Raw genomic sequence first — 56,720 nt, forward strand, 5'->3', positions numbered from 1 at the left:
ATGCTGGAGGAACACAAACAAAAGCAGTTTTAGAAGGTGATGAGTATGTGATTACAGGTGAAAAATGCTGGATTACAAACGCTCAGTATTCTAACACAATTATCGTAACTGCTTATACTTCAATTGATGAAAAAGGAAAGAAAAACATATGTGCATTTATCGTTCCAACTGACTCAGAAGGATTAACAATTACAGATCCTTATGACAAGATGGGTGTTCGTGCTTCTAATACAACTCAAATTGTTTTAGATGGAGTACGTGTTCCAAAAGAAAATATTCTTGGCAATCCTGATAAAGGTTTTGGCCAATTCTTATATACATTAGATGGTGGTAGAATTTCAATTGCAGCACTTGCTGTAGGTATTGCACAAAAGGCTTTTGATAAAGCATTAGTATATGCAAAAGAACGTAAACAATTTAAACAACCTTTATCTAGTTTCCAAGCTATTCAATTTAAATTAGCTGATATGGCAATGGGAATTGAGTTAGCAAGAAATATGGTGCATAAAGCTGCATGGTTAAAAGACAATGGAAAACCGTTTACGAAAGAAGCGGCATTCGCTAAGTTATACGCATCTGAAATCGCTTCCAAAATTGCGAATGAATCATTACAAATTCATGGTGGATATGGCTATATGAAAGAGTATGGCATCGAGCGTTTAGTACGTGATGCTAAGTTACTTGAAATTGGTGAAGGTACATCAGAAATTCAACGTATGGTAATTGCACGTCAATTCGGATGCCGATAAGGAGAGAGAATATGATCAAAATACTTATTGCAAACCGCGGGGAAATCGCATGTAGAATTATTGAAACATGTAAAAAGCTTCGTTATCAAACTGTAGCAGTTTATTCAGATGCTGATAAGGAAAGTTTGCATGTTAAGTTAAGTGATGAAGCATTTTCTTTAAAAGGTAATCATACAAAAGATACGTATTTAAACGCAGATTTAATTATAAAAATTGCAATAGAAAATAATGTAACAGCAATTCATCCTGGATATGGCTTCTTATCAGAAAATAGCGATTTTGCTAGAAAATGCAAAGAGGCAGGCATTTTATTTGTTGGTCCTAAGCCAGAACATTTAGAAATGATGGGCGAAAAAATTAGAGCTAGACAAATAATGGAGCAATTAAACATTCCATTAATTAAAGGAAATTCTCACCCAATTCAATCGGTTGAAGAAGCGAGAGAAATAGCAGACCAAATTGGCTATCCTGTTATGTTAAAAGCTTCTAGTGGTGGCGGCGGAATCGGTATGAAGTTAATCGAAAACGAAGCACAGCTAGAAAAAGAATTTTTAACAACACAAACGAGAGCTCTTCAATTTTTTGCAAATGATGATGTATTCATTGAAAAAGCGATTATTAAACCGAGACATATTGAAGCACAAATTGCTGCTGATACTCATGGCAACGCTGTTTTCTTATTTGAAAGAGATTGTTCAATTCAAAGAAGAAACCAAAAAGTTGTTGAGGAAGCACCATCACCGTTCCTTTCTCCACAAGGTAGAAAGAAACTTGAAGAATATGCCCTTACAATTGCTAATCAAATGAAATATGTAAACGTGGGGACAATTGAATTTTTAGTTGATGAAAAAGAAAATATTTATTTCTTAGAAATGAATACCAGATTACAAGTTGAGCACGGTGTAACGGAAGGAATTACAGGAATTGATCTAGTTGAATGGCAGTTCCGTATCACATTTGGTGAAACACTTCCAATTCGTCCAACTCATGTAGAAATGAATGGTCACTCGATCGAAGTAAGGGTATATGCCGAGGATCCTAAAACTTTCTTCCCATCACCAGGAACAATACAACACTGTAACTTCCCAGAGGAGATTGGTGTACGTATTGATACACATCTATATGATGGATGGGTTGTATCACCGTTTTATGATCCATTATTAGCGAAAGTGATTGTAACGGCTAATACAAGAAAAGAAGCAGTAATTCAACTGCACAATTATCTTAAAAAGGTAGAAATTGAAGGTATTAAAACAAATCTGCCGTTTTTGATTGATATTCTTTCAACGAATGCATTCCATGAAGGCGACTATACAACAAGTTTTATTAGTGAATATCAAAAAGTGAAATGAGGTAATTAAAAATGGAAAACTTAACTGCAATGATGGCTGGAAGCGTATGGAAATGTCTTGTATCAGTAGGGGACGAAATTAGTAGTGATCAAGATTATGTAATCTTAGAATCTATGAAAATGGAAATTCCTCATGCTGCTCCTTATAAATGTAAAGTCGTAAATGTGTTCGTTAACGAAGGCGATTTTGTAAACGAGGGTGACTCTTTAATTCAAGTTGAAAAACTAGGTTAGGAGTTATTAGTGATGAAGCTACCTCAATCGGCTTTTATAAGAGAAGTAGGTCCACGTGATGGTTTGCAAAATGAAAAACAGTTTGTTTCCACTGAAAAGAAGCTTGAGTGGATCAATTTATTAGTAGAGAGTGGTTTGTCTTATATTGAAGTTTCTTCGTTTGTGAGACCAGACTGGATTCCTCAATTAAGTGACTCGGTAGATCTATTTACGAGGCTTAAGAAAAAAGATGGGGTTACTTATGCAGCTCTTGTTCCTAATAAAAGAGGGCTAATGAGTGCATTTGAAGTAGATGCAGATGAAATTAATTTCTTTGTTTCTGCTAGCGAAACACATAATTTAAAAAATAAAAACGCGAGTATAGAGCATTCAATGAGCGATATTCGCTCCATGATTACCGAGTGTAAAAATAATAAAAAGACTACTAGAGCATATATATCAACTGTATTTGGTTGCCCGTATGAGGGTGCTGTAGACCAAATGAAGGTGATCCAACTTGCAAACCAATTACTTGAGTGTGGAATAGATGAAATTTCTCTAGGCGACACAATTGGAATTGCTAATCCACTTCAGGTAAATCAATTTTTAGAAAATCTAGTTAAAGAAGTACCAGTTAATCGAATTGCTATGCACTTCCATGATACATATGGTCGTGCAGTTGCAAATCTATATACTTCTTTACTATTTGGAATTGAAAAATTTGATTCATCAAATGGTGGACTAGGTGGTTGTCCATATGCACCAGGAGCTAGTGGAAATGTAGCTACTGAAGATGTTGTTTCATTACTTCATAATTTAGGAATTACAACTAATGTGGATGAAAAGAAACTTCATCAAGCTACTTCATATATCTCTGAACAAATGAACTTAACACCAGTTAGTAAACTATTTTCCGTATGGAATGGTTCAAAGGAGAGTATTTAAATGGAATCAAGTTTATTAGTAAGTGATATCGGTCATATTAGAATTCTTACATTAAATCGTACAAATGCAGCTAATTCATTATCACGTGAGTTACTAGATGCTCTTCATAGCCAAATGGATGAGTTAAAGAAATCATCTGTACGTGCTGTTATATTTACTGGTAGTGGTTCATCTTACTTCTGTAGTGGTGCTGATTTAAAAGAAAGAAGAGGCATGACTGAGAGTGAGGCTCGAGAAACTGTTGAAAAAATCGGGACACTTTTTGAAAAAGTGGAAAGATTACCAATGCCAACAATCGCAGCAATCAATGGAGTTGCCCTAGGTGGAGGACTTGAACTTGCTTTAGCATGTGATTTAAGAATTGCTCATAAAGAAGCAATCGTTGGTTTACCAGAAACATCTTTAGCGATTATTCCAGGTGCTGGTGGTACACAAAGACTTCCACGTTTAATTGGACTTGGAAGAGCGAAGGAACTAATCTTTACTGGCAAACGTTTAAATGCACATGAGGCTGAAGGCTATGGCATTCTAGAACATGTTGTTGAAATAGATGAATTACAAAATAAGGCGCTTGAAATATGCGAAACGATCGCAAGTAAAGGCCCTCTTGCAATCCGTGCAGCAAAAAAGGCGATTCAACGCGGTTTCGATCTTCCTTTAGATCTAGGGCTAAGATTAGAAACTTATGAATATGAAACTTTACTGCATACAAACGACCGTATGGAAGGTTTAATAGCATTCCAAGAAAAGCGTAAGCCGCAATATAAAGGAGAGTAATTGCATGTCAAACGAAGCAACATATCAAGCTCGAAAAGAACAAATACTTTCTGGTGGGAAAGAAAAATATCATGAGAGCAATGCCAAAATTGGTAAGCTCTTTGCAAGAGAAAGAATTAATCAACTTTTAGATAAAGACAGTTTTGTGGAAGATGGTTTCTTTGCAAACTGTATGAATGACGAATTTCCAGCAGATGGCATCGTAACAGGAATCGGTAAAATTAATGGCCGTACTGTATGTGTAATGGCGAATGATTCAACTGTAAAAGCAGGTTCATGGGGCGAAAAAACAGTAGAAAAAATCATCCGAATTCAGGAAACATGTTTAAAAATGCTTGTACCTTTAATTTATTTAGTGGACTCTGCAGGAGCACGTATTACGGATCAAGTATTTATGTTCCCGGGTAGACGTGGTGCAGGACGTATATTCCACAACCAAATTAAGCTATCAGGTCAAGTACCTCAAATCTGCTTATTGTTTGGACCTTCTGCTGCAGGTGGAGCTTATATTCCTGCATTCTGTGATTCTGTATTTATGATTGAAGGTAATTCTTCAATGTACTTAGGTTCACCTCGTATGGCTGAAATGGTAATTGGTGAAAAAGTGTCACTCGAAGAAATGGGTGGAGCTAGAATGCACTGTTCAGTTTCAGGCTGCGGAGATGTATTGTGTGAGTCAGAAGAAGAAGCAATTGCTAAGTTAAAAGATTATTTATCTTACTTACCAACTAATTTCAAGCAAGAGGCTCCTGTTGTTGATGCTAAAAATCCTGTTCAAAAGGAGAAGTCTTTAGCAGAAATTATACCAAGCAATCAAAACGTACCATTTTCTATTTATGAATTTATCGACCGAGTAGTTGATGAAGATTCATTCTTTGAAATTAAAAAGCTATTTGCACCTGAACTAGTAACTGGTTTTGCTAGATTAGATGGACGTAGCGTAGGAATTATCGCAAACCAACCAAGAGTTAAAGGTGGCGTATTATTCCATGATTCAGCGGATAAAGCAGCTAAATTTATTAATTTATGTGATGCTTACCATATTCCTTTATTATTCTTAATGGACGTACCTGGTTTCATGATTGGTACAAAAGTAGAGCGTGCCGGAATTATCCGCCATGGTGCAAAAATGCTTTATAGCATGAGTAATGCATCTGTTCCAAAAATCTCAGTTATCGTTCGTAAAGCATACGGTGCTGGACTTTACGCAATGGCAGGCCCTGCATTTGAAACAGACTGCGTCATTGCATTCCCATCTGCTCAAATCGCTGTAATGGGACCTGAAGCAGCAGTAAACGCAGTGTATGCAAAGAAAATAGCAAGTTTACCAAAAGAAGAACAAGCTGCCTTTATCCAAGAAAAACGTAAAGAGTATGCTGAAGATATCGATATTTACCGCTTAGCATCTGAGCTAGTAGTAGATGTAGTCATTCAACCAGAAGAGTTACGTACAGAGCTAATTAAGCGTTTTGCTTATTACTCAGAATCATATGAAACTCCTGCTACGAAAAAGCATGGTGTTTATCCTGTTTAAAGGATAATGAAAACAGCCCTAGTGATAGGGCTGTTTATTTGTATTGATAAAGCAAAAATTAGGGGTATTTGCAATTAAACAAACGTTTGATTAAATATATTCTCCTAAAATTTTAGATTTAGAGGTAATTTATGTTTTATTAAGAAATTATAATAGTAATGGAAGTAGTTTTATAAACTGCTACTAAAGGGGGGGATTACTTGAGTAAATTAGATCAGAAGCTAAAAGAATGGCACAAGCATAACTTACTAGATGAAGAATCATTAAATCGAATAGTCGAGTATGAAAGGCAGCAGGCTAAAGCTGAAAAGCAATCATTTTTAGGAGATATTATACCATTTTTAATTGCATTACTTGTAGCATTCTCAATTTTAGCGCTTGTGGGCAGTAACTGGAACGATTTTAGTCAAACCATGAGATTAATCATTATTTTTGTAACACTATTAGTTTTCCATGCAGTTGCATTTATAAGCTATCAAAAGGGTAAAGAATTGTTTGGGAATTGTTTAAACTTTATTAATGTAATTGGGTACGCATGTGCATTTGTTTTAATTGTACAAATGTATCAATTTACTAGTGATAGTCCAGTATTTTTGATCACTTGGACAATGCTCGCATTCCTTTACTATTATGTGTTAAAGCATAATATGTTTTATTATCTTTTCTTAGGAATCGGATTTTTTAGCTTGAGTTATAGTGCTGGAATAGGAACGGCACATGTTTATCTTATTCAAATTCCATTGTTACTTTGCTCAGTTTATTTCTTGAAAATAATGAAGAATCGATGGAATGCTAGCTTTAATTACACATTTCTAGGCTATATTGTCATTATGTTTTTCCAGACATTTTCAGATCGCCAATATATGACGCCGATCATTCTAGTCGTGTTTATTCTTTGGTATTTAAATGAACGTGGAATTATTACTTATGTTATTTTACCTGTATTTACTATATTTATATGGTTATTTACATTTTTCACTTCATTATTTGGAGGATCATATGATGTAATCCACGAGATACAAAAGGAATTTTCACATGGATTTTTAAAGCCGATTGCAGTGCCACTGTTTGATACGATCATTCTATTAATCCTAATACTAGCAATCTATACTATGTACAAGAAATGGAAGGACAATGTATCGTTTAATAATTATCTTTGGATCTTCTTATTTATATTTTTATTGCCAATATTAGGGGTACAAGATCAATTAGCCAATATGATCGTTGGAGTATTAATACTATTTGCTTATTCGTGTATACGTTTATTTAAAGGTGTATCTGGCCAGGAAAAAGGAAGTATTATTATTGGTTTTATAACATTTGCCTCACTCGTTATTGGAATTTATACAGGATTTGCAATTCCATTTATCAGTAAATCAATTGTGTTTATTATCCTTGCAGTAGTTCTATATTTTGTCTATACCCAATCGAGAAAAGCAAGAGGTGATGAACATGCAAAATAAAAAGAAGTTACTTTTGCTTTCAATCATTCAATTTATCTTATTACTAGCTTTACTTGGAAACATTATGTACTTTAAGCAATCAGCCGATACGTTTAAAATTAGATCAGAAAGTTTGGATCCAGTAGAACCTTTATTAGGACATTATGCAGCTCTATCGTATGATTTTGATTCAATAACAATGAAGGATTGGAAAGGTAAAGGTAAGCCGAAAGAAGGGGAAAAAGTTTATATTGTCTTTCAAAAGGGACAAAACGATATTTATCAATTAGATTATGTAACGGATCATCGTCCAAAACATTCAAAATACATTAAAGCAACTATTCAATACGTATTTTTAGAAGAAGACGAAGAAATTGTCATCAACCATAATCTAGGTCGTTTTTACATTCCAGAAAGCCAAATGGACAAATACAATCGAGGCGGATCTAAGTATATTGTTACAGTCCAACAAAAAGGAGATCGATCAGTCGTTAAAGCTGTCGATGTTCAGTGAAATAGCCACTCAATTGAGTGGTTATTTTTTATAGTATCTTGGAAGAGTTTACTAGTTTAGGACAAGAAAAGGGTTTGATATTTAGACATATTTAATACGAAAAGTCATCTTTATAATGTGGTAATATATGGTATTATTTAATATATAAAATGATGGAGATATTAAAAGATGAATAAGTTTCTAAAAATAATATTATTACTATTATTCTGTTTCTATTTAATGATCCTTACTGAAAGAATTCTATTTAAATATTTACCTGTACAACAATTTATTAGCCATTTCGAAATTAATTTCGCTAGAGATGATTGGTGGAGATCAAATAACTTTATTCCATTCAAAACGATTATTTTTTATTTGTTTTTGGCTGATATTAATTTTGATATTAGAATTAGTAATTTGGCTGGCAATATTATCGGGTTTATGCCATTTGGCTTCTTGTTGCCGTTAATAGTTAAGAAGTATGATAATTTGAAATCAATTTTAAAAGCGACTTTCATTTTAAGCTTAACTTATGAATTACTTCAGTTATTATTATTTCAGCTAGGTAGCTTTGATGTTGATGATTTGATATTAAATACACTTGGCGGTGGATTAGGTTATTTAGTTTTGAAAATAATAAGATTGGTTTTTGACTTGAAGAATAAACAAAGGGTTAATACTTCTAGAATGAATTGACAACTTTTTTTAAGAATATAAAAAGAGCTCACATCATAAGAATGAGCTCTTTTTGTATTACGCTGAAATTTCATCGCGTTTTAATAAATTAGCTTTTGCTAAACGTTTTCCAATAATAACACCTAATGCAGATGCTACATAGGCTTTAACTAATCCAAGAATAATGAAAGGATAAAAACCGAAAGCCATTGCATCGTGCCAGCTTAGAGAAGCTGCAATCTTTAACCACACAGTACCAAAAACTAACGTAACAAACATTCCGATCGTGTTTGCAATCATTGCATTTAAGACTGTGAACTTAGTTTTTTCAATATAGTAAGCGATAATGAAAATAGTTGGAATAAATCCAATTAAATAACCACCTGTTGAACCGACTAATACGCCAAACCCCGCAGCACCACCTGCGAAAACCGGGATTCCGATTGCACCAAGAGCTAAATAAAGAAGTAACGAGATTGTTCCGTATTTTTTACCTAAAATCGTAGCTGCTAAGCCGATTGCTAATGTTTGACCTGTGATTGGAACAGGAGAAAAGGGCAAAGGAATAGATACTTGAGATAGAATACCGATAATTGCTGCAAATAAAGCTGAATTAATAAGCATTTTTAATCTTTCTTGTTGCATTACAAAATCTCCCTCTCTTTATGTTAACTTATTTTATTTGTTAGTTAACATATTATAAATTAATTATATTTTATATAAAAAGATTGTCAATATGATTCAATTTAAAGAGTATTAAAATCATTAATTTTGAGAAGTTTTAAATGAAGGGAAAAGACTTAAGGAGAGCTCACCTAAGTATATTAAAAGTAATTGCTCTAGGAAAATGTCTAGTCCCCTATTCAAGAATAGATGATTTTGATATATTACTTTTTTCATCACAGGCAACATTCACTCTAATACATCGTTCCTATATTACAGATTCCAACACCAAACTGCTGGTCCCTAACTTGGTGTACCTGATTGATATCAACACGTTTAGCATAAGATACTAAATATTTCCAAAAAATTCAATGTTCAAAAGAAATTTATTAATTTTCAAATCTGAAAAAACTATGTAAGCTAATCGACCCATTTTGAGCATGTAAATTTAAAATACAGTATGTTTGCTCAAACACCGATACCATATGTTAGTTAACTCAATAAAAGGAAACATATCTAGACATTTATTAGAGAAGTTTGTAAATATGCAAGGGGTAAATTTTATTAATATAACATTATCTTCTTTACTTTCAAAAAGATGAAGCTAATTAAAATATGTGTAAATTTTCAACGGGAAATTTAAGTAAATATTAAAGAGTGAAAATAACTTTGGCATGAATAAGATTATGGTACTAGTAAATAACCTAGATAATAGACTTTTTCGTTTTGTTGATTGCCAAATCCTTGTTTAGGCTAGAAAGAAAAAGTATGTTACTACTATAAAATCGAGATACTTAATTAACACTTAGTTTGTGAGTCTAAAGTATCTATTTCTAATTAAATATTTCTATAGGTAAGGGTTTTAATTATATTAAAATAATAAAAACTTCAAAAAAAATAATATGTATTATTGTTGACATTTCCGGAAAATAGGAATAAAGTATGTATTAATTGAATCGCGAAAAGCAATGATAGGAATTTTAGTAGTGGAGTTTTCCCTGTAACAGAGAGCTGGTGGTTGCTGCAAACCAGTACATAGAACACATGAATTACGATCCTAGAGCATCTTCCTCGAAACGAATTGTGAGGGGAAGACGGTGAAGAGCCGTTATGAAATGAAGATATTAGTATTGTTTTTTTTTAATACTAATAATTTAGGGTGGTACCGCGAATAGACTATTTCGTCCCTACTGTGTAAACAGTAGGGACTTTTTTATTTTAAGAAAAAAATTTAATTAAATAATAAGCAATGAATGGAATTAAAGTAGTGAAGTTTTCCCTGTAACAGAGAGCTGATGGTCGGTGCAAATCAGTACATAAAACGACATGAATTACAATCCACGAGCATCTTCTTCGAAACGAATTGTGAGGGGAAGACGGTGAAGAGCCGTTATGAAATGAAGATATTAGTAAGTTTTAGTAAAACAGCTAATAACTAGGGTGGTACCGCGAATTTAAAGTTCGTCCCTACTGTGCAAACAGTAGGGTTTTTTTTATGTAAAAAAATCCTGTGTGCATGCATAGATGTGACGGAATATGCTACAAATGTGAGAAGAACTAAGGTGAAATATAAGCTTGTCTTTTTTTAGTTGTCTAGTTCCACACATTTCGTGTTTGAAAGGAGTGATGTGTTTGGTTGATTACGACTATAAATACCGAATAAAAAAAGATTTTGTAGAAAGAAGGAGTAATTTGGAAAAAGTAGAAATGGTTAAATGATGGAAACTTGCTTAAAAATGCTCAAAAAAAGCTTTTAGCAAGATATAGATAGAACGGGTATTTTTAAGAAAGTAGAGTAATAGATTTTTAAGTGAAATAATTTTTAAAAAGGGGAACTGATGACATGAAAGAAGCAGCTTTTGAAACAAAAATAATACCACATCATTTGAAACAGTACTTATCGGAGCAAAATTATGATCTTTACACGCCAATTGATCATGCTGTATGGCGCTATGTAATGAGACAAAATCATCATGCATTAAAAGATAAAGCACATTCTGCCTTTGTCGATGGACTAAAGATGTCAGGAATTGAAACGGAAAAAATTCCAAATGTAGCTGAAATGAACGAGTGCCTTTCAAAAATCGGCTGGGGCGCAGGAATCGTTAATGGATTAATTCCAGGCGCTGCATTTTTTGAACTGTTAGCAAATGGTATTTTACCAATCGCAACTGAAATTAGACAAATCACGAATATAGAATATACACCTGCTCCAGATATTATTCATGAGGCTGCAGGACACGCGCCAATATTATTTGACCCTGTATTTAGAGAATACGTACAAAAAATTGGTTCAATTGGTGCAAAGGCATTTGCTACAAAAGAAAAACAAGAATTATTTGAAGCAGTTAGAAATTTAACGATTGTAATGGAAGATCCAAAATCGACTACAGAAGAAAAAGCTGCTGCACAAAAATTAGTTGAAGAAAGACAAAAAGCAATTGTTGGAATTTCAGAAGCTGAAAAAATTTCACGCGTATTCTGGAGAACAGTTGAATATGGTCTAATTGGTGAATTAGATAATCCCAAAATTTACGGCGCTGGTTTATTATCATCAGTAGGCGAAAGCACACATTGCTTTACAGATGCAGTTGAAAGACTACCTTTCTCTATTGAAGCTTCTACATTACAACCGAAAAATATAACTGAAATGCAAGCACAATTATTCATATGCAAAGATTTCGATGAGTTAATGCAAGGTGCTGAAGAATTAGCAAGCACTATGGCATTCCGTGTAGGTGGTACAGAAAGCTTAGATAAAGCTCTTAAATCAAAAAGCGTTGCAACATTTGAATTAAATTCTGGTTTAAGTGTAACTGGTATTGTTCATGCAATCTTAAAAGATGAAAACGGTGAAGCAATTTACGTTAATACTACTGGCGAAACAGCACTTTCAATAAATAATAAGCAATTAGAAGGTCACGGAAAAGACTACCATGCTAAAGGGTTTGGTACACCAATTGGACTTCTAAAAGGAAATATTGAATTAGAAGAATGTGACGATGCTGCACTTAAAAATTTAGGTATTGTCGTAGGGAACTATGTTGATTTAGAATTCTTAAGCAATGTAAGCGCTTCCGGTAGAGTTGTGAATATTATTAAGAATGAAGACAAAGTTGCACTAATCTCATTTGAAGACTGCACTGTTACTTACGAAGGAAAAGAATTATTCAAAAAAGAGTGGGGAACTTTCGATATGGCAGTTGGTTCTCGAGTTGAATCAGCATACCCTGGTGCAGCTGATCCAACATCTTACTTTAGTGATTCAATTAAAGAAGTAGAGTTCGTAATGGAAACACCGGCTCCATTAACTGAATTAGAAAAATTATATAAAGAAGTTAGAGTAATTAGAGAAAAGAATTCATTCTGTGATGACTGTATTTCTAAACTAATTGCTGTGCATAATGAGCTTAATCGTGAACACCAAAGTGACTGGTTATTACGTTTAGAATTACTTGAAATTGCAACAGTTAATGCTAAATTAGAGCAAATTGTTGAGCCGCTAAAAGCTGAATTGGAAGCATTAAGAAAAGAGGATACTTTAAAGAATCTTATTACAAATGGCTTAAAGCTAGTATAATATGTAAGAATATTGGGAAAAGCGTTACTTCTATAGAAGTAATGCTTTTCTTATTAATTAGTTCTGGTAATCTATAGATATAAATTTTTCATAATGAGAGAGGTGTTAACAATGGGGTTTGAAATAAAAGGAATTGATCATATTCAATTAGTTTGTCCAAAGGGTGGAGAGGACGAGGCTAGAAAATTTTATAATGAAATTTTAGGTATGAAGGAACTGCCAAAGCCGGAAAATTTAAAAGGCAGAGGTGGATGCTGGTTTATTTGTGGTAATCAAGAAATTCATATTAGTATTCAAGAAGATTTTATTGCACCTAAAAAAGCTCATCCAGGTTTAATTGTTACAAACATAGAGGCATTAAGAGATCAACTTCTTCAACTCAATTTTGAAATCAAAGAGGAACCACCAATAGAAGGTCGTACTCGTTTTTTTGTTAATGATCCTTTTGGGAATAGGGTCGAGTTTTTAGAATTTCATTAAGCAAATAATTGATTAACCACTGTAAATTGACAGTGGTTTTTTACTTTTAATTTAGAGATTTATCGAGAATTAAATTGTTAAAATTGATATGATTTAATTATCAAATACAAAAGAAGGTGCTTAATGGTTAAAAAATTAAAGTTACCGAAAGAGTTACAAATTTATAAGGAAACAATTGAGTCTACTGTTAGAGATTCAGTTGAAATTGAGCCAATAGTAAGAAAGACTTCTTTAATAGAAAGTAAGTTTGCAGGACACCCATATTATCCAGTTAGTATGGAGTATCCAAAGGATGAAAATGAGGAGCCTATGAAATTACTTGCTCAGATTAATTTTTCTGAGTTACCAAAATTAGAAAATTTTCCAACATCGGGATTACTTCAATTTTATATTGCTAATGATGTTCTTTATGGGCAAGATTTTGAACATCCAACTAGTCAAAAAAGCTTTAGGGTTATCTATCATGAAAATTTAAATGAAACAAACTTAATTGAAGACTTCTCTTTTATAACTGTAGAAGATGAATTTCCAATTGGGAAAGAAGCTGCAATGCAATTTGAATTAACAGCCCAACCAATATCCCCTGAAGCAATGGACTTTGAAAAAATCAACTTAGACGTACCGTTTGACGCAGAAATTGACAATGACGATTATGAAGAGCTTGGTGAGCTTTATTTTGAATATTTTAGTGGAGATGGTCATCGAATTGGAGGGTATCCATACTTTACTCAGTCAGATCCAAGAGATTATGTTAAAAAAACTGAAAATCACTCTATCTTGTTATTACAAATTGATAGTGATGATACAATTGAATGTATGTTTGGTGACGTTGGTGTAGCGAACTTCTTTATTAAAAAAGAGGATCTGTTAAAAAAGGATTTTACTAATGTTCTATACACATGGGATTGTTGTTGAATTTTACAAGATGAAAGAGAGCATTATCCGGCTACAAGCAGGAAGTAATGCTCTTTTTATGGAACTAGTAATGAGTGAATGAAGAGATAATTAAAATTATCAGAATTATTAAGTAGTTTAACTTGTAAAAGTTGCAAGGAGATTTGTTATGAAATTTACCGCGTTCGAAAATATACACTTAGATGATGCGGCTAGTCTTTTGGCTATCCGTCATATGTATGACCGAAGTATAAATCCTGAATTACCATCTAAATTTGAAGAGGCTTCGTATGCTAAGAAAGCTATTGAGGCGCTTTTTAATGAAAAGAACAGTTTTGGTATTGCAGCGGTGAATGATTCAGAATTAGTTGGCTATATGATTGGGTCAATTCAAACAGATAAAAATCGAGAACGTCATACATGGATTAAATATGCTGGAATGGCTATAGCAGAAAGTGAAAGTGAAGAGTTATATCGTGAATTATATGCAGAGTTTGCCAAGAAAATGGTAGAGCTTGGTTCGTTTAATCATTACGTAATAGTACCAAGTGGAAATAAGTCTACTTTAGATGCTTGGCTTCATTTAGGATTTGCTTATGAGCAGGTTCATGGTATACGTGATTTGTCAGTTTCGTCTGATAATGTATTTGAAGATATACAGATTCGATTGGCAACTAGTGAAGATGAAAAAAGAATACGTGAATTAGCAACTGTAATCATGGAACATCAAGCGAAGTCACCGGTATTTGCACCAGGGTTTATTGAAGAAAGAGATGATTACAAGGAAGGTTATGTAGAAATTATTAATGATGAAGCGGCAACGTTGTGGTTAGCAATCTATCAAAATGAGATTGTAGGTTTCCAAGTATTTGAATCAGCAGCAGCATCTGATGAGAATTTATTAACACCTGAATCTTGCATTAGTTTAGTAGTAGGAGCAACCGTCGAATCTTCTCGGGGAATCGGTGTTAGTACGGCCTTATTACAGCATGGACTTACTTTTGCTGACAAAGATGGCTATAAACTTTGCGAAACAGATTGGAGAATTACGAATTTAGAATCCTCGAGATTCTGGCCAAAAAATGGGTTTAAACCGATAGCGTATCGACTAGTCCGTAAGATTGATCCAAGAATAATTTGGGCAACAGGCGTTTAAAGGGTCAGGAAAAGCAGGAAAACTAGGGAGTGTAGGAAACAGATGAATTTAGTTGGTAATAATATATATTTAAGACATTTAGAAGTTGCAGATGCAGAGGATTTTTTATCATACGAAGTTCGAAATAGAGAGTTTTTTAAACCTTTTACATATATAAAAGACGAGAGTTTCTATACTTTGGAAGCTCAGCAGGATCGTATTAAGTCATATAAAGAGAAAAGTGACAATGATCTTTATTATGGATTTGGTATCTTTTTAAAGGAAACAGACGCTTTTATAGGTTTTACGATGCTAGCAGAGGTTTTAAGAGGAGATTTACAAAGTTGTTTTGTTGGTTATTCTTTAGATGAACAACAAAATGGTAAAGGCTATACAACTGAAGCTGCAAAGTTAGTTGTAGAATATGCCTTTAATGAATTAAAATTACATCGCATTGAAGCAGGTGTAATGCCGCATAACATTGGTTCAATAAGAGTATTAGAAAAGGCGGGTTTCCATAAAGAGGGAATTGCCAAGAAAAATGTACGTATAAATGGGAAATGGGAAGATCACCAAATGCTAGCTATCATTAATGAAAATGAATAACTATAAAACTTTTGGAGGGATTAATATGAATATTATTAGTTATCCAGATTTATCAAGTAGACCACATAGTCTCACTGTGGAACGAGTAATGGAAAATTCTATAGATGTGTTGTATGAAGCTTGGACAAAAAGATTTGGTGATTGGTTTGCTGCGCCTGGTTCAGTGATTATGAAGGCAGAGGTTAATTCTGTATTTTTCTTTGAGACGCATTTTGAGGATAAGCGTCATCCACATTATGGTCGCTTTTTAAAGCTTGAGCACAATCAACTTGTTGAGATTACTTGGTTCACTTCTGGATCCAAAACGGAGACTGTAGTAACTGTGGAGTTTTCAACAAATGAAAGTGGAGCTGCAGTTATTAGATTGACACATGCAGGATTCTCAGATGAATTATCAAGAGACCAACACGAGCAAGCATGGCCGATGGTGCTTGAACAACTTGATCGTCGAATGAAGGAATTAGCATAAGTATGAAAAAAGAATCATTTCTTTTAGAGCTACAAGTATTAAAAGAAATTGCTGAAATATTAAACGAGGGTACTAATTTACACAGTACCCTCAATTGTGCCTTAGCCAAATTAATTCAAGTTACGGGTCTAGATACAGGATGGATTTTTTTAATTGATAAAAATGGGGGCTTCGAATTAGTCGCTTCACATGAATTACCTCCAGCTCTTATGAACGAAGAAGCTAAGCCAATGTGCAATGGAGATTGTTGGTGTGTAGATAAATATAATACCGGAAGACTTAATAAGGCATCAAACATTATGGAATGTAAAAGATTAGAAGACTCAGTTATTCATAATTGGGGAGAAACAAATGGTGTCACTCATCATGCGACTGTACCACTGCAAGCAGGTGAAGAATCTTTTGGTTTATTAAATGTTGCTGCTTCTAATAAATTAAAATTTGATCAGGAAGAATTGAATTTACTAGGTGCAGTTGCGTTGCAAATTGGAACAGCAATTAAACGAATTCAATTAACAGAACAGGTAAAAGAGTTTGAGGTGATTCAAGAAAGAAATCGTCTTGCAAAGGACTTACACGACTCAGTTAGTCAATTATTGTTTTCGATTAATGTAACTGCCAAAGCAGGTGCAAATGTATCCGACAATCTGAAATCAAAGGATACATTTAATCATATTCAACAAATTGCCCAAGAAGCACAAGCAGAAATGAAAGCCTTAATATGGCAGCTTAGACCACAGGGTATTGAAAAAGGAATAGTTAGTGCATTAATTAATTATGGTGAAATGCTAGGCTTAAAAGTAATTAGTAATGTAAAAGGAACAACGATATTACCTTCTAAAATAGAAGAAACGTTATGGCGTGTAGGTCAGGAAGCGTTTAATAATTGTAGAAAACATTCAGGACAAAATACGGTATATTTACAATTATCAATCAGTACAAAGAAAGTAAAAATGACGGTTCGAGATCAAGGTGTCGGTTTTATATGCCCAAAGGATGTACAAATTCCAACATTAGGTTTGAAAAGCATGAAGGAAAGAGTCAAATCGATAAAAGGGTCGTTTTTAGTTGAAAGTGATTTGAATAAAGGAACAAAAATTACGACGAATATCCCTTTTTAAAAAGGAGCGTTTTATGTCTATTAAAATAGTAATTGCTGATGATCATCATGTAGTTAGGAGAGGACTTATTTTCTTCTTAAATACGCAAGATGATATCGAAGTTATTGGGGAAGCATCAAACGGAGAAGAGGCATTAAGATTAGTTAAAGAGTTAAAACCTGATATTGTCATCATGGATTTAGCGATGCCAGTTCTAGATGGAATTGAAGCAACCAAAAGAATAAAAATAGAGGGCTTAACAGTTAAAGTAATGATTTTAACTAGTTTTTATGATCAAGATCATATTTTACCTGCAATTGAAGCAGGTGCAGCGGGATATTATTTAAAGGATAGTGACCCAGATGAGCTCGTTTCTGCGATCCGAAAGATACACGATGGGGAAAAACAGTTTCATTCAAAGGTTACGACGCAATTAGTTTCTGCATTAACTGGGAAGATCGAAACGAAGAACGATGAGTCATTTCAAGACAAATTAACTAAGCGAGAAATGGATGTATTGAAGGAAATTACGAGGGGAAAGAGTAATAAAGAAATTGCGGCATCATTATTTATTACAGAAAAAACTGTAAAAACCCATGTTTCGAATATATTAGCCAAGACTCAGCTTCAAGATCGAACTCAATTGGCATTATATGCAGTACGAAATGGGATTATGAATTAGATATTAATAGAAAGGAAGAGTGTTATGCGAATTCTTGTATTAGGAGCTGGAGGAATTGGCGGCTATTTTGGAGGACGCTTAGTAGAAAAAGGAGAAGATGTTACATTTTTAGTACGAGCTAATCGGAAAAAACAGCTAGAGGAAAATGGTTTAGTTATTCGTAGTGTGAATGGTGATTTTTCATTTCAACCGAATCTAATTACTGCAAAGAGTCCTGCCGAGATTTTTGACATCGTGCTTTTCTCGACTAAGTCATATCATTTAAGCGACGCTATTTTGGATGTAAAACCGTTCGTAGGTGATCAAACTGTTATTTTACCTCTTTTGAATGGTATTGCTCATCTAAATCCTTTAAAGCAGGCATTTGGTGACGAAAAGGTTATAGGCGGTTTATGTTTTATCGAAACTACTTTGAATGAAGCCGGGGAAGTTGCTCAAACAAGTAAAGCTGCTAGACTTGTATTTGGTGAATTCTTAAGCAAAGAAACTGACCGTATTAAAAAAATTGCTCATGCATTTAGCGGATCAAAAGCTGACTTTGTCCTTAGTAAGCAGATTGAACGAGATATGTGGCATAAATATTTATTTATTACTGTAATGTCTGGTGTTACGTCTCTTATGCGTGCGCCAATTGGTCCAATTAGAGAAAGTGATGGTGGAAGAGCTACTATCCGTGAATTATTTGTAGAGTGCGCTAATATTATGAGATCCCATGATGCACCGATTTCTGAAAATATTGTAGATGAGCATATGAAATCTATCGATGCTCTTGGATATGATATGAAGTCCTCTTTGCAGAGGGATATGGAAAAATGGTCATTAGTAGAGGGGGATCATTTGCAAGGGTATTTACTAGAACTTGCAAAGAAAAAGGATATAACTGCTAAATTACTTGAATTAGTTTATCAAAACATTAAAGTTTATCAAAAAATGAATCAAGATCGTAATAATCGAGAAACCGAACATTTATCAGTTTGAAATCTACAACTTTAGTTGTAGATTTTTTTCATTTTTATATACTCCTAAACGTGTAGAAAAGTTCTATCAAACGACTGAAGTTCGGAATTTATTAATTGACTATACTAAAGGTACGAATTAAAGGAGTGGTAAATATGAATATTATAATGATTAATGGTAGTCCAAGAAAAGAAGGTCGTACAGGTAAATTAACTAAAATCATCTTGAAAAAATACAATGTAAAAACAATTGATTTAAGTGAACTAGTATTACCAATTTATAATGGTCAAGAGGAGCAAAATGAAAATGCTAATATCCAAAAACTAAGATCACAGCTAGAAAATGCTGATGCTATGATCATTGCAACACCGGAATATCATGGTGGAATGAGCGGAGCATTAAAAAACGCTTTTGACTTTTTAGGTAGTAAGCATTTTAAAGATAAGCCTGTTGCAATATTGGCTGTAGCCGGTGGAGGAAAGGGTGGCATTAATGCACTTAACAATATGAGAATTGTTTTAAGAGCATTATATGCAAATATTTTATCGAAACAAGTTGTGATTGATCCATCAGACTTTATATCAGAAGGTACTGCGTTAGAAGAAAATACATCTTTTTCAGTAGATAGCTTATTTCAAGAATTAAAGCTCTATACTCAAATATCAAAAAAGCTAAATGTAGAATGGGCAACAACAAACTATTAAGGATAAGGTGATGACAATGAAAAACTGGGTTCAGTTTAGAATTGCAAGACCTACAAACCAATTAGCTGAAATAAGTAAGTTCTATGGAGAAGGGCTAGGCTTAAAACGTGTGGGTGGTTTTCAAAATCACGATGGTTACGATGGAATCATGTTTGGATTACCTAATGTTGAATACCATTTAGAATTTACTCAACATATTGATGGAAGCCCATGTCCTGCCCCAACAAAGGATAATCTTTTAGTATTTTATATACCTCATAAAGCTGAAATAGATCTTGTTAAAAACCGATTAAATCATATGGGTTATATTGAAGTTGAACCTGAGAATCCTTATTGGCTCGGTAAAAGTATTACATTTGAAGACCCGGATGGATGGAGAATTGTGTTAATGAATACTGAGGGATTGCGGAATACTTAGGATTTTATTTTAAGTTTTAAATATAAAACACACTGAAGTGGGCGTCCATAAGTCAGTTAACCTGACTTATGAGACTCCCTCTTAATTAATTCGGTATAGACTTATGTATATTATTGTGAAAGAAATATACATAAATTGAATTTTACAATTGGCTTAAACTAATGGTCTATCGATTAAGGTAGCGAATTCAAGATCGTGTTCATGATTATCAATGATCGTTGTCATTCCTTTGACAAAGTGAACATGCTTACCGTTTCCTACTGGAATAGGAGGTCCAGTTTCAATAATAACCTCGTGATGATGATCTAGAAAATCTGTATTTACTATAATTCGATGTATATGACTGTGTCTTCCTACTGGAATGACTTCGCTTGTAACGCCAGCAAAACGATGATTATGTCGGTCTTCACCTTCTTCTGCAAGTTTAGTACTTGCTACGAACTCATGTACATGTGTTTGAGGCTTTTCTTCTTTGGGTTTTACTTCTTTCTCTTCATTATGCTCTCTTTCATTTTCTTCATTTAGCTCTCTTTCTCTTTCTCTTTCTCTTAGTCTTTTTCGATATTCAAACGGGTCTCTTTTCATAAATTGACGCCCCCTTCGATAAAGATTGTCTTCCTTTTTCATCTTATTAGTACCAGTAAATAAATATGTTTATTAAACGTTAATATTTAGATGTTTTTTTATTTTAAATTATTGAATTACTTTCATAAAATAAGTAAAATATAGTTAATACTTATAAAAAGAAGGTTGAAGTGAATGGATACTTTCGATTTGAAAATTATTAATCGTTTAATGGATAATTCTAGAATAAAGTGGGCGGATTTAGCTAGTGAGGTTGGCTTGTCAGCTCCAGCTACAGCTGAACGTGTTAACCGATTAGTTGAACAAGGTGTGATTAAAGGGTTTGGTGTGCTAGTTGATTCAGAAAAAGTTGGAAGTGAATTAACTGCGTTTGTAGCTGTCTCGCTTGAGCGACCCGAAAATCGAGCTCCTTTTTTAGAGCTTGTTAATCAATTAGAGGAAGTGCAGGAATGTCACCATATTGCGGGTGAAGATGATTATTTACTAAAAATAAGAAGTAGAAATACAAAAGACTTAGATCGAGTAATTAGCCATGAAATAAAAGGGTTAAAGGGAGTAATAAGAACAAAAACAACAATTGTAATGGATACAACGAAAGAAACATTTCGACTGCCACTACAAAAACATAAATTTTCTATAGAGTAGGGAGGGTAACATGAATCTTGAATTTTATATTAAAGGATTAATAATTGGCTTATCAATTGCTGCACCTGTTGGTCCAATTGGAGTACTGTGTATCCGTAGAACTCTAGCGTATGGAAGAATGGTTGGTTTGGTTTCTGGTCTTGGGGCTGCTACTGCTGATGGTATTTATGGTTTAGTTGCAGGCTTTGGATTAACTGTTATTATGAATTTTTTAATTGGTCAGCATTTTTGGATTCAGTTAATCGGTGGTTTCTTCCTCTGCTATTTAGGTGTAAAAACACTTATTTCAAAAGCCAGTTATACTCAATCTGATACGCAAAAGAAAAATATAATTAATGCGTTTTTATCCGTTTTATTTTTAACGCTAACAAACCCAATGACGATTCTATCATTTATCGCCATTTTTGCAGGATTAGGAATCTCGAATTCAAATAGCAATATTGTTTCTTCCGTCATTTTAGTATTAGGGGTTTTTTGTGGTTCAAGTTTGTGGTGGGTAATATTAAGCAGTGGTGTGGGACTATTTAGATCTCGAATCAATGATCGGTCTTTAACATTAATTAACCGTTTATCAGGTATTATTATTATTATTTTTGGTGGTATAGCTTTATATGGATTAATGTAAAGCAAGCGTAAGAGGATATTTAGATGTTATTAATAAAAAGTTTTATTTTAGGTTTATCAGTTTCTGCACCCGTAGGCCCGATTGGTTTATTGTGCATACAAAGAATTATATCTAGGGGAAAAGCAGCTGGTTTTATGACAGGATTAGGCGCATCTTCGGCTAACTTATTTTACGCTAGTATTGCCGCATTTGGTTTTTCTATTGTTTCATCATTTTTAATTGAGCAGGAATTTGTTCTTCGAATCGTAGGTGCAATATTTTTATTTTATTTAGAAATTAAAATCTTTCTAAAAAGACCTGCTAAATCTGCTTCAAATTTGGAGGGTGATGGCATGGTTAGCATGTTTCTCTCTACATTTTTATTAATGATAACAAATCCTGTAAATATTTTAAACTTTGTAGCAATGTTTGCAGGACTAGGTTTTGACCATAGTTCTACATCTATAGGATCGACACTTTCATTAATTATAGGTGTTTTTTTAGGTGCGGTTTCTTGGTGGCTTATTTTAAGTAGTGTAGTAAGTTTGTTTCGAAAAAAAATTACAAATCACTTAGGTTTAGTAAATAAAATGGCTGGTTTAATGATCGTTGTTTTAGGAATTATGTCATTTATTAAGTAAAGGAAGCTATGTATTAGTAGCTTCTTTCCTTTAAGTTTGTGTAAAATAAATAGTATTGACAATTAATAATGGTTGTAACTATAATGGTTACATCGGAGGTTGAATCCTATGAAAATCAGTAGTCGTTTTACCGTTGCTGTTCATATTTTATCTTTAGTCACGATGGAGAATAGCACGCTTTGTACTTCCGAATGGATTGCAGGAAGTGTAAATACGAATCCAGTCGTAATTAGAAGAGTAATGGGAAAACTTAAGAATGCTGGGTTAATTCAAGTCCGTCGAGGAACCGGTGGAGCTACACTTCATAAGCCTTTAAGTGAAATTACACTTTTAGATGTTTATAGAGCGGTTGAAGTTGTAGAAGAAGGAGAACTTTTTCAATTTCATGAGAAACCGAATCCGAATTGTCCAGTCGGTGCAAATATTCAAGCAGTGTTAGAGCTGATCTTAAATCGAGCACAAGATGCAATGGAAAAAATACTGGATGAAGTTACTATGGAAGAATTAGTTACAGTATTAAGTAAAAAAATTGGATAATATCATTCAATTTTTTTTGAAAATGATGTAACTATTGTTGTTACATCTGTATATTTTTATATTTTTTTAAACTAGATGTAACTATTTTAGTTACGACTATGAATTCAAAACAACTTTATAAAATTTAAGGAGGAAGAAAAAAGATGAAAATTGGTATTATTGGAGCAACAGGAAAAGCAGGAAACCTTATTTTAAAAGAAGCAGTTGAAAGAGGACATGAGGTAACAGCAATCGTAAGAAATGCTTCTAAATTAACAAATAAAGAAGTATCAGTATTGGAAAAGGATTTATTTGATTTAAACTCAACTGACTTAAAGCAATTTGATGTTGTTGTAAATGCATTTAAAGCAGCTGAAGGTCATGAGAATCTTTATATTGAAGCTGGGAATGTGTTAATAAATGCTTTAAAAGGTGTTAACGATACTAGATTAATCGTAGTTGGTGGAGCTGGAAGCTTGTATGTTGATGAACAAAAAACGATTCAATTAGTGGACACACCTGAATTTCCAAAAGAATATTATGCTACTGCATCACATATGACAAAAGGTCTTCACGACTTACAAAAAACGACTGATATTAAGTGGACATTTATTAGCCCAGCGGCATTTTTTGATCCAAATGGTAAACGTACTGGGGCTTATCAAAAAGGAAAAGACAATTTTATTGTTAATAAAAAAGGTAATAGCTACGTAAGTTATGCTGACTATGCAATTGCATTATTAGACGAGATTGAAAATCCACAGCATATTAATGAACGATTTACATTGGTTTCTGAAGCAGAATAAGTTTCAGGCTGAAAATCAAAAAGCGATTCTTTATGAGAATCGCTTTTCTTATTTATAAAAATAAAATGGACCCCATAGTTTGAAGTCCGCCAATTATTGCCTATATTTGTTTCTTTTTATAACCATAAAAATACATACTTAGAGGCCACCAAATAACTGCAAAAATTGGATATACAGCCCAAATTGTATCTGGGGATGAAATGATATTTACAATGATAAAGAAAAGACTAATTAGTATGCTAGCTGTAAACGAAAATGCTACAAACGCTTTTCTATTCGCATGATAAATGGATAAAGGCCACCAAATTATTGCAAATGCCGGATAAATGACCCAAGGGTAATCTGGAGAAGCGATAAAATTCAAAAACCCATAGTATGCGATCGTAATGATACTGCCAAGAAGAGCAATCGGTAATGTTCTAGCATTCTTACCTAAATGCATGAGAATTGGCCAGCTAATAATTGGAAAGGCTGCATAGAAAAACCAAAGATAATCAGGTGAGTGAACTAAGTTCTCCGTTAACAAGAAAGCTAGGAGTACGATACTACTAAAGAGTGAGAATTGCTTCATCGATCTTTTTCCAATGAAATATAAACTTATTGGCCAAAATAAAATGAAAAAACATGGGTAAATAAACCAAATCGTGCTAGGAGATGTAATAAAATTAACGAGCATAAAAAAGACCATCGTCATAATACAGCCTGCAGTTGCAAAACCGATATAATTTTTCACTGTTCTTCACCTCACTTTTTACGTTGCCAGTAGAAATACATTGAAAGAGGCCACCATAATAAACCAAAAGTTGGGTACACAAACCATATAGTCTGTGGAGTGTAGTAAAAATTAATAAATAAGAAGAACGCGATTAGTAAGCCACTGCCCCAAATGGAATAAGATAAATTTAGTTTTGCAAAATTCGCTTTCTTGCTATCTGGTTTTTTAACACCAAGTTCTCTCTTTAATTCCTCAATGTCCCCAAATTCTACAATTGCTTTGTTTATAGCATCTTCTTCTTCCTTACCATTTTCCATTAAAAACATGACTTTTTCTTCTAAGTTCTGAATGATCTCTTGTTTAACTATTTCTGATTGTTCAGTTTTAGGAACATCCTTAAATAGTTCTTCAATATGATTTCTAATTTTTTTCATTCTATCTCCTCCATGAATAAATCAATAATTTCTTTTACTTCTTGCCATTCTTTTACTAATTCACTTAAATATGCTTTACCTAATGAAGTGATTTTGTAATATTTTCTTTTTCCACCGTGTGTAATATCACCAAAATAAGCTTCCACTAATTCCTTTTTTTCTAAGCGCTGAAATACAGCGTATAAAGTTGCTTCTTTTATTTGAAACCGATTGTCTGTCCGTAATCCAATTTCTTGAGAAATCTCATATCCATAGCGATCTTTCTCAGAAATAAGTTTTAATATGATTGAGTCAAGATGCCCACGTATGATGTCACTTCTAACCATAATTCACCTATTCACTTTCTAAAATATTATTCTATCTGATAGAGTAATGTTAACAATAATTACTCTATCTGTCAAAGTAATTTTATGTGATTTTGTTTTTGACTATTCGATAGAAGTGAAATAAGCCCGTCCAAAGCCAAAATAAACTAATTATCTTTTCTGTGTCCTGCTTTACTATATGTCACATTTTTTGTATTTCATTCGTCTTAATTAGTGAAGAAAAGGAAAGGGAGAGATAATATTATGAACTTAAATCAAATAGATGGTCATCAAAAATGGGATGTTACTGTATTAGGTGGTGGGATTGCTGGGTTAACTGCATCAAATTACTTAGCTCAAGCAGGTAAAAAAGTACTTCTATTGGATAAAGCATCTAAATTAGGTGGGAGAGGTATTTCGAATACAATTGGCGATGCACAGATATCGTACTAATTACAGACGCCGGTGGCAAAACGAAGGCTCCTCTTCGCCCAATCAAACTACAGAAAAATGTTATTGCATTCCTTGTTGGTGTAAGGAAGAAAATTAACTCTCCATCCGAAACCGATATTGTTTTAATCAATAATCAAATTGTTTTAATTGTTAAAAGTGAAGGCGTCGAGCCAAACGTAATTTGTTTTGAAATAGAAGGAGACCGTTATCGTAGTATTTATATGCTTCGAAATCCTGAAAAAATAAGATTTTTAAGTTGAGTACTAGGAACATTTTAAACATTAGAACAGGGGGTCCCACTTTTTATAGGATTCCTTGTTTTTATATAAGCAGGAAAAAAGAGATTTAGTAACTCATAAGGTGTTCATGAGTAAGTAAAACAGCAAAAAGAAGAGATTTAGTAACTCATAAGATATTCATGAGTAAGAAAGATGAAATATCTTAACTCATAAAGGGCTTATGAGCTAGCCCTTTTTATTTTTGGTTTTTTTCACAAAAAGCTTTATAGTTTTGGTAGTTACTATGTTTAGATTAAAAATTATAGGAGTGTTTATGGAAACGAAAGAGTATCTAATTACGCAGCTTAATGAAATTGAAAAATGGGAGAAGGATCAGAAAAGTGTATTTTTTTGGGAGAAAATCGGTAGAATTCCATTTATGATCTTGGATAAAATTACACCTAAGTTCGTTCACGATAAGATCGGAATTATTTTAGATGAGCTATCTAAGTATGTGAATGCTGGTGGTCAATATTTAGTTAGTGTTCCTTCAACTCTAACTAGGATGGGTAAGGAGCTTTCTATTGAAGAACTAACCGAAATTGAAATGGTCAATCAACTTAGTCTTGAGCAAATGGATCGTGTTTCGAATGATTTTATTGCTAGTCGTATACAATTTGCAAAGGTCCAAGGAGCGACAACAGGTTTTGGTGGAATATTTACAATTGCGATCGATATCCCAATCTTATTAGGACTTACATTAAAGACACTTCAAGAAATAGCCATTTCTTATGGTTATGATCCAAATGATCAAATGGAGAGAGTATTCATTATTAAATGCTTACAATTTACATCTGCTGATATAGTTGGTAAAAAGGCGATATTAGAAGAATTAACAAATATTGAAGGAAAAAAAGCCTTTTCTCAAATTGAAGGTTGGAGAGAAGTTTTTTATACATATCGTGATAACATGGGATGGAAAAAACTATTTCAGATGGTTCCAATTGCAGGTTTAATATTTGGTGCATATGTAAATAAACAAGCAATTGAAGATGTTGGCGAGACTGGTAGAATGCTTTATAAAAAAAGACGGATCATGGAAAGATTGCATGATTTAAAATAAGCAGAAAAAAGATGAATTTAGTTTAGCGCTAAATTCATCTTTTTTGTTAATTAATCAAACGTTTGTTTAAGATTTAAATTTATTCGGGAATTGCTTAATAATGCCTGAAGAAATTGTATCAGCGATAGTGATCATATGTTGAAGACTAGCATCAAATGCTTTTACATTTCCGTCCCAGTCCATTTTTATTCTAGTTACAGCTTCATTAGTTACCATTTTTAAATGTGTATATAGTAAGTCTTTTACAGCTTGATTTGTCCAATTTGGATTTGCTTTACTTAAAAGTGCTGCAATATCATCTGCATTTTTAAACCAAGTGTCGTTCAAAGTTTTTAAAGTTGCCATATCATTTGCTTTCGCAGCATCAATAATCTTACCAGCGATTACAATGTGGTCGGTGAGTAATTTAGCAAGTTGATCTCCAGCGGCAGCACCATAATATGGTTTAATTGCATTCCCAATATCTTGTTGATTTCTTAAGAGTCTTGCAAGTACTACATCCTTATCTGGCATTCCAGCAACAGCACTAACAATATACTTACTAGTCCAAATTAAATGATCCATCCAAAGCTTTCTCATATCTGCTTTGAAATTACATGCCGAGTTACTTATGCATCTTCCATGAGCTCGTGTATCTACTTGCTCTGCACTGGATTTAATAGGGGATAAAACAAGTGCAAAACATAAAAAAAGAGATGTAAATTTTAGTAATTGTTTCTTCATCTAGATGTCTCCTTTGAAATGTTTTCAAAATCTACCAGTATTATTTTGGATTTTTTTTCAAGTAATATTCAAAGTTTTTACATTTAGTTCATTTGTATATGGAAAACATCAAAAATGATTAGATGGGCTATGTAAAAAATAGTAATTTTGATATAGTATATTATCTGTTGGAAAAAAATGTAAAAATACTTCAGAAGTGTTACATATTCCTTGGAGGGTGAAGGGGAGGAAAGCATTGTTAGATTATTTATATCCTAGTATCTTTATCATGACTTTAATCATTTTATATTTTGGTTATAGATTCTTTAAAGGTTATATTACTCTACTAAAATATTTATATTGGATAATCTTTGGAATCTATATTACATGTCTCGTCGATTTTACTTTGTTCCCATTTCCTTATCAAAAATATCTAATTCAAGTCATGATTGAGGATCACTTGGGATATACAAATAATTTTGTCCCCTTTAAAGTAGTTGTAGATTCAATAAGATATGGATCATTTTCAATTGCTCTAAAGCAAGTTGGCGGAAATATTCTCTTATTTATGCCATTTGGATTTACTTTGCAAGTTCTTTATCCGAAGATCATGAAAAGTAAAACGATATTAGTTGGTTTTACTATAAGTTTAGGGATTGAAATAATTCAAGGAACCTCAGGGTTTTTTCTTGGATATAATTATCGATCATGCGACATTGATGATTTATTATTAAATACATTTGGCACTGTGTTAGGAGTCGGAGTCTTTAGTTTAAGTACTAAATTATCGATTAAACCAGGACTATTAGAAGAAAATCGTTAATCAATATATAAAAAGACAAGGAGTATAATGCTACTTGTCTTTTTGTAACTTCTGGAGCTCTTTCACTGTCACAAATTTATATCCATCTTTCGATAATAAATCCAATATACCCTTAATCGTTTCTAATACTTTACCAGTTTTATCATACATCGGATGAATTAAAATAATTGAGCCTGGTTTAATATTGTGCTTTACATAGTTTATTTTGTCTTGAGGATTTGTGTAAAAAGTATCTGGCTCTAAATTCCATGTAATCGTTTCTCGGTTATGTTTATGCATGTAATACGGTAAGCCAAGTAGTTTTTTCCCATTTGGTGGACGGAAATCAATTTCCCCTTTATAGCCAGCTTTTCGAATTAGTTTGTCTGTTTTTTCGATTTCATTTTTGATAAAAGAAGGTGATTTTAGCACCATTCTGTCATGAGAATATGTATGGTTTCCAACTTGTTGCCCCGCATCTACAATTTTTTTAGCTTCTTCGGGATTCTTTTCAATTTCATTACCGATTAGAAAAAAAGTAGCCTTTGCATTGTATTGATCTAAAAGTGGTAGAATGTCATCAACATTTTTAGTTGGACCGTCATCAAAGGTTAAAGCGACTACTTTTTGGTTAGTATGTACTTCATTTGTTAATCCCCCAAAAAGCTGAAAAGATCTTGCATTCATTAGTTTGTACAATCCAAATAAGATCAGAAACAAAATTAGAATACTTGCACTTATTTTCAGTAGCCTTTTTTTCATCTATTTTACCTGTCTTTCTAGTTATTGAAAATTAAACATAATTATATCATCACTAATTAAAAAAAGAATAAAAGAAGGAAATTAAAGGGAATTTAAGAGAGATAGAAGAAGTAGTGTAATACAGTATTTTAAGGTATGAAATAGAAATGAATTCGAATGTAATTTTTGAAAATAGGTTTTTATTTAGATAAAATAATCTACTTGCAAAGTTATCAGTTTAGTATTAAACTGATAACAAGATCGATCAAAGAGGTGCAAAATGTTAAATAATCATAATGAATCTTCTACAAACAAATCAAAAAATTTAGCAGTATTACTTTGGTTTCGATTAGCTCGTTTTTATCTTAAAAATGTTAGAGAATCAAATAATCAATTGAAAAAATGGGGACTGACGACTGCTCAATTTGATGTAATTGTCCATGTTGGGAGAAATAAGCGTCTTACTCAGCAAGAATTAGCCGATAAATTAGTTGTTACAAAAGGAAATGTGACTCATCTATTAAAGAAAATGGAAGAGCTTCAGTGGATTAAAAGAGAAGTAGAATGGAAAAACAAATATCTTTCTTTAACAGAGATAGGTCAAAAAATGTATGAAGAAATCGTTCCTTCACAAGATGAGTTTCAACAAGCTCAATTCAGCAAATTAACTGAAGAAGAGCAATTACAATTACTTACTTTACTAAGGAAATTAAATAAAGAATGAATTAGAACGGAGGAAAGTTTATGGAGAAAATGAAAGGCATACATCATATCACTGCGATAGTTGGTGATCCACAAGAAAATATGGATTTTTACGCAGGGATTTTAGGTTTACGCTTTGTGAAAAAAACAATTAATTTTGATGATTCAGGTACGTATCACTTTTATTTTGGAGACGAAACTGCAAAACCAGGGACGATCATGACTTTTTTCCCTTGGGCAAATGCATATAGAGGAAAAGTTGGTAGTGGGCAAGTAGGAATCACAACATTCTTAATCCCAGCTAACTCAATGGAATTTTGGGAAAACCGTTTAGCATCTTTTAAAATTCAAACAAAAAAAGTAAGTCGGTTTGGAGAAACATTTCTTCAATTTGAAGACTTTCATGGCTTACAGCTTGAATTAGTAGAAAGGGAAGCTGGCCAGGAAAATACATGGGAATTTAATGGTGTTACAAAGGATGTAGCAATAAAAGGGTTTGGTGGTGCAGTTTTATATTCTGGAGCACCAAATAAAACAGCTGAACTGTTGGAAAACGTAATGGAATTAGAATGCTTAGGTCAAGAGGGTAACTATTTACGTTTTAAAGCTGCTAGTGATATCGGAAATATTATCGATATTGAATTAGCAGCAGTAGGAAGAGGAGCTATGGGAGTAGGAACTGTCCATCATATTGCTTGGAGAGCAAGTAATGATGAAGAACATGTAAAATGGCAACATAAATTATATGATAATCATTATGGAGTTACTGAAGTAAAAGATCGAAATTATTTTAACGCAATTTATTTTCGTGAAAATGGTGGGTTATTATTTGAAATTGCAACTGATCCACCAGGATTTATGATTGATGAGAATATAGACCATTTAGGTGAACAGTTAATGCTACCAAAGTGGCAGGAACCACATCGTGAAATAATAGAAAATCACTTGCAACCAATTGTTGTTAGAGAAGTGAAAGGAGAATGACGATGAAACACGTATTTAATAGAGGAAGTAATCCATCGAAGCCAACATTTTTATTATTACATGGTACAGGTGGGAATGAACTTGATCTATTACCAATTGCAGGTATGATCGATGATGAAGCTTCTGTATTATCAGTAAGAGGAAATGTAAGTGAAAATGGAATGCCACGTTTTTTTAAGCGATTAGCTGAAGGTGTATTTGATATGGAAGATTTAGTTTTCCGTACAAAAGAATTAAAAGAATTTATTGAATCAGCGTCCGCGGAACATGGATTTGATCCAAACAATATGATCGCAATTGGTTATTCAAACGGTGCAAACATTGCTGGAAGTCTACTATTCCATTATGAAAATGTATTTAAAGGTGCAATGCTATTGCATCCAATGGTACCGATTCGTGATTTAGAATTGCCAAATATGAAAGATGTGTCAGTTTTCATTGGAGCAGGCAAAAATGATCCAATCTGTTTACCACAAGAAACAGAAGAATTAGCATCATTGTTAGAAGGTGCCGGGGCAAAAGTCGGTACTCATTGGGAAAACATGGGGCATAGCTTAACTAGATCGGAAATTGAAGCAGCAGCTGATTGGTACAAAAATAACTTTTAAGGAGTATGCAGTAATGATGAAATCTTTTTCTCCAGCAGATTTAAGTGATCGTGATAATTATAAGTTCTTAATTGGTAGTATTATTCCAAGACCAATTGCTTTTGTTACAACTGAATCAAACGAGAATGTAGTAAATGGTGCACCATTTAGCTATTTCAACATCGTAACGGCTAATCCACCTATGATTTCTGTATCTGTTCAGCGACAAAATGGTAAACAAAAAGATACAGCTAGAAATGCCATAGAGAAAAAAGAGTTCGTCGTTCATATCGTTGATGAATCGAATGTTGAAGCGATAAACAAAACAGCAGCTGCATTGCCACCTACTGAAAGTGAAATTGAATTAGCAGGCTTAACACCAGTAGAAAGCGTAATGGTTTCAGTTCCAGGTGTGAAAGAGTCAAAAATTCGAATGGAATGTATTTTAGAACAGGTAATTCCATTAGGAAAAGATAATGAGGCTTGCGACTTATTAATAGGCAAGGTTGTTTATTTTCATATAGAAGATGAAATTTATGAAAATGGACGTATAGATGCAGATGGCTTAAAAGCAGTTAGCCGTTTAGCAGGGAATGACTATGCTAAAGTTGGAGAAATGTTTACGATTGATCGTCCTAAATAAGTTTAATAAAAGTGAAGGGTAAAGTAGAATTTACCCTTCACTTTTTTTTGAAAAAAATTAAAAGAAAAATGAACGATTTGCAGAACCTAATCGTATAACAAATGAAAACTAAATAACTATTGAATAAGTTAGCTAGGAAGGAGGAAGAAATGGCTGAACTAGATGAATTAGAAATTATAAAGTATGCTCAGCAAGGTGACCAAGATGCATTTGCTAAACTTTTTCAAATCCATTATTCCTTTTTATATAAGTACGTTTTAAAGATGACGTTAAATCAACAAACAGCAGAAGACTTAGTGCAGGACACGATGCTGAAAGGTTATGACAATATAAAGAAATACAACGGCCAATCCAAATTTTCAACTTGGCTAATTACAATCGCTACTAGACTTTATTTAGATCAACAAAGAAAGAAAAAACGTGAATGGTTTTGGCAAAAAAATGAGTCCGTAGAATTATCACGTTCCTTAAATTGGCAGTTGGCTTATAAAGGGTTTGAGTTGAGTGATATTATGGAGGGTTTTGAAAAGCTAAAGTCGGAAGTACGAGCGGCCATATTATTAAAGCATTACTACGGCTATACGAACGAAGAAATTGGAAATATGATGGGAATTCGAGAAGGAACGGTTAAATCGAGAATTCATAATGGAATGAAGGAATTAAGAAAGGAGTTAATGCAAGATGGATAAAGAAGAAATTGTTAAAGCATTTAAGCAGTTTGATGAATTAACGAATGTACATGAACCTTCAATCAGTGCAATTACAGAAAAACTTAATGTTCATCAGGAAAAAAAGAAAACCATTTATCTTAAAGAACTAATCGTATTTATTTGTGTAGCATGCAGTCTATTCATCGGGGCACTTCTTATGGCAGTAGAGGCACCAGTAAGCATTGTTATTATTCAAGGTCTAGGCTTTATTGTTCTACCAATTATTTTTAAACGAGATAAAAAGAAAATTGAAAGTGAGTTGATCTAAAGTGGAATGGACAACAGAAAATATTATCATATTAGTTTTAGTCTTTATAATTTTAATAACTCAGAGTATCACACTTTTTACAAACGCTAAAAAGAGAAATCGTTCAGCCTGGTTATGGGGGTTGTTAGGAATGATCCAATTCCCTTGGCCGAGTGTCTTCTTTTACTTTTTAGTTGTTCGAAAAGATCGAAAAAAACTAAATTAAGGTTAGAGTGGAAATACTAGACTAATTGGAACGGTTCAATTTTAGTCTAGTATTTTTAATTTATGTTTGACAATTTTAGTGTATTACCTGTATAGTACACGTATAAGGTGTATTAATCGAATAATACGCATAGTTATGTATTAGGTGTATGAACTAAGTGGTACACACACATACTAATTAAATTGTATTAAGAACGAGGAGGTGGATTGATGGAATTTATAGTGAATAACCGTGAACCCGTTTATTTACAGGTCGTTAGGCATTTTAAACAACAAATTGCCAAAAGACTATTAGAAGCTGGTCAAGAAATACCATCAAGAAGAGAATTAGCTGTTCAATTTAATATAAATCCAAATACTGTACAAAAAGCATACAAGGAAATGGAGGAACAAGGATTGATTACGACTGAACGAAATTTCCCTAGTAAGATTACGACTGATATAAAAGTGTTAAATGGTGTACGAAATGAATTAATTATGGAAGCTGTAAATGAATTTGTCGATTCAATTAAAGTAATAAATGTTCCGGTTGAAGAGTTACTTACAATGGTGAAACAAAACTATGAACAAAAGATAAAAGAAGAAGGGAAAGGAGAGGCTTAAATGATCCAAGTAAAAAATGTTTCAAAAAAATATGGTCGGAAAAATGTTTTACGTGATATTTCTTTCACAGCAAATAAAGGAGAAATCACTTGTTTAATTGGTATTAATGGTGTGGGAAAGTCTACAACGATGAAGGCAATTATGGGGATTACGCCAATCGATTGCGGTGAAATATTAATAGATGATAAGAAAATAAATCATACAATGTACGAAAATATCACGTTTATTCCAGATGTACTTACAATGCTACCTAGTTTTACAGTTGGAGAAGCAATGCAGTTTATGAAGGATTTTTATGTAAATTGGAATCCAGAGCGTGCTAAAGAATTACTTGGATTTTTCCGTTTAAAGGAAGACGAGAAACTAGGTGAGCTTTCAAAAGGAAATGCTGCAAAAGCCAATTTACTTTTTGGTTTAGGACTTGATGTTGATTATGTTCTAATGGATGAACCTTTTTCTGGTATCGATATGTTTAGTAGAGAACAAATTGCAAAAGTGTTTACGAGTCACCTAATTGAGGATCGTGGCGTGATTATAACAACGCATGAAATTAGTGATATTGAGCATTTAATCGATAAGGTTGTTTTATTAGATAACGGCGAAATTCTGAAAGAGTTTTACACAGAAGAAATTCGATTAGAAGAAGGTAAATCAGTGATGGATGTAATGAGAGAGGTGTACGAATCGTGAGTCGATATTTAAAACTAGTAAATTTTGAAGTTAATCGATTTTTTAAATTATATATAGGATTACTTATTATAGTAGCAATTTCGCAGTTTGTGAGTTTATTTGCAGTAAAGTCTTCTTATATGAAAATGGCGAATGATGCAAATTACGCAAGCTCTATGAAAGCAACGGAGGAATTTATTACAAGGAATGGATTGATTAGTTTTAACCAGGTTGCTAATCATGCATTATTTATTGGACCTATTGTGATCAGTATCGCTTTAATGATGTTCTATGTTTTTATCATTTGGTACAGAGATTATTTCGGAAAAAACACATTTATTTACCGTTTATTTATGCTTCCAACTTCAAGAATGACAATTTACTTTGCAAAAGCGACTACGATCTTAATTATGGTGTTGAGTTTACTCGCTTTTCAACTAATACTTTTACCAATTGAAATAAACGTATTTCAACAAATCATTCCAAGTGAACTTTTAGGAAAAATGAATACGATTAATCTTGTTATGGGTCCTAATATTTTTCAAATGATTTTACCAAGTAATTTTGTGGATTTTATTTTTAGGTACCTTATTGGAATGGGCTTAGTGTTTACCCTTTTCACATTCATACTATTAGAACGTAGTTATCGCTGGAAAGGTATATTATTTGGGATTTTATACGCTATGGTGATAGTAGTTTTAATTCTTATACCAGAGATTATTCAATCTTACGTTTTTGGAAATGATTTCTCATTTTATCCAAGCGAAGTCATTTATATGGAAATAGGTCTTTTTGCAATCATTATTACAGGTTCAATCTTATTTAGTAAATATTTATTAAAAAACAAAGTATCGGTGTAAGGAGGAGTTAAGAATGAAGCGATATCGTAATTTGGCAGTAATAGCCGTTGTCACGACAATCAGTTTAGGTACGTTTTTTACGAAAGTAGCTATGTCAGAAAGCAAGTTGCCTAAATTTTACTTAAAGACCGAAAATGGAGATTCGAAATACGTTAAAAATTTAGTTCTTAGCGGTGGATACGGTCAGGATGGAGGTAGGGGCTTAAGTATCACTTCTGCCGGAAGTGAATATAGAGATACTAATTCAATTCTTAGTGAACTTGATAGTGAATACTATGACTTAAAAAAATTAAATGATTTAAAAAAGAAAGAAAGAAACTTTATGCGCGGAAAAATTTCTTCTTCTCAATTTTATATCGATAAAGATTTTGCATGGCACGCCGAAGTAAAAGGTGGAAGACTTGATGGTACGTATGAGCATCAAAATAATCATTTTAAAATGTATATAGATGGTCTTGATCTTCAAAATAAAGACCGTTATAAATTTAAAATTGATATTCCAGGTGAAGAAAACTACTCATATATAGATGTAGAGGATGTACAATTAATTGGTAAAGATTTAGTTGTCACTACTTATCAAAATAAAACGATAGATAATAATACAAAATCAGATGTAAATGTCGATCAAACTGAACTAGTTATGTATCGAATTAATGTAAACCAAAAGAAAATTGTTGATCGTAAAGTGATTAATAGATCATCCAATGACCAAAAGACACACACTCATACTGAATTACAAAATACGATATCAGAATCAGATCAAACGATTCCTTCTAAATTCAGTGTCTACAAAAAGGCAAAACTAAGGGATACAGTTCAAACGAATGGAGAAACAACAACTGAAGAAATTAGTAATGAAGTATTCGTATTTAATTTAGAAACTGATAAAGAAGAACCTTTAAATTTATCGAAAGAACAAAAAGAACAATTGAAGCGGAGTAATGTAATTATTGATAAAGATAACTTGTATTTTATAACGAACGGTGATAAAGATCTTTCAGTATTAAAGTATAACCTTAACAATAATAAAGTTGAAGGTGTACCAGTGCTTGCTTCTAAAATTAATGGTAATAATCTTTCAAATTATAAAATCATTGACGGAAAACTGTACGCAATTACGAATAATGTAGAAGGTCCAGAAAAGAGCAATAAAGAATTCAGTATTATTGACTTAGCAAATGGACAAAGTGTTTTCGAAGGTAAGATAGAAGTAAAGAATAGTAAAGGAAATGCTAGTAAAGCATTAAAAAAATTACAGATATATGATTTTAAGGTTGAATAAGTAGGGCAGGAAAAAGAAAAGACATGGGTTATAGGAAAAGATTTTATAAACGTTATAAAATCTTTTCCTACACCTTATTATTTCTTTATTCCTGTTCTTTTTTTATCTCATCCTTCACTTAAGGAATGTACGTTCTAGTTTAATTACTTGAATTCGTACTTAAACATCGATATTATGTAAAGATGATTATTTTTAAAGTACGTTTGTTCTGTTTTTGATTGATTTTTGAAATTTTGTGGTAAAATAGAAGGATAGGTATGTTTTGGAAATGGAGGCGGGGAAGATGGAGCAGAATTTCGAGGTAGTTTCTAATTATTCACCTCAAGGTGACCAGCCAAATGCGATTAAGCAGTTAGTTGATGGGGTTAAAAATGGTAAAGAGCATCAAGTTTTATTAGGTGCTACAGGTACGGGAAAAACGTTTACCATTTCAAATGTAATTAAAGAAATAGGAAAACCAACATTAGTATTTGCTCACAATAAAACATTAGCAGGGCAATTATATAGTGAATTAAAAGATTTTTTTCCAAATAATGCAGTTGAGTATTTCGTTAGTTACTATGATTATTTTCAGCCAGAAGCTTATGTACCTCAAACGGATACTTATATTGAAAAAGATTCAAGTATTAATGATGAAATTGATAAGTTACGTCACTCTGCAACTTCTTCCCTTTTTGAACGTAAGGATGTCATTATTGTAGCGAGTGTTTCTTGTATTTACGGTTTAGGTTCTCCTGAAGAATATCGTGAATTAGTTTGTTCTCTTCGTACTGGAATGGAAATTAGTAGGGACGACCTATTACATAAATTAGTAGATATTCAGTATGCGCGTAATGATATTGACTTCTCACGTGGTACATTCCGAGTTCGTGGTGATGTTGTTGAAATATTCCCGGCATCACGTGATGAGCACTGTATTCGTGTGGAATTTTTTGGTGATGAAATTGAGAGAATTAGAGAAGTGGATGCATTAACAGGCGAAATTTTAGGTGACCGTGAACACGTTGCAATTTTCCCGGCTTCCCACTTCGTTACACGTGAAGAAAAAATGAAAATTGCCATTAAAAATATTGAAGTTGAGTTAGAAGAACGTTTAAAGGAAATGAGAGATAACGGTAAGTTACTAGAAGCTCAAAGGCTTGAGCAGCGAACTAGATATGATTTAGAAATGATGAACGAAATGGGATTTTGTTCAGGAATTGAAAACTATTCCCGTCATCTAACGCTGAGACCACCAGGTTCTACGCCTTATACATTATTAGATTATTTTCCAGAAGATTTCTTAATGGTGATTGACGAGTCACATGTTACAGTTCCGCAAATCCGAGGAATGTTTAACGGTGACCAAGCTCGAAAACAAGTATTAGTAGATCATGGATTCCGTCTGCCTTCTGCTTTGGATAATCGACCTTTAAAATTTGCAGAGTTTGTGGAAAAAGTGCAACAAACTATATACGTAACTGCGACACCTGGACCATATGAGCTAGAACTGTGTCCTGAGAAGGTAGAGCAAATTATTCGTCCAACAGGTCTACTAGATCCAACGATAGATGTTCGTCCGATTGAAGGTCAAATTGATGATCTAATCGATGAAATTCGTAATCGTATTGCTAAAAATGAGAGAGTACTAATTACTACTCTAACAAAGAAAATGTCTGAAGACTTAACGGATTATTTGAAAGAAATCGGTATTAAGGTTAACTATTTGCATTCTGAAATTAAAACGCTTGAACGAATTGAAATTATTCGTGATCTTCGTTTAGGTAAATATGATGTGTTAATTGGTATTAACCTTTTACGAGAAGGAATAGATATTCCTGAAGTTTCATTAGTTGTCATTTTAGATGCAGATAAAGAAGGATTTTTACGATCTGAACGTTCATTAATCCAAACAATTGGTCGAGCAGCAAGGAATTCAAATGGTCATGTTATTATGTATGCTGATAAAATGACGAATTCGATGAATATTGCGATTAATGAAACAAAGCGTCGTCGTGAGATTCAGGAAGAATATAACCAAAAACATGGAATTACTCCTAAAACGATTATTAAGCAAGTACGTGATGTGATTCGAGCTACTTCTGTTGCTGAAGAAGAAGAAGTTTATGAAAATGGCATTAGTGCTAAATATAAGAAAATGAACAAAAAAGAACGTCATTTATTTATTCAATCAATTGAAATGGAAATGAAGGACGCAGCGAAGGCGCTTGATTTTGAACGAGCAACAGAACTTCGTGACTTAATATTAGAATTGAAGTCTGAGAGGTGAAGAACTTGAAAAGTATGAATGAAATAATTATTAAAGGGGCCAGAGCGCATAACTTAAAAAATATCGATGTAACGATCCCTCGTAATCAATTAGTGGTTGTAACTGGTTTATCGGGATCAGGTAAGTCATCTCTAGCATTTGATACGATTTATGCAGAAGGTCAACGCAGATATGTAGAATCTTTATCTGCGTATGCACGTCAATTTTTAGGTCAAATGGATAAACCCGATGTTGATTCAATTGAAGGACTTTCACCTGCTATTTCAATTGATCAAAAAACGACTAGCCGAAATCCTCGTTCGACAGTTGGTACTGTAACAGAGATTTACGACTATTTGCGACTTCTTTATGCTCGTATTGGAACGCCGATTTGTCCAAATCATGGGATCGAAATTACTTCTCAAACAGTTGAACAAATGGTAGATCGTGTAATGGAGTATCCTGAACGAACGAAAATTCAAGTGCTTGCTCCGGTGGTGTCTGGTCGTAAAGGTACACATGTAAAAGTATTTGAAGAAATTAAAAAACAAGGGTTTGTGCGCGTTCGTGTTGACGGTGAATTATTTGATGTATCTGATGAAATAGAATTAGAGAAAAATAAGAAGCATTCGATCGAAGTTGTAATTGACCGTATTGTTGTAAAAGATGGTGTAGCATCTCGACTAGCTGATTCTCTTGAAACGGCATTAAAACTAGGAGAAGGTCGAGTTATTATTGATGTAATGGGTGAAGAGGAATTACTTTTTAGTGAACATCATGCATGTCCACTATGTGGATTCTCAATTGGAGAATTAGAACCGCGCATGTTTTCGTTTAACAGCCCATTTGGTGCTTGTCATTCATGTGATGGATTAGGAACGAAATTAGAAGTAGATATAAACTTAGTGATCCCAAATGATGAATTAACTCTTAAAGAAAATGCTATAGCACCGTGGGAATCCATTAGCTCGATGTATTATCCGCAATTACTAGAAAGTGTATGTAATCATTACGGGATTGATATGAATATTCCATTTAAAGACATACCAAAAGATCTACAAGATAAAATTCTTTATGGTAGTAATGGTGAACAAATCTATTTTAAATATGATAACGAGCAAGGTCACGTACGTGAAGCAATGATTGAATTTGAAGGTGTTATTTCTAATGTAGAAAGACGTTTTAAAGAAACATCTTCAGATTTTATTCGTGAGCAAATGGAAAAATACATGGCTCAACAACATTGTCCAACTTGTAAAGGGCATCGTCTAAGAAAAGAGGCACTTGCTGTATTTATTGGTGGCTTGCATGTCGGTGAAGTAACAAAAATGTCTGTTAAAGAAGCATTTGATTTCTTTGGTTCGCTTGATTTAACGCCAAAACAAGAAAAAATTGCAAATCTAATTCTACGTGAAATTAGAGAGCGTTTAGGCTTTTTAGTAAATGTAGGTTTAGATTATTTAACATTGAACCGAGCTGCAGGTACATTATCTGGTGGAGAAGCTCAAAGGATTCGTTTAGCGACTCAAATTGGTTCGAGATTAACTGGTGTATTATATATTTTGGATGAGCCATCAATTGGATTACACCAACGTGATAATGATCGTTTGATCTCAACATTGTTAAATATGAGAGACATCGGAAATACATTAATTGTTGTAGAACATGATGAAGATACGATGCTAGCAGCGGATTATTTAATTGATATCGGACCGGGAGCTGGTATTCACGGTGGACAGGTCATATCACAAGGAACGCCAAATGAAGTAATGAATGATCAAAATTCATTAACAGGGAAGTACTTATCAGGTGAGAAGTTTATTCCTGTACCGCTTGAGCGTAGAAAAGGCGATGGACGTGAAATTAAAATTGTTGGAGCAAAAGAAAACAATTTAAAAAATGTATCAACTTCATTCCCATTAGGTACATTCGTTGCAGTAACAGGTGTATCAGGATCAGGGAAAAGTACATTAATTAATGAGATTTTATATAAATCATTAGCTCAAAAATTAAATGGATCAAAAGTACGTCCAGGGGAGCATAAAGAAATAAAAGGGATTGAACAATTGGAGAAGGTTATTGATATTGATCAATCACCAATTGGTCGTACTCCTCGTTCAAATCCGGCTACTTATACCGGTGTGTTTGATGATATTCGAGATGTATATGCCGCTACGAATGAGTCAAAGGTTCGCGGTTATAAGAAAGGTCGTTTTAGCTTCAACGTTAAAGGTGGTAGATGTGAAGCATGTCGAGGCGATGGAATTATAAAAATCGAAATGCATTTCTTACCTGATGTTTACGTACCATGTGAGATTTGTCATGGTAAACGATATAATCGAGAAACTTTAGAAGTAAAGTATAAAGATAAATCGATCTCTGAAGTTCTAAATATGACAGTTGAGGATGCCGTTTCATTCTTTGAAAATATTCCTAAGATTAAACGTAAACTTCAAACGTTAAATGATGTAGGTTTAGGTTATATTACATTAGGTCAACCTGCTACGACTTTATCTGGTGGAGAAGCACAACGTGTAAAACTAGCTTCCGAGCTTCATAAACGTACGAATGGAAGAACTTTATATATATTAGATGAACCTACTACAGGGCTTCATGTTGATGATATTGCACGATTATTAGTTGTTTTACAAAGACTAGTAGATAATGGAGATACTGTACTTGTAATTGAACATAACTTAGACGTTATTAAAGCAGCCGACTATCTAATCGATTTAGGACCAGAAGGTGGAGACAAAGGTGGTACGATCGTAGCAACTGGTTCACCAGAGAAGCTATGTAAAGTTGAAGCATCTCATACAGGAAAGTATTTAAAAGCAGTTTTAGAACGTGACAAAGCTAGAATGGAAAAAAGATTAGCAGTGATGGAATCTTAATGTGAAAGAGTAGTTGTTTGAACGAAAAGGGTGCTCAACTCCAGTTGAACTAGCTGGATAGCAAGCATTCTGAAACGGAAATCAACTATTCTTCTTTTTCTTTGTCAGAATGTTGATCTATAAAACGGTCAATACTGTAGTGGAAATCAAGCTCACTAAACTCCTTTTACGAAAATTTGGTCATTAATTGACAAGTAGGACTTAAAGACATTCTTAGTTCCTTTTACTTGAAAAGTAGTCCACATTTCTTTAATGTTTTAACATAGAATAAATAATGAAATAAAAAAATTAGTAATGATAAAAAAATGAGGGCGTATCGATAGAGAGGAGATTTTTGTGAAAAAACTATATCGATCTTCTAAAGATTCTATGCTTGCAGGTGTTTGTGGTGGATTAGGTAAGTATTTTAATTTAGACAGTACATTAATCCGTTTACTGTTTGTAATATTATTCTTCGTAGGATTTGGGGCACTTCTATTTGTGTATTTAATTTGGATATTTGTTGTTCCAGAAGAAGGTGATGTGAAATAAATGAGATGGTTATTTTCATTAGCTATTAATAGCTTAGTATTTATTGTAGTAGCAGGATTTCTGCAACCTGATTTTTATGTAAAAAATATTCCAACGGCTATCATTGCTGCATTGGTGTTATCAATCTTAAATACAATTATTCGCCCAATCTTAATTTTAATCACTTTACCTGTAACCATTTTTACAATGGGATTATTCCTGTTTATTATTAATGCATTTACGCTAGAAATTACTGATTATTTATTAGGGGATGCCTTACGAGTAAATGGATTTGGAACTGCTATTATCGCATCGATTCTAATTAGTACATTCAGTATGTTAATTCAATATTTTGTGTTTGGTTCAAAGGACAAAAAAAAGCATAGTCATCGGTAGAAAAAGAGGGGTCTCTTAAGTTAAAGTACTTTTGAGAGTCTCTTTTTTTGTTTTTTAGATTAATGGGATTTGAGAACATTATGTGAACTCCGTTGTTATCTAACTGATGCTAAAACTGTTTGAAGTTACTAAATATCGTAGTAAATTCACTTTTAAATTAATGATTTTTAATCGTTTTAGCGTAGTTAGGGACTTGTCGACATTTTCCCACAAAGTTTAAAAATGGTACAATATGAGAGATAATACATAATTATTAATCTTTAGGAGGCTTGTATGGCTAAATTACGTACAAAGAATTTAGTTGAGTATTTTAAATTAGAGGTCATTAGTGGAAGTGCGGGTTTGAATCGTTCGATTAACACGACTGACTTATCTCGTCCAGGTATAGAGGTTGCAGGTTTTTTTACATACTATCCATCTGATCGAGTACAATTATTAGGGAAAACAGAATTAACTTTTTATCATAGCTTAACTGACGAAGAAAAACATAATCGATTAAGAAAACTTTGTGCAGATGATACGCCTTGTATTATCGTGACACGTGGTTTAGAAATTCCATCCGAATTAATTGAAGCGGGTGAAGAAACTGGCGTACCAATTTTACTCTCAAACAGTAAGACAACTAAAATGTATAGTAGACTTACGAGTTATTTAGAGGCTAAACTTGCTCCAACTACAGCATTACACGGTGTACTAGTAGATATTTATGGTGTCGGTGTATTAATTACTGGTAAAAGTGGAGTGGGTAAAAGTGAAACGGCTCTAGAGTTAGTAAAACGAGGTCATCGATTAGTAGCAGATGATTCAGTAGAGATTCGTCAAACTGATGAGGATACGCTTATTGGTTCATCACCAGAATTAATTGAGCATTTATTAGAAATTCGTGGATTAGGAATTATTAATGTAATGACTCTTTTCGGAGCAGGTTCTGTTCGTAATTACAAGCGTATTACGTTGAACATTGATTTAGAGACTTGGGACTCCCAAAAGGTTTACGACCGAGTTGGCTTAGACGATGAAAAACTTAAAATATTAGATACAGATATTTCGAAAATCACATTACCTGTTCGACCAGGTCGAAATTTAGCTGTTATTATTGAAGTAGCAGCGATGAATTTCCGTTTGAAAAATATGGGTGTAAATGCTGCTCAGCAATTTGCAGATCGTTTAGAGAAAGTAATTCAAGGCGGTAATAATGTTAGTGATTTAATTTAATGAAAAAGTGGGGAAATTGAAATGGAGTCAAATATTCAGCCATTAGATAAAGTATTTTTACACTTAGGTCCTCTTTCAATAAAGTGGTATGGGGTATTGATCGGTTTAGGTGTTGTATTAGGTTTATGGTTGGCAATTCGTGAAAGTAAACGACGTGGAATACCTGATGATACATTTTTGGATCTTATTTTAGTGGCTCTACCCTCAGCAATTATAGGGGCTAGAATTTATTATGTGCTCTTTGAGTGGAGCTATTATTCTAAGCATGTTAGTGAAATTCCGGCCATTTGGCATGGCGGATTAGCTATTCACGGTGGTTTAATTGGAGCATTTATTGCTAGTTACTTCTTTTCAAAGAAAAGAGGCATTTCATTTTGGAAGCTTGCAGATATTGCAGCACCAAGTATTTTAGTAGGCCAAATGCTTGGACGTTGGGGAAACTTCATGAACCAAGAGGCTCATGGTGGACCAGTAACTAGATCATTTTTAGAAAGTCTTCATTTACCTGCTTGGATCATTAATCAAATGTATATTGATGGAACATATTATCATCCAACGTTTTTATATGAATCCTTATGGAGTTTGTTAGGGATTATTTTCTTACTAATTTTAAGAAGAGTGAATCTAAGACGTGGTGAAATGTTTTTAACTTATTTAATTTGGTACTCAGTTGGTCGTTTCTTTATTGAAGGACTAAGAACAGATAGTTTAATGTTAACAAGTACAATTAGAATGGCTCAATTTATATCTGTCGTAATTATCATACTATCTATTATCATTCTTGTTTATCGTAGAGTTAAAGGGTTATCGAATGAGCGTTATTTAGACGCATAAGTTTGTAAAACAGGAGTGGGGAGCACGTTGGAAACTTTAAAGAGAGGGTTACTAGTTGGTTTACAAACTTCTTGGAAAATAGGGAAAATAATTTTCCCTATTTCTTTCATTTTAACGATTATTAAAGAAACTGCACTAATGGACTGGTTTGTTAATATTCTTGAACCATTAATGAGTTTTATCGGTTTAAAGGGAGATGCAGCATTAGTATTAGTTTTAGGAAATGTTTTAAATCTATATGCAGCCCTTGGAGCAATGCTACCGATGGATTTAACTGTTAAGGAGGCATTGATACTTGCAGTTATGTTAAGTTTTTCTCATAATCTATTTGTTGAAACGACAGTAGCTACTGCTGTAGGAGTTCGAGCATCTTTTGTTGTTTTAGTAAGGATTGGATTTGCAATTATATCTGCTATTTGTATTCATTTCTTTTGGTCTGGTGGAACAGAAATTGTTCATAAAGGCATTGCTGTTGCAGAAAGCGTTAACCAGTCAGGATGGGATATCGTTTATAATGCCATCATCTCGTCATTAATTGGTATTTTAAACCTTATTAAAATTGTTTTTCCATTAATGCTAGTTATTCAAATTGCAAAAGACTTTGGGTGGATGAATTATATAACAACAGCATTATCTCCATTTACTAAATTAATCGGTGTTGAAGAAAAAGCTGGAGTTACATTAGCTGCGGGATTGTTTTTTGGATTAGCTTTTGGAGCAGGTGTTATGATTCAAGCCGTTAAAGAAGATGGTGTTTCGAAACGAGATTTATACCTCGTTTTCTTATTTTTAGTAGCTTGTCATGCTGTAGTAGAAGATACACTTCTCTTTATTCCTTTAGGGATTCCAGTTTTATACTTATTCTTAATTCGTTTCTTTGTCGCATTAGTTGTTACTTGTATAGTTGCAAGAATCGTAGGAAGAGTAGGTAGAGAAACTGAATCAAGTTTAAAAGCTGAAGTGAAATAGAAAGGAATTTCTTATGAAAATTAATACAATCCTATTTGATTTAGATGGTACTTTAATCAATACAAATGAATTAATTATTGCTTCATTCTTGCATACTTTGAATAAATATTATCCTGAACAATATAAACGTGAACATGTTATACCTTTTATGGGTCCAACTTTAACTGAATCATTCTCTACGGTAGATGCAGAAAGAGTTGACGAGTTCATCTCGGAATATCGTAGTTTTAATATGGAGATGCATGATGAGTTTGTTGAGGAGTATGAAACGGTTTATGAGACGATTGAAACTTTACACAAATTAGGATATAAAATTGGGATTGTCACAACAAAGGCACGAAATGTTGTTGAAATGGGCTTAAGTTTTAGTCGATTAAAGCAATTCTTTGATACTGTTATCACAATTGATGACGTGCAAAATGCAAAACCACATCCAGAACCGATTCAATTAGCTCTAAAAAAATTAAATTCTATTCCTGAAGAGAGTATTATGGTGGGCGATAATTACCATGATATTGAAGGTGGTCGAAATGCTGGAACGAAAACAGCAGGTGTTGCTTGGTCACTAAAAGGTAAAGAATTTTTAGCAACTTTTAAACCTGATTTTATGCTTGAAAAAATGAGTGATTTGTTACCAATTTTAGGAATTGATGAGAATTGAGGAAAACGAAACGCTACCTAATTGAAGGTGAAAATTCACTTTGGCAAGTCTACAAGACTGTTTCGTTTTGGAAAACATTTCGAAATACGATTGTCATTGAAATAGCTCGTTATATCCCTTTCTTTAGACTAAAAAACTGGATGTATAGGAATCTCATTGGAATGAAAGTAGGAAAGTATGCATCCTTTGCATTTAAAGTAACGCCTGATTTAATGTTTCCGGAATTAATTTCAGTAGGTAAGAATTCGATTATCGGCTATAATACAACAATCTTAGCGCATGAATATTTAATTAATGAATATCGATTAGGAGAAGTCATTATTGGTAATAATGTGTTAGTTGGTGCAAATACGACAATCCTGCCGGGTGTCACAATAGGCGATGATGCGAAAGTTTCAGCTGCAACACTAGTCAACAAGGATGTTCCAGCTGGTGCATTCGTTGGAGGTAATCCGATGGTTATTATTTCATTACCTCAATCTGAAACTACTATTTAAAAAGTGGTTTTCAATATTTTTTGTTTCGGTTAAAATAATACTTTGACAACTTATTTAGATAATGTGGAAATTGTACGTTCGTCTAAAATTCTTATAATTTGGACGGCGACTATTTCCTCTTTTTATGTGATATACTGTGATAAGCTTGAAAAACTGGAGGATCGAATGTCTGAAAATTTGGGGAATCAAACAAATCAATTTCATAATGTCGTTTCGTTCTCGTTACCGAAAGATTATTTCTATGAAAAAGGGATGAAAGCTTATAATAGTAACGATTCTGAGCAAGCGATTTATTATTTAAAAAAAGCTGCTGAAAATGAAGAAAATCAAACAGTTCTTATAGATATTTCTAGAAAGCTTTTATCATTACATCAATATCAAACTACAATAACCATTTTAGAATATATTTTAGATAAATATCCAACAAATGAGGATGTATATTATTTATTAGCATTTGCATTTTTTGAATTAGGATTATTCCAAAAAGCTAATTTGTATGCTCAAAAGTATTTAGAAATTGGCACAGATGAAGAGCAATTAGAAGAACTAGAAGACTATTTAGATATTATTCATAGTGAAGAAGATGATGATTTAAGTATTAATGATGATTTATTAGTACTTCAAGAGCGAGTTACAAGCTATTTGGCAAATCATGATTGGAAATCTGCTAAAACAACTTTACTTACTATTGTTGATAAGTATCAAGAATTTTGGCCAGCTCATAATAACTTAGCTTTAGTAGAGCTTCATTTAGGTAATCCTGAGGAAGCTGAAAGAGTATTACAATATGTTTTAGAACAAAATCCAGGTAATTTATCAGCCTTAATTCATTTAACAATGCTAAAAAGAATATTAAATGAACAAGAAATTGCTCTGCAATATCTTGAAGGCTTATCAAATATTGTTCCAATCTCTGAAGAGCACCGTCACAAGCTTGGCGTACTTTTCTATCAGTTCAAGAAGTATGAAGAAGCTTATAAGTTATTTAATTTACTTTATATGGAAAGACCAGATCGAGAAATACAGTTTTATTATATGTTCTGTGATGCAGCTTATCAATCTGGAAGAATTGAAACGGCGGAGCGTATTTGGAATTTTGAAATGACAAGTGAATTTGATGATCATGAGGAATTGGCTCCATGGGCCGAAAAAAAACATTCATCAAATGAAATCGAACAATTAATGGCTGAAACAGAGTACCAAGCAAAATACTCCAATTCGAATAGTGAGAGATGGGGATTAATCTATTTTATGAAGGAATATTATTATGAACAAAAATTCAGTTCTATCCTTCAAGATTTAAATCCATTAGAAAATATTGGTCTTGATGAACAATTAGAACAAGTACTTCTAAATAATATGTGTTATCTAGAGCCGCATCCATCACTGAATATTGCGATTAACGGAGCAAAGAAAGTACAGACGACTTGGGAAGAAGATTATATAATACTACGTAATCATCTTCAATTATGGTTTTTCGCTATATGTGAACTTACATTAAAATATAAAGAATTACCAGTAAATGAAGATGTTTTATTAGCTGCTACACATTATCTTGTTGAAAATGAAGTAAAACGTGTATCACAAAAGAAAATTGCAGCAAACTATAATATCTCTACCTATTTATTAAATAAAGGCATTAACGCCATTCGAAGCTTGTTTTAATACCAGATGGTGTTAATGCAAGCTTTCTTTATTTCTCATTAAGGTAAGTATAAATTGGCAGCAAGGATTTGTACTCGATGTGGTAGCCGATTCTAGAATTAAGTATAAGTGCAACTACGCCTCTGACTTCGCCTTAATGGCTCGTCAGTCTAAGAGTTTTCTTTATCATGAGCATATGATTTGTTGTTTTATGTCATCGCGTATTAGGATAGTGATAGTTAATGAAGTAGGGCAATTAGCCATTTAAGTACAAGGAGTGATTAAGAAATGGAAGAAAAAATTTATGATGTTATTATCATTGGAGCTGGTCCTGCAGGGATGACTGCAGCTGTATATACATCTCGTGCAAATCTTTCTACATTAATGATGGAACGTGGTATTCCAGGTGGACAAATGGCAAATACTGAAGAAATTGAAAACTACCCAGGTTTTGATAGTATTTTAGGTCCAGATTTATCAAATAAAATGTTTGATCATGCGAAAAAATTTGGTGCTGAATACGCTTATGGTGACATTAAAGAAATTATCGACGGTAAAGAATATAAAACAATCATTGCTGGTAAAAAAGAATACAAAGCACGCGCAATTATTATTTCAACTGGTGCAGAATACAAAAAAATTGGTGTTCCAGGTGAGCAAGAGCTTGGCGGACGTGGTGTATCTTACTGTGCAGTTTGTGATGGAGCATTCTTTAAGGATAAAGAATTAGTTGTTATAGGTGGCGGAGATTCAGCAGTAGAAGAAGGCGTATATTTAACTCGATATGCTTCTAAAGTTACAATCGTTCACCGTAGAGATCAATTACGAGCTCAAAAAATTCTTCAAGACCGTGCATTTGCAAATGAAAAAATTTCATTTATTTGGAATTCAACAATTAAAGAAGTTAACGGAACTGATGGTAAAGTAAGTAGCGTAACGCTTGTAGATACTCAAAATGGTGAAGAATCTGAATTTAAAACAGATGGCGTATTTATCTATATTGGAATGCTTCCATTAACAAAACCATTCTTAAGTTTAGGTATTACAAATGAAAATGGATATATCGAAACAAATGATGTGATGGAAACAAGAGTACCAGGTATTTTTGCAGCTGGTGATGTTCGTGAAAAAACTTTACGTCAAGTTGTAACAGCTACTGGAGACGGAAGTGTTGCTGCTCAAGCAGTACAACATTATATTGAAGAATTAAAAGAAGAATTATCTAAAACTAACTAATCTTGATTAGAAACGATAAATTGAAATATAAAATTAAGTTTTAGAATTGTGAACGAAATTGTAATATTCTGAAACTTATATGTAATTAGGGTGTAACTCTCTTGAAATATAGTTACTGTAATATAGACAATAACCAGAGAGCCCCCTAATATATATAGGAACATGGATATGCGCTTGTCCATGTTCCCTTTTTTTGTGCACTAAAGTATAAATTTGCGCGACAAAGAAGGACCGGGCGCAGTAACAATTAATTATAAGTGTAACTACGCCTTTAGTCTTCACGATAAAGCGCGTAAATCAGATCGATTTTGTTCCCTCAACCGTAGTTCGAACCCACAAGATTTTTTCCTTTAGCCAGGATCTTTCAACCCTAATTCCCACTCTTAACAAGTTGTTGTCTGACTAGTTTAACGGTATAATATAGATTGGGCAGTTTCAACCAACTGCAAGTCCAAATTGTAAGTGAGGTATAAGAAATGCAAAGAGTTACACATTGTGTTTTGGTAAATGAAAATAATATCCTCTTGCTACAAAAACCTAGAAGAAACTGGTGGGTTGCACCCGGCGGTAAGATGGAGCCAGGTGAAAACATTAGAGAAGCAGTTGTTCGTGAATATCGTGAAGAAACAGGTGTTTACTTAAAAAACCCTAAATTAAAAGGTGTTTTTACAATTATTATAGAAGAAGATGCTAAGGTAGTGAATGAATGGATGATGTTTTCATTTTTGGCTACTGAGTTTGACGGCGAAAATCAAGATGAGTGTGAAGAAGGAATTCTTCGCTGGCATACAATAGATGAAGTGAAAAATCTTCCAATGGCAGCAGGTGACTATCATATTATTGATTATTTACTAAAGGGTAAAGAAATTTTACATGGTACCTTTGTCTATACACCGGATTTTGAATTATTAAGATATCGTTTAAATCCTAGTTAACCTAAATTATAGAAAGGGTTGAGTTAAATGCCTACAAAATCACATGTAAAAATGGTTATTATAACTGGAATGTCAGGTGCTGGAAAGACTGTCGTTGTTCAAGCGTTAGAAGATATCGGTTATTTCTGTGTCGATAATCTTCCTCCTGCTCTACTTCCAAAATTTGTAGAGCTATTAAAGGACCCTGATCACAATACAACAGATAAAGTTGCTCTTGTTATGGATTTACGAGGAAGAGAATTTTTTGATCAGTTAGGAAATTCGCTAGATCAATTAATGTCTACTCCTTCAATCATCCCTCAAATTTTATTTTTAGATGCAACGAATGCTGCACTTGTTACTCGATACAAAGAAACTCGTCGCTCACATCCACTTTCTCCAACGAGTTCTCCATTAAAAGGAATTGAGTTGGAACGTACTCTTTTAGCCGAGGTAAAAGGGCGTGCACAATTAATTTATGATACTTCAGATTTAAAGCCTAAAATATTACGAGAAAAAATAATAGAACAATTTAGAGAAAATGAACAAGAAGGTTTTTCAGTAAATATTCAGTCATTCGGTTTTAAGTACGGAATACCGATTGATGCGGATTTAGTATTTGACGTACGATTTTTACCAAACCCATTTTATATTGAATCAATGCGTCCTTTAACTGGCTTAGATGAAGAAGTTTCGTCTTATGTTCTTAAATTTAATGAGACAACCGAATTTATGCTGAAATTAATTGATTTAATTAGTTTCATGTTACCTCAATATAAAAGAGAAGGTAAACGACAACTTATCATTGCGATCGGATGTACGGGTGGACAGCATCGCTCTGTTACTTTAGCGGAGTATTTAGCTAACTACTATAAGGATCAATACGATACGAATGTTAGTCATCGGGACGTTGAAAAAAGGAGTCATAAGTAATGGTTAGTCAACGTTCGAAAATAGTAATAATTGGAGGCGGAACAGGACTATCAGTTTTAGTTCGTGGGTTGAAAAAACATCCCGTTGATATTACCGCTATCGTTACAGTCGCAGATGATGGTGGTAGCTCTGGACGATTACGTGACGAGTTAAAAATTCCACCGCCTGGTGATGTACGAAATGTACTTGCCGCGTTATCAGATGTGGAACCGATGTTGGAAGAATTATTCCAGCATCGATTTGCAACATCTGGAGACCTTTCTGGACATTCTCTAGGTAATTTAATGCTAAGTGCAATGACTGCGATTACAGGTGATTTTTACCGTGCAATCATTGAAATGAGAAGGGTATTAAATGTTAGAGGGAAAGTTATACCAGCAGCTAATCAAAGTGTCGTATTAAAAGCTGAATTAGAAGATGGCACAATTGTTTCAGGTGAATCAAAAATTCCTTATTCGGGTAAGAAGATTAAAAGGGTATTTTTAGCACCAGCAAATGTTGAACCTTTAAAAGAGGCACTTGATGAAATTAATCGTGCTGACTTAATTGTAATTGGACCTGGTAGTTTATATACGAGTATTCTTCCTAATCTATTAGTTACTAAAATTGGGAGGGCTGTTGTAAATTCAAAAGCTAAAAAAGTATATGTATGTAATGTGATGACTCAAGCGGGTGAAACTTTGTATTATACAGCTAGTGATCATGTAAGGGCTCTATACCAGCATTTAGACTCAAGTTTTATCGATACAATTATTGTAAATGAAGGCAAAATGCCTAAAAATATTTTAGAACTTTATAAGGAAGAACATGCTCAACAAGTAAAACTAGATATAAATGAGCTTGAATCTTTAAATCTAGAAATTGTTCAAAAGTCGATCGTTAAATATGATGATAATGTAATTAGGCATGATACAGTAAAGTTAGCTGAAATCTTATGTGATCTAATCCCGACAAAAATAAAAGAATAATGAAAAAATATATAGAGCTAGAAGGAGGGGGTGATTCAAATGTCCTTTGCATCAGAAACGAAAAAAGAATTAACAACGATTGAGATCAAAGATTGTTGTTCAAAGTCTGAGCTATCCTCTTTAATTCGAATGAATGGTTCATTATCAATTGCGAATCGCCAATTTATTGTAGATGTAGTTACTGAAAATGCAGCAATTGCTAGAAGAATATATGTATTAATTAAACGTGTTTATGATGTGGACGTTGAATTGCTCGTTCGTAAAAAAATGCGTCTTAAAAAGAACAATGTATATATTGTTCGAATAAAAGAAGAAGCGAAACATATTTTAAATGATCTTTATATAACTGGTGAAGGATTTACCTTTACGAATGAAATAGCGAAAGAGCTAATTGCGAAGAAATGTTGTAAACGCTCCTATTTAAGAGGTGCTTTTCTAGCTGGTGGTTCGGTAAATAATCCAGAGACATCTTCATATCATTTAGAAATTTTTTCACTATATAAAGAGCATACGGAAGAAATTTGTCGTCTAATGAATGAGTTCGGATTAAATGCTAAAACACTAGAAAGACGTAAAGGTTATATTACGTACTTAAAGGAAGCAGAAAAAATTACTGAGTTTTTAAATGTTGTTGGTGCACATTCAGCTTTATTAAGGTTTGAAGATATCCGCATTGTAAGAGATATGAGAAACAGTGTTAATCGTCTAGTAAATTGTGAAACTGCGAACTTAAATAAAACGATCAGTGCAGCCTTTAGACAAATTGAAAATATACGTTATATCCAAAGCTCAGTTGGTTTAGATATATTACCGCCAAAGCTACGTGAAATTGCAGAACTTCGAGTAGCGTATGAGGATGTAACATTAAAAGAGTTAGGTGAAATGGTATCTAGCGGTGCAATTAGTAAATCAGGAATCAATCATCGACTACGTAAAATTGATGAAATAGCTGATAAACTAAGAGCGGGAGAACCAATAAAAATAAAATAAAAGTTAAGAGGGAAGAAAAAAATGATTGAGAAAAAAGGGAGAGTACTATTAGAAACTGGAATACAGGCCCGTCCAGCTGCACAATTTGTTCAAGTTGCTACGAGATTTCGTTCAGAAGTATTATTAGCTTACAAAGGTAAACAAGTAAACGTTAAGAGTATTATGGGTGTTATGAGTCTTGCTGTACCTCATGGAGAAGAAATTGTAATTACTGTTACTGGTGACGATGAAGTTGAAGCGATGGAAGCCGTAATGGACTTTATCGGAGAAGAAATTTAATGTAATTGGACATTCACAAGTTGGATGTCCAATTTTTTTCTATAAAAAAACTAGCCGAAAAATTACGGCTAGTTTTTTATTATTATTTAATAGATGCAGTATTAGAAATTACTTTATCAATTAAACCGTATTCTAATGCACGGTCTGCAGTCATAAAGTTATCGCGCTCTGTATCACGCTCGATCGTATCTAATGGTTGACCAGTACGATCTGCAAGAATTTTGTTTAATTTATCACGTAAGAACAAGATTCGCTTAGCTGCAATTTCGATTTCAGTAGCTTGACCTTGAGCACCACCTAATGGTTGGTGAATCATAACTTCTGCATTTGGAAGTGCATATCTCTTTCCTTTTTCCCCAGCAGATAATAAGAAAGCACCCATTGAAGCCGCCATACCAATACAAATTGTAGATACTTGAGGCTTAATAAAGTTCATCGTATCATAAATAGCCATACCAGCAGTAATACTTCCTCCTGGACTATTTATGTATAATGAAATATCCTTTTCTGGATCTTCTGCTGCTAAAAATAAAAGTTGTGAAACAATTGAGTTAGCTACGTTATCATCGATTGCGCTACCTAACATGATGATGCGGTCTTTTAATAGACGAGAGTATATATCATACGCACGCTCACCACGACTTGTTTGTTCAATAACTGTAGGAATTAAATTCATTTTTTCTCCTCCTTGTTTAAAACAAATGAATGATTAATACAATAATACCTTTAAGGTCAGAAAAGGTCAAATAAAAGAGATGCTATATTTAATGTATTATTTAAACTAAAAAATATTGACCTCTTATAACATATCTATTTATCTAATACTTCAACATCATTAACGACTTTTCCTATTATTAAACGTAACTTTATGTAGTTTTTCTTTTGATTAGTTAAAAAACTAATAACTAAATTATTGGAGTATATTCTCGGCTTGTGGATAGTATGTAGAACCTTTCAAAATGAGAACGTGAGAAAGGAAGAAGCGAACAATAAAAAAAGTCCCCTATATACAGAGGACGTCATGAATTTATATTTTTTTGTTTAAATTAATTTTTTGCTTAATTTTCCTTATTAATTTCATACATAAATAAACTATACCACTTAAAATACCAAGTATAATCATTAAATTAAATAAATTTATAGATCCCATTTTTTATCTCCTTTAGTTTTAAAAAGCATACAAATTAAAACTACCTGATGTGGTATTAACTGTAACATACGCATTTGTATATGTATGTACAACTAACGCAGCGCTATATTTTTTAGTCTTATCCATAGCTATACTTTTTCCAGTTAAACTAGTACTTAGACTAGAATCGTGTACTAATCCAACATAAGTACCCCCACTACCTACTACTCCATAAGCAGAATGTGTTGTAACCAATTTCATACTTTTTACTTTAGAAGAACCTGATGCAATACTGGCCTTAATATTTCCTTTATACGAATTTGTTAACAAACCTGAAGTATAATATACCTTGCCTGAAAAATTAACATTTACTCCTTGTGATGTTTTAGTTTTATTAAAGGATTTATTTACTGTGCCTCCCAAAGGCACCCATTTTATAGAACGACCTTGTATAGTAGGTTCAACTGAAATTTGAGCATAATTTTTTATAAAATCTGTATCAGATTTATTAAATGGTTCCCCTATCTTATAAGTAGAATTAATTAAATTAAAACGTTCTTCAATTTGTTCAGGAGTCAAATCAAGATTTTCAGAAAAAAGTGGCAAATCTGCTGAGCTATTATTATTTTCTGCATGAGATGAGTTAGGAAACAAAAAGAAAAAACCACATAAAATCAAAATAGGAAATAAATATAATATTTTTTTCATACAAAATCTCCAATTCAATTAATTTGGAAACGTTCCCTAAAATAATTTTAGCAAAATTTAACAAAAAAATGGAAGTAAATGTGACAATATATCAAAAACTAAAATATTTGTTAAAGGCAACGAAGGAAAGGACACACTAAAAAGAATCAAGAAAAAAGCTTATACTGGTATCAACAAGTCATCAAAAAACGGAAAAAACCTATTTAATAATGATCATCAAAGAAGATGCACACAAATCAATCCCATGTGCATCTTCTTCTTTTCCAATTTAAAGAATATTTTCATACTCAAAAAGAAACCTAAATCATTGCGGTCAGAACATTCTAACGATATAATAAAACATAAGATTTTATAAGATTTTCCAAAAAATCTAATTCTTTATCCTTGTTTCCTAAATTAATCATGGTCTTATATGACTACAGCTCAGTTGGATAAAGCACGTCCGAATAAGCTTCGTAGCGAAACATCAGCGCACCAATCGAGCCACTCCTTGCGACTACCTTCTGAGATTGGGGTGGAAAATACGATATTCGTATTTTAACTTAAATTATATTGCCGAGCCGCTACTTGCAATTACATACCGAGGCAAGGGTGGGACAGAGTAAACATATTAGTGGTGAAACACCAATCGAGCCACACCTTGAAATTACCTACTGAGATTGGGGTGGGAAATACGAAACTCTTATTTTAACTTATAGTATATTGCCGAGCCACTACTTGCAATTACATACTGAGGCAAGGGTGGGACAGAGTAAACATATTTGTGGTGAAATACCAATCGAGCTGCTCCTTGCATTAACCTACTGAGATTGGAGCGACAGATACGATATACTTATTTTAACTTTATATTAATATGCGTTCGTAGCTCAGTGGATAGAGCACGAATGAATATGCTCCCATGAAACTACTTCAAGCGCACTTGCCGAGCCGCTACTTGCAATTACATACTGAGGCAAGGGTGGGACAGAGTAAACATATTTGTGGTGAAATACCAATCGAGCTGCTCCTTGCATTAACCTACTGAGA

Annotated in this window: 63 protein-coding genes and 2 other annotated features (1 of these 65 only partly in view); of the genes, 54 read left to right on the forward strand and 9 right to left on the reverse strand. The window is 33.2% G+C overall.

Annotated features, from left to right (window positions below; translation table 11 throughout):
* The 9 genes from ACFVRR_RS05625 to ACFVRR_RS05665 all read left to right on the forward strand — a co-directional run.
* Nucleotides 1-749, forward strand: partial view of an acyl-CoA dehydrogenase family protein gene (locus ACFVRR_RS05625; protein WP_387325675.1) — the 3' portion only. 397 nt of this gene lie to the left of the window's left edge; only the last 749 of its 1,146 coding nucleotides appear in the window; the start codon falls outside the window, past its left edge; it ends in the stop codon at nt 747-749.
* An 11-nt stretch (nt 750-760) separates the two neighbouring features.
* Entirely contained in the window at nt 761-2,101 is a 1,341-nt protein-coding gene (locus tag ACFVRR_RS05630) for an acetyl-CoA carboxylase biotin carboxylase subunit (RefSeq protein WP_387325677.1), read from the forward strand.
* 11 nt (nt 2,102-2,112) lie between these two features.
* Entirely contained in the window at nt 2,113-2,334 is a 222-nt protein-coding gene (locus ACFVRR_RS05635; RefSeq protein ID WP_025568303.1) for an acetyl-CoA carboxylase biotin carboxyl carrier protein subunit, read from the forward strand.
* A 12-nt stretch (nt 2,335-2,346) separates the two neighbouring features.
* Nucleotides 2,347-3,258 carry a hydroxymethylglutaryl-CoA lyase gene (locus ACFVRR_RS05640; protein WP_387325679.1) on the forward strand — a complete coding sequence of 304 codons (912 nt, stop codon included), beginning with the start codon at nt 2,347-2,349 and terminating at the stop codon, nt 3,256-3,258.
* Nucleotides 3,259-4,035: an enoyl-CoA hydratase-related protein gene (locus tag ACFVRR_RS05645; protein ID WP_387325681.1), complete on the forward strand. Its 777-nt coding sequence runs from the start codon at nt 3,259-3,261 to the stop codon at nt 4,033-4,035. It begins immediately after the preceding gene.
* A 4-nt stretch (nt 4,036-4,039) separates the two neighbouring features.
* Nucleotides 4,040-5,569 (forward strand): acyl-CoA carboxylase subunit beta, encoded by a 1,530-nt coding sequence (locus ACFVRR_RS05650; RefSeq protein WP_387325684.1) that lies wholly within the window; start codon nt 4,040-4,042, stop codon nt 5,567-5,569.
* Nucleotides 5,570-5,769: 200 nt separating this feature from the next.
* Nucleotides 5,770-7,032: a DUF2157 domain-containing protein gene (locus ACFVRR_RS05655; protein WP_387325686.1), complete on the forward strand. Its 1,263-nt coding sequence runs from the start codon at nt 5,770-5,772 to the stop codon at nt 7,030-7,032.
* A complete protein-coding gene (locus ACFVRR_RS05660) occupies nt 7,022-7,525 on the forward strand; it encodes a GDYXXLXY domain-containing protein (protein WP_387325689.1) in 504 nt (167 codons plus the stop codon). Before ACFVRR_RS05655 ends, ACFVRR_RS05660 begins: the two co-directional genes overlap by 11 nt.
* A gap of 168 nt (nt 7,526-7,693) precedes the next feature.
* A complete protein-coding gene (locus tag ACFVRR_RS05665; protein ID WP_387325691.1) occupies nt 7,694-8,200 on the forward strand; it encodes a VanZ family protein in 507 nt (168 codons plus the stop codon).
* Nucleotides 8,201-8,257: 57 nt separating this feature from the next.
* Here the strand turns inward: ACFVRR_RS05665 and ACFVRR_RS05670 are convergent, their stop codons facing one another.
* On the reverse strand, nt 8,258-8,824 hold the full coding sequence (locus ACFVRR_RS05670) for a biotin transporter BioY (protein ID WP_097975141.1): 567 nt from the start codon (nt 8,822-8,824) through the stop codon (nt 8,258-8,260).
* Nucleotides 8,825-9,801: 977 nt separating this feature from the next.
* Nucleotides 9,802-10,034, forward strand: a binding site (T-box leader).
* 48 nt (nt 10,035-10,082) lie between these two features.
* Nucleotides 10,083-10,314 (forward strand) — a binding site (T-box leader).
* 371 nt (nt 10,315-10,685) lie between these two features.
* Here ACFVRR_RS05670 and ACFVRR_RS05675 point away from each other — a divergent pair.
* From ACFVRR_RS05675 to ACFVRR_RS05725, 11 genes are all read left to right on the forward strand, one after another.
* Nucleotides 10,686-12,422 (forward strand): aromatic amino acid hydroxylase, encoded by a 1,737-nt coding sequence (locus ACFVRR_RS05675; protein ID WP_387325694.1) that lies wholly within the window; start codon nt 10,686-10,688, stop codon nt 12,420-12,422.
* Nucleotides 12,423-12,533: 111 nt separating this feature from the next.
* Complete coding sequence (locus ACFVRR_RS05680) at nt 12,534-12,902, forward strand: VOC family protein (protein ID WP_097975145.1); 369 nt, start codon at nt 12,534-12,536, stop codon at nt 12,900-12,902.
* A gap of 123 nt (nt 12,903-13,025) precedes the next feature.
* On the forward strand, nt 13,026-13,817 hold the full coding sequence (locus ACFVRR_RS05685; protein WP_387325696.1) for a YwqG family protein: 792 nt from the start codon (nt 13,026-13,028) through the stop codon (nt 13,815-13,817).
* Between the two features lie 148 nt (nt 13,818-13,965).
* Nucleotides 13,966-14,952 carry a GNAT family N-acetyltransferase gene (locus ACFVRR_RS05690; RefSeq protein WP_387325698.1) on the forward strand — a complete coding sequence of 329 codons (987 nt, stop codon included), beginning with the start codon at nt 13,966-13,968 and terminating at the stop codon, nt 14,950-14,952.
* A gap of 42 nt (nt 14,953-14,994) precedes the next feature.
* Nucleotides 14,995-15,537 carry a GNAT family N-acetyltransferase gene (locus ACFVRR_RS05695; protein ID WP_387325701.1) on the forward strand — a complete coding sequence of 181 codons (543 nt, stop codon included), beginning with the start codon at nt 14,995-14,997 and terminating at the stop codon, nt 15,535-15,537.
* Nucleotides 15,538-15,562: 25 nt separating this feature from the next.
* Nucleotides 15,563-16,006, forward strand: a complete 444-nt coding sequence (locus ACFVRR_RS05700; protein ID WP_387325703.1) for an SRPBCC family protein — start codon at nt 15,563-15,565, stop codon at nt 16,004-16,006.
* A gap of 2 nt (nt 16,007-16,008) precedes the next feature.
* Nucleotides 16,009-17,127 (forward strand): GAF domain-containing sensor histidine kinase, encoded by a 1,119-nt coding sequence (locus tag ACFVRR_RS05705; RefSeq protein ID WP_387325706.1) that lies wholly within the window; start codon nt 16,009-16,011, stop codon nt 17,125-17,127.
* A 13-nt stretch (nt 17,128-17,140) separates the two neighbouring features.
* Nucleotides 17,141-17,788 (forward strand): response regulator, encoded by a 648-nt coding sequence (locus ACFVRR_RS05710; protein WP_098428492.1) that lies wholly within the window; start codon nt 17,141-17,143, stop codon nt 17,786-17,788.
* 24 nt (nt 17,789-17,812) lie between these two features.
* A complete protein-coding gene (locus tag ACFVRR_RS05715) occupies nt 17,813-18,766 on the forward strand; it encodes a ketopantoate reductase family protein (protein ID WP_387325708.1) in 954 nt (317 codons plus the stop codon).
* 134 nt (nt 18,767-18,900) lie between these two features.
* Nucleotides 18,901-19,449 (forward strand): NADPH-dependent FMN reductase, encoded by a 549-nt coding sequence (locus ACFVRR_RS05720; RefSeq protein ID WP_387325710.1) that lies wholly within the window; start codon nt 18,901-18,903, stop codon nt 19,447-19,449.
* 16 nt (nt 19,450-19,465) lie between these two features.
* The gene (locus ACFVRR_RS05725; protein ID WP_387325712.1) at nt 19,466-19,867 is read left to right on the forward strand and encodes a VOC family protein; all 402 of its coding nucleotides are present in this window, start codon (nt 19,466-19,468) and stop codon (nt 19,865-19,867) included.
* Nucleotides 19,868-20,020: 153 nt separating this feature from the next.
* Here the strand turns inward: ACFVRR_RS05725 and ACFVRR_RS05730 are convergent, their stop codons facing one another.
* The gene (locus tag ACFVRR_RS05730; protein ID WP_387325714.1) at nt 20,021-20,452 is read right to left on the reverse strand and encodes a YmaF family protein; all 432 of its coding nucleotides are present in this window, start codon (nt 20,450-20,452) and stop codon (nt 20,021-20,023) included.
* A 174-nt stretch (nt 20,453-20,626) separates the two neighbouring features.
* Here ACFVRR_RS05730 and ACFVRR_RS05735 point away from each other — a divergent pair, with 174 nt between their 5' ends.
* The 5 genes from ACFVRR_RS05735 (at nt 20,627) to ACFVRR_RS05755 (ending at nt 23,664) form a co-directional block, all read left to right on the forward strand.
* Entirely contained in the window at nt 20,627-21,097 is a 471-nt protein-coding gene (locus ACFVRR_RS05735; RefSeq protein WP_097975163.1) for an Lrp/AsnC family transcriptional regulator, read from the forward strand.
* 10 nt (nt 21,098-21,107) lie between these two features.
* A complete protein-coding gene (locus tag ACFVRR_RS05740) occupies nt 21,108-21,722 on the forward strand; it encodes a LysE family translocator (RefSeq protein WP_098428497.1) in 615 nt (204 codons plus the stop codon).
* A 23-nt stretch (nt 21,723-21,745) separates the two neighbouring features.
* Nucleotides 21,746-22,342 (forward strand): LysE family translocator, encoded by a 597-nt coding sequence (locus ACFVRR_RS05745; RefSeq protein WP_387325717.1) that lies wholly within the window; start codon nt 21,746-21,748, stop codon nt 22,340-22,342.
* Nucleotides 22,343-22,450: 108 nt separating this feature from the next.
* Nucleotides 22,451-22,879, forward strand: a complete 429-nt coding sequence (locus tag ACFVRR_RS05750; protein ID WP_387325720.1) for an Rrf2 family transcriptional regulator — start codon at nt 22,451-22,453, stop codon at nt 22,877-22,879.
* Between the two features lie 143 nt (nt 22,880-23,022).
* Nucleotides 23,023-23,664, forward strand: coding sequence for an NAD(P)-dependent oxidoreductase (locus tag ACFVRR_RS05755; protein ID WP_387325723.1), 642 nt, complete (start codon nt 23,023-23,025; stop codon nt 23,662-23,664).
* Nucleotides 23,665-23,764: 100 nt separating this feature from the next.
* On the opposite strand, the gene ACFVRR_RS05760 is transcribed toward ACFVRR_RS05755, so the two are convergent.
* The 3 genes from ACFVRR_RS05760 to ACFVRR_RS05770 are packed head-to-tail and all read right to left on the reverse strand — an operon-like array spanning nt 23,765 to nt 25,139.
* Nucleotides 23,765-24,397: a hypothetical protein gene (locus tag ACFVRR_RS05760; RefSeq protein WP_098232019.1), complete on the reverse strand. Its 633-nt coding sequence runs from the start codon at nt 24,395-24,397 to the stop codon at nt 23,765-23,767.
* Between the two features lie 11 nt (nt 24,398-24,408).
* Nucleotides 24,409-24,813, reverse strand: a complete 405-nt coding sequence (locus tag ACFVRR_RS05765; RefSeq protein ID WP_387325727.1) for a permease prefix domain 1-containing protein — start codon at nt 24,811-24,813, stop codon at nt 24,409-24,411.
* Nucleotides 24,810-25,139 carry a PadR family transcriptional regulator gene (locus tag ACFVRR_RS05770; protein WP_097973583.1) on the reverse strand — a complete coding sequence of 110 codons (330 nt, stop codon included), beginning with the start codon at nt 25,137-25,139 and terminating at the stop codon, nt 24,810-24,812. Before ACFVRR_RS05770 ends, ACFVRR_RS05765 begins: the two co-directional genes overlap by 4 nt.
* A 243-nt stretch (nt 25,140-25,382) precedes the next feature.
* Here ACFVRR_RS05770 and ACFVRR_RS05775 point away from each other — a divergent pair, with 243 nt between their 5' ends.
* Together ACFVRR_RS05775 and ACFVRR_RS05780 are read left to right on the forward strand one after the other, a co-directional pair.
* Nucleotides 25,383-25,571, forward strand: coding sequence for an FAD-dependent oxidoreductase (locus ACFVRR_RS05775; RefSeq protein WP_387325730.1), 189 nt, complete (start codon nt 25,383-25,385; stop codon nt 25,569-25,571).
* Between the two features lie 552 nt (nt 25,572-26,123).
* The gene (locus tag ACFVRR_RS05780; protein ID WP_387325732.1) at nt 26,124-26,912 is read left to right on the forward strand and encodes an EcsC family protein; all 789 of its coding nucleotides are present in this window, start codon (nt 26,124-26,126) and stop codon (nt 26,910-26,912) included.
* 66 nt (nt 26,913-26,978) lie between these two features.
* Here ACFVRR_RS05780 and ACFVRR_RS05785 read toward each other — a convergent pair whose 3' ends face one another.
* Complete coding sequence (locus tag ACFVRR_RS05785; protein WP_387325734.1) at nt 26,979-27,635, reverse strand: glycosyltransferase; 657 nt, start codon at nt 27,633-27,635, stop codon at nt 26,979-26,981.
* Between the two features lie 235 nt (nt 27,636-27,870).
* On the opposite strand from ACFVRR_RS05785, the gene ACFVRR_RS05790 reads away from it, so the two are divergent.
* The gene (locus tag ACFVRR_RS05790) at nt 27,871-28,437 is read left to right on the forward strand and encodes a VanZ family protein (RefSeq protein WP_387325736.1); all 567 of its coding nucleotides are present in this window, start codon (nt 27,871-27,873) and stop codon (nt 28,435-28,437) included.
* Nucleotides 28,438-28,467: 30 nt separating this feature from the next.
* On the opposite strand, the gene ACFVRR_RS05795 is transcribed toward ACFVRR_RS05790, so the two are convergent.
* Nucleotides 28,468-29,178 (reverse strand): polysaccharide deacetylase family protein, encoded by a 711-nt coding sequence (locus ACFVRR_RS05795; protein ID WP_387325738.1) that lies wholly within the window; start codon nt 29,176-29,178, stop codon nt 28,468-28,470.
* 259 nt (nt 29,179-29,437) lie between these two features.
* Here ACFVRR_RS05795 and ACFVRR_RS05800 point away from each other — a divergent pair, with 259 nt between their 5' ends.
* The 26 genes from ACFVRR_RS05800 (at nt 29,438) to ACFVRR_RS05925 (ending at nt 53,857) form a co-directional block, all read left to right on the forward strand.
* Nucleotides 29,438-29,881, forward strand: a complete 444-nt coding sequence (locus tag ACFVRR_RS05800; protein ID WP_387325740.1) for a MarR family winged helix-turn-helix transcriptional regulator — start codon at nt 29,438-29,440, stop codon at nt 29,879-29,881.
* Nucleotides 29,882-29,901: 20 nt separating this feature from the next.
* Complete coding sequence (locus tag ACFVRR_RS05805) at nt 29,902-30,843, forward strand: ring-cleaving dioxygenase (RefSeq protein WP_387325742.1); 942 nt, start codon at nt 29,902-29,904, stop codon at nt 30,841-30,843.
* Between the two features lie 2 nt (nt 30,844-30,845).
* The gene (locus ACFVRR_RS05810) at nt 30,846-31,451 is read left to right on the forward strand and encodes an alpha/beta hydrolase (RefSeq protein ID WP_387325745.1); all 606 of its coding nucleotides are present in this window, start codon (nt 30,846-30,848) and stop codon (nt 31,449-31,451) included.
* A gap of 16 nt (nt 31,452-31,467) precedes the next feature.
* Nucleotides 31,468-32,073, forward strand: coding sequence for a flavin reductase family protein (locus tag ACFVRR_RS05815; RefSeq protein ID WP_387326057.1), 606 nt, complete (start codon nt 31,468-31,470; stop codon nt 32,071-32,073).
* Between the two features lie 149 nt (nt 32,074-32,222).
* Nucleotides 32,223-32,762 (forward strand): RNA polymerase sigma factor SigY, encoded by a 540-nt coding sequence (gene sigY, locus ACFVRR_RS05820; RefSeq protein ID WP_387325748.1) that lies wholly within the window; start codon nt 32,223-32,225, stop codon nt 32,760-32,762.
* Complete coding sequence (locus ACFVRR_RS05825) at nt 32,755-33,051, forward strand: DUF5345 family protein (RefSeq protein ID WP_387325750.1); 297 nt, start codon at nt 32,755-32,757, stop codon at nt 33,049-33,051. The genes sigY and ACFVRR_RS05825 overlap by 8 nt, the downstream gene beginning before the upstream one ends.
* A 414-nt stretch (nt 33,052-33,465) precedes the next feature.
* A complete protein-coding gene (locus tag ACFVRR_RS05830; RefSeq protein ID WP_025568295.1) occupies nt 33,466-33,858 on the forward strand; it encodes a GntR family transcriptional regulator in 393 nt (130 codons plus the stop codon).
* Nucleotides 33,859-34,548, forward strand: coding sequence for an ABC transporter ATP-binding protein (locus ACFVRR_RS05835; RefSeq protein WP_387325754.1), 690 nt, complete (start codon nt 33,859-33,861; stop codon nt 34,546-34,548). It abuts the gene before it with no gap.
* Nucleotides 34,545-35,387: a hypothetical protein gene (locus tag ACFVRR_RS05840; protein ID WP_387325757.1), complete on the forward strand. Its 843-nt coding sequence runs from the start codon at nt 34,545-34,547 to the stop codon at nt 35,385-35,387. The genes ACFVRR_RS05835 and ACFVRR_RS05840 overlap by 4 nt, the downstream gene beginning before the upstream one ends.
* A gap of 13 nt (nt 35,388-35,400) precedes the next feature.
* Nucleotides 35,401-36,669 carry a hypothetical protein gene (locus ACFVRR_RS05845; RefSeq protein ID WP_387325759.1) on the forward strand — a complete coding sequence of 423 codons (1,269 nt, stop codon included), beginning with the start codon at nt 35,401-35,403 and terminating at the stop codon, nt 36,667-36,669.
* A gap of 283 nt (nt 36,670-36,952) precedes the next feature.
* Nucleotides 36,953-38,938, forward strand: a complete 1,986-nt coding sequence (gene uvrB / locus ACFVRR_RS05850) for an excinuclease ABC subunit UvrB (RefSeq protein ID WP_387325761.1) — start codon at nt 36,953-36,955, stop codon at nt 38,936-38,938.
* Nucleotides 38,939-38,952: 14 nt separating this feature from the next.
* Nucleotides 38,953-41,811, forward strand: a complete 2,859-nt coding sequence (gene uvrA, locus ACFVRR_RS05855; RefSeq protein ID WP_387326060.1) for an excinuclease ABC subunit UvrA — start codon at nt 38,953-38,955, stop codon at nt 41,809-41,811.
* A 336-nt stretch (nt 41,812-42,147) separates the two neighbouring features.
* The gene (locus ACFVRR_RS05860; protein ID WP_025568734.1) at nt 42,148-42,342 is read left to right on the forward strand and encodes a PspC domain-containing protein; all 195 of its coding nucleotides are present in this window, start codon (nt 42,148-42,150) and stop codon (nt 42,340-42,342) included.
* A complete protein-coding gene (locus ACFVRR_RS05865) occupies nt 42,343-42,717 on the forward strand; it encodes a phage holin family protein (RefSeq protein WP_025671435.1) in 375 nt (124 codons plus the stop codon).
* A 273-nt stretch (nt 42,718-42,990) separates the two neighbouring features.
* Nucleotides 42,991-43,932, forward strand: a complete 942-nt coding sequence (hprK, locus tag ACFVRR_RS05870; RefSeq protein WP_097973553.1) for an HPr(Ser) kinase/phosphatase — start codon at nt 42,991-42,993, stop codon at nt 43,930-43,932.
* Nucleotides 43,933-43,953: 21 nt separating this feature from the next.
* Nucleotides 43,954-44,766 (forward strand): prolipoprotein diacylglyceryl transferase, encoded by an 813-nt coding sequence (lgt, locus tag ACFVRR_RS05875; RefSeq protein ID WP_387325765.1) that lies wholly within the window; start codon nt 43,954-43,956, stop codon nt 44,764-44,766.
* A gap of 27 nt (nt 44,767-44,793) precedes the next feature.
* The gene (locus tag ACFVRR_RS05880) at nt 44,794-45,735 is read left to right on the forward strand and encodes a nucleoside recognition domain-containing protein (protein ID WP_387325767.1); all 942 of its coding nucleotides are present in this window, start codon (nt 44,794-44,796) and stop codon (nt 45,733-45,735) included.
* Between the two features lie 13 nt (nt 45,736-45,748).
* Nucleotides 45,749-46,396: a pyrophosphatase PpaX gene (gene ppaX / locus ACFVRR_RS05885; protein ID WP_097973547.1), complete on the forward strand. Its 648-nt coding sequence runs from the start codon at nt 45,749-45,751 to the stop codon at nt 46,394-46,396.
* Nucleotides 46,393-46,893, forward strand: a complete 501-nt coding sequence (locus ACFVRR_RS05890) for an acyltransferase (protein WP_387325770.1) — start codon at nt 46,393-46,395, stop codon at nt 46,891-46,893. The genes ppaX and ACFVRR_RS05890 overlap by 4 nt, the downstream gene beginning before the upstream one ends.
* Nucleotides 46,894-47,058: 165 nt before the next feature.
* Entirely contained in the window at nt 47,059-48,558 is a 1,500-nt protein-coding gene (locus ACFVRR_RS05895) for a tetratricopeptide repeat protein (protein WP_387325773.1), read from the forward strand.
* A gap of 267 nt (nt 48,559-48,825) precedes the next feature.
* On the forward strand, nt 48,826-49,773 hold the full coding sequence (gene trxB, locus ACFVRR_RS05900) for a thioredoxin-disulfide reductase (RefSeq protein WP_387325775.1): 948 nt from the start codon (nt 48,826-48,828) through the stop codon (nt 49,771-49,773).
* A 476-nt stretch (nt 49,774-50,249) separates the two neighbouring features.
* The gene (locus tag ACFVRR_RS05905; RefSeq protein ID WP_097973540.1) at nt 50,250-50,708 is read left to right on the forward strand and encodes an NUDIX hydrolase; all 459 of its coding nucleotides are present in this window, start codon (nt 50,250-50,252) and stop codon (nt 50,706-50,708) included.
* Nucleotides 50,709-50,735: 27 nt separating this feature from the next.
* Nucleotides 50,736-51,620 (forward strand): RNase adapter RapZ, encoded by an 885-nt coding sequence (gene rapZ, locus ACFVRR_RS05910; RefSeq protein WP_335448208.1) that lies wholly within the window; start codon nt 50,736-50,738, stop codon nt 51,618-51,620.
* The gene (locus tag ACFVRR_RS05915; protein WP_387325779.1) at nt 51,620-52,588 is read left to right on the forward strand and encodes a gluconeogenesis factor YvcK family protein; all 969 of its coding nucleotides are present in this window, start codon (nt 51,620-51,622) and stop codon (nt 52,586-52,588) included. The genes rapZ and ACFVRR_RS05915 overlap by 1 nt, the downstream gene beginning before the upstream one ends.
* A gap of 39 nt (nt 52,589-52,627) precedes the next feature.
* The gene (whiA, locus tag ACFVRR_RS05920) at nt 52,628-53,578 is read left to right on the forward strand and encodes a DNA-binding protein WhiA (RefSeq protein ID WP_097973535.1); all 951 of its coding nucleotides are present in this window, start codon (nt 52,628-52,630) and stop codon (nt 53,576-53,578) included.
* Between the two features lie 21 nt (nt 53,579-53,599).
* Nucleotides 53,600-53,857, forward strand: coding sequence for an HPr family phosphocarrier protein (locus ACFVRR_RS05925; protein ID WP_025568719.1), 258 nt, complete (start codon nt 53,600-53,602; stop codon nt 53,855-53,857).
* An 82-nt stretch (nt 53,858-53,939) separates the two neighbouring features.
* Here ACFVRR_RS05925 and clpP read toward each other — a convergent pair whose 3' ends face one another.
* Nucleotides 53,940-54,533, reverse strand: coding sequence for an ATP-dependent Clp endopeptidase proteolytic subunit ClpP (clpP, locus tag ACFVRR_RS05930; RefSeq protein WP_387325783.1), 594 nt, complete (start codon nt 54,531-54,533; stop codon nt 53,940-53,942).
* Nucleotides 54,534-55,025: 492 nt separating this feature from the next.
* A complete protein-coding gene (locus tag ACFVRR_RS05935; protein WP_387325786.1) occupies nt 55,026-55,694 on the reverse strand; it encodes a hypothetical protein in 669 nt (222 codons plus the stop codon).
* Nucleotides 55,695-56,720: the final 1,026 nt, after the last annotated feature.

This window comes from Gottfriedia sp. NPDC057948 (genome assembly GCF_042887255.1).
Classification (GTDB): domain Bacteria; phylum Bacillota; class Bacilli; order Bacillales; family Bacillaceae_G; genus Gottfriedia.

Coding starts and splice junctions, on each gene's coding strand:
- hprK (WP_097973553.1), top strand. CDS start 42,991: ATGGCTAAATTACGTACAAAGAATTTAGTTGAGTATTTTAAATTAGAG.
- ACFVRR_RS05680 (WP_097975145.1), top strand. CDS start 12,534: ATGGGGTTTGAAATAAAAGGAATTGATCATATTCAATTAGTTTGTCCA.
- rapZ (WP_335448208.1), top strand. CDS start 50,736: ATGCCTACAAAATCACATGTAAAAATGGTTATTATAACTGGAATGTCA.
- ACFVRR_RS05780 (WP_387325732.1), top strand. CDS start 26,124: ATGGAAACGAAAGAGTATCTAATTACGCAGCTTAATGAAATTGAAAAA.
- ACFVRR_RS05895 (WP_387325773.1), top strand. CDS start 47,059: ATGTCTGAAAATTTGGGGAATCAAACAAATCAATTTCATAATGTCGTT.
- ACFVRR_RS05750 (WP_387325720.1), top strand. CDS start 22,451: ATGAAAATCAGTAGTCGTTTTACCGTTGCTGTTCATATTTTATCTTTA.
- ACFVRR_RS05775 (WP_387325730.1), top strand. CDS start 25,383: ATGAACTTAAATCAAATAGATGGTCATCAAAAATGGGATGTTACTGTA.
- trxB (WP_387325775.1), top strand. CDS start 48,826: ATGGAAGAAAAAATTTATGATGTTATTATCATTGGAGCTGGTCCTGCA.
- ACFVRR_RS05905 (WP_097973540.1), top strand. CDS start 50,250: ATGCAAAGAGTTACACATTGTGTTTTGGTAAATGAAAATAATATCCTC.
- sigY (WP_387325748.1), top strand. CDS start 32,223: ATGGCTGAACTAGATGAATTAGAAATTATAAAGTATGCTCAGCAAGGT.
- ACFVRR_RS05705 (WP_387325706.1), top strand. CDS start 16,009: ATGAAAAAAGAATCATTTCTTTTAGAGCTACAAGTATTAAAAGAAATT.
- ACFVRR_RS05645 (WP_387325681.1), top strand. CDS start 3,259: ATGGAATCAAGTTTATTAGTAAGTGATATCGGTCATATTAGAATTCTT.
- ACFVRR_RS05800 (WP_387325740.1), top strand. CDS start 29,438: ATGTTAAATAATCATAATGAATCTTCTACAAACAAATCAAAAAATTTA.
- ACFVRR_RS05730 (WP_387325714.1), bottom strand. CDS start 20,452: ATGAAAAGAGACCCGTTTGAATATCGAAAAAGACTAAGAGAAAGAGAA.
- ACFVRR_RS05830 (WP_025568295.1), top strand. CDS start 33,466: ATGGAATTTATAGTGAATAACCGTGAACCCGTTTATTTACAGGTCGTT.
- ACFVRR_RS05805 (WP_387325742.1), top strand. CDS start 29,902: ATGGAGAAAATGAAAGGCATACATCATATCACTGCGATAGTTGGTGAT.
- clpP (WP_387325783.1), bottom strand. CDS start 54,533: ATGAATTTAATTCCTACAGTTATTGAACAAACAAGTCGTGGTGAGCGT.
- ACFVRR_RS05630 (WP_387325677.1), top strand. CDS start 761: ATGATCAAAATACTTATTGCAAACCGCGGGGAAATCGCATGTAGAATT.
- ACFVRR_RS05685 (WP_387325696.1), top strand. CDS start 13,026: ATGGTTAAAAAATTAAAGTTACCGAAAGAGTTACAAATTTATAAGGAA.
- ACFVRR_RS05740 (WP_098428497.1), top strand. CDS start 21,108: ATGAATCTTGAATTTTATATTAAAGGATTAATAATTGGCTTATCAATT.
- ACFVRR_RS05715 (WP_387325708.1), top strand. CDS start 17,813: ATGCGAATTCTTGTATTAGGAGCTGGAGGAATTGGCGGCTATTTTGGA.
- ACFVRR_RS05865 (WP_025671435.1), top strand. CDS start 42,343: ATGAGATGGTTATTTTCATTAGCTATTAATAGCTTAGTATTTATTGTA.
- ACFVRR_RS05815 (WP_387326057.1), top strand. CDS start 31,468: ATGAAATCTTTTTCTCCAGCAGATTTAAGTGATCGTGATAATTATAAG.
- ACFVRR_RS05745 (WP_387325717.1), top strand. CDS start 21,746: ATGTTATTAATAAAAAGTTTTATTTTAGGTTTATCAGTTTCTGCACCC.
- ACFVRR_RS05925 (WP_025568719.1), top strand. CDS start 53,600: ATGATTGAGAAAAAAGGGAGAGTACTATTAGAAACTGGAATACAGGCC.
- ACFVRR_RS05650 (WP_387325684.1), top strand. CDS start 4,040: ATGTCAAACGAAGCAACATATCAAGCTCGAAAAGAACAAATACTTTCT.
- ACFVRR_RS05695 (WP_387325701.1), top strand. CDS start 14,995: ATGAATTTAGTTGGTAATAATATATATTTAAGACATTTAGAAGTTGCA.
- ACFVRR_RS05670 (WP_097975141.1), bottom strand. CDS start 8,824: ATGCAACAAGAAAGATTAAAAATGCTTATTAATTCAGCTTTATTTGCA.
- ACFVRR_RS05915 (WP_387325779.1), top strand. CDS start 51,620: ATGGTTAGTCAACGTTCGAAAATAGTAATAATTGGAGGCGGAACAGGA.
- ACFVRR_RS05665 (WP_387325691.1), top strand. CDS start 7,694: ATGAATAAGTTTCTAAAAATAATATTATTACTATTATTCTGTTTCTAT.
- ACFVRR_RS05935 (WP_387325786.1), bottom strand. CDS start 55,694: ATGAAAAAAATATTATATTTATTTCCTATTTTGATTTTATGTGGTTTT.
- ppaX (WP_097973547.1), top strand. CDS start 45,749: ATGAAAATTAATACAATCCTATTTGATTTAGATGGTACTTTAATCAAT.
- ACFVRR_RS05810 (WP_387325745.1), top strand. CDS start 30,846: ATGAAACACGTATTTAATAGAGGAAGTAATCCATCGAAGCCAACATTT.
- ACFVRR_RS05825 (WP_387325750.1), top strand. CDS start 32,755: ATGGATAAAGAAGAAATTGTTAAAGCATTTAAGCAGTTTGATGAATTA.
- ACFVRR_RS05660 (WP_387325689.1), top strand. CDS start 7,022: ATGCAAAATAAAAAGAAGTTACTTTTGCTTTCAATCATTCAATTTATC.
- ACFVRR_RS05795 (WP_387325738.1), bottom strand. CDS start 29,178: ATGAAAAAAAGGCTACTGAAAATAAGTGCAAGTATTCTAATTTTGTTT.
- uvrB (WP_387325761.1), top strand. CDS start 36,953: ATGGAGCAGAATTTCGAGGTAGTTTCTAATTATTCACCTCAAGGTGAC.
- ACFVRR_RS05755 (WP_387325723.1), top strand. CDS start 23,023: ATGAAAATTGGTATTATTGGAGCAACAGGAAAAGCAGGAAACCTTATT.
- ACFVRR_RS05640 (WP_387325679.1), top strand. CDS start 2,347: ATGAAGCTACCTCAATCGGCTTTTATAAGAGAAGTAGGTCCACGTGAT.
- ACFVRR_RS05690 (WP_387325698.1), top strand. CDS start 13,966: ATGAAATTTACCGCGTTCGAAAATATACACTTAGATGATGCGGCTAGT.
- ACFVRR_RS05765 (WP_387325727.1), bottom strand. CDS start 24,813: ATGAAAAAAATTAGAAATCATATTGAAGAACTATTTAAGGATGTTCCT.
- ACFVRR_RS05675 (WP_387325694.1), top strand. CDS start 10,686: ATGAAAGAAGCAGCTTTTGAAACAAAAATAATACCACATCATTTGAAA.
- ACFVRR_RS05725 (WP_387325712.1), top strand. CDS start 19,466: ATGAAAAACTGGGTTCAGTTTAGAATTGCAAGACCTACAAACCAATTA.
- uvrA (WP_387326060.1), top strand. CDS start 38,953: ATGAATGAAATAATTATTAAAGGGGCCAGAGCGCATAACTTAAAAAAT.
- ACFVRR_RS05845 (WP_387325759.1), top strand. CDS start 35,401: ATGAAGCGATATCGTAATTTGGCAGTAATAGCCGTTGTCACGACAATC.
- whiA (WP_097973535.1), top strand. CDS start 52,628: ATGTCCTTTGCATCAGAAACGAAAAAAGAATTAACAACGATTGAGATC.
- ACFVRR_RS05710 (WP_098428492.1), top strand. CDS start 17,141: ATGTCTATTAAAATAGTAATTGCTGATGATCATCATGTAGTTAGGAGA.
- lgt (WP_387325765.1), top strand. CDS start 43,954: ATGGAGTCAAATATTCAGCCATTAGATAAAGTATTTTTACACTTAGGT.
- ACFVRR_RS05735 (WP_097975163.1), top strand. CDS start 20,627: ATGGATACTTTCGATTTGAAAATTATTAATCGTTTAATGGATAATTCT.
- ACFVRR_RS05785 (WP_387325734.1), bottom strand. CDS start 27,635: ATGAAGAAACAATTACTAAAATTTACATCTCTTTTTTTATGTTTTGCA.
- ACFVRR_RS05700 (WP_387325703.1), top strand. CDS start 15,563: ATGAATATTATTAGTTATCCAGATTTATCAAGTAGACCACATAGTCTC.
- ACFVRR_RS05835 (WP_387325754.1), top strand. CDS start 33,859: ATGATCCAAGTAAAAAATGTTTCAAAAAAATATGGTCGGAAAAATGTT.
- ACFVRR_RS05635 (WP_025568303.1), top strand. CDS start 2,113: ATGGAAAACTTAACTGCAATGATGGCTGGAAGCGTATGGAAATGTCTT.
- ACFVRR_RS05720 (WP_387325710.1), top strand. CDS start 18,901: ATGAATATTATAATGATTAATGGTAGTCCAAGAAAAGAAGGTCGTACA.
- ACFVRR_RS05770 (WP_097973583.1), bottom strand. CDS start 25,139: ATGGTTAGAAGTGACATCATACGTGGGCATCTTGACTCAATCATATTA.